Genomic DNA, 56,426 nt, shown 5'->3' on the forward strand with positions numbered 1-56,426 from the left:
AGCGCCCCGGATAAAGATCGTGAACGGGGGATGCGGAGATCTCTTTAGGGCAGCCCATCATCCCCGCTTCGCGGCGATGTAGTTAGCTTCGCTAACTAATGAAATCGCTGCTTGACCTCGGTAAACTCTTGACAGGGGTAAGTGATTGGGAACGCGTTCCAGGGGATCAATCACTGGCCGGCTACTTGTTGCCGGCCCGGGCCCGCGAGGCGTGGTGGCACCCTCACGGACCCGGGGCGCCTCCGCCCCGCTCAGAGGCGGTTCACCGGTTGAGCATTACCTATTCTAAGCCAATTGCATCTGATTAATGCAATCACTAGGATGCATATATCTCATTCGTTAGGTGCGATGAGATAGCGAAGATCTTTTCTGGAGACCCGCTCCCGGATCTCTCCCAGCGCCGCCCGGGGGCGGGTCGATCTTTGCCCGGAGAACGCCGCGCAACGGCGCCTGGACGCTGAAGCCGGGTCAGGCGGATCGTTCTCCGGCCGGCCCATCCCAGTCCTGTGGCGCCGCCGGGACACCATGAGCGGCAACGGCCAGGCGGCCGAGCCAGCTCGGCTCCGGAGCGCCGCGGTAGAGCAGCGGCGGCCGCGGTCCGCCGGCGCCGCGGCCGCCGGTGACATCTGACCGCCGCGGAGGCCTTCGTGGCGGCCCGCGCCGACTGGATGCCGCGTCCGGCCGGGCTCGAGCCGAGCCAGGAAGTCATGCAGCCATCGCTGCTTCACGTCTCACGCCCCGGCCAGGCGCAACCTTTGGAGCGCGGGCACGCTCACGATCGAACACCCCAAACTCATGAATCACATGAATTGCATGTACCGCTCAGAAGGCGGGGCACGTCACCGTGCGTCACCCTCCGGTGCTTCTATGCCAAGCGCCTGCCGGTGACCCAAGGCCGGAAAACCAGTGGTTGCGGCCTACCTCTCTCGCCGCGGCTCGACCGGGTCGACGCCCGCGCGCCAAGCCGACGCCGCCGGCGAACTGCCCCCCATGCCGCCGGGCGGCGTACCGCCCGGCTGACACCACGACCAGGCACGGCACCCCCGTCATCGGGCCGCCGATCTCCACCGACAGAGGCCTTCGGCAGACCTGAACCCGGAGGTTGCCTGAGCCGTCCCGAGGAGCTCCCATCCCGGGCCCTGGGCCGGCTCCTGTTCACGGTCAGCCTGAGGCCCGTCGAGGTTACGCACCGTGACGCCGGCTCGCCGGTGAGGAGAGCGTGGCCGGAGAACCGGTTGTGCCGTCGGCTGCTGCGGTACCTCGAGCGTGCTCGAGACCGCTGGCGAGCCCTGGCGCCGTACGACCGCGCACCGCGGCGAGTCTTCTCCCCCAGCGCCGTGGGGTGCGACACCGAATCGTCTCTGCAGGACTCCCGCGGCGCCGAGCTCACCGGCGACGGGGCCGGCCCCTTTGCATGCCGGTCGGCTTCGCGCACCGCGTGCTCGAAGGAACCTGCCGAAGCCGCACACCCCTCGGGGACGTGACACCTGAGCCGGGCAGCACGGGGATGCGCTGGGATGCCACCCGCGCGAGCTGCACCGGCCCTTACCAGCTCCGTGGCCCGATGCCTTCAAGGCGGGCGAATTTTCCCCGGAATGAGGGAGTATTGACCCCATCAGCTATAGATGTATTCTAATATTAAATACGTCACTGGGAGGACGGACGTGAGCCTGCTGTACTACTTCGCCATCGGGTGCCTTCTCGCCGCCTTTGTGATCTACGCGCTCGCTTGCGCCTACGGGCTGTACCAGGTCGCCAAGATCGTCCTCGCCCTGCTCATCACCCTCGCGGTCGCGGTCAGCACCCGGCTGCGTCGGATCGCACACGCGGCGCTGCGGCGGCCACCCGCCGAGGCCGCCGGGCGGCCGCTGGAGTGGGCGGTCCTGTACACCGACACGAACGGCCAGATCGTCCGCCACCGGCACCGCCGAAACCGCAGCGACCGCGACCTGGCCGAGGCCCACGCCCGGCACCTGCTCGCCTGGCAGGCCCAGACCGGCATCACCCCGGACGCGTCCCTCATCGCCTGCCCCAGCCCCAACCCCCTCGACTGGTACCGGGACCCCGCCTGGGCCCGCGAGTTCCCCCAGGCCGCCCGCATCACGACCTGACCTTCGGAGACGCCCATGCTGGTGACCTGGACCACCAACGGAGCCGAGCAGACCGGCACGGTCGACGGCCTCGACACCGACCGTGCCGTGTTCCGCCTGTACCCCAACCCCGACCCCGGCCCAGCCTGGCGGCTGGACACCACCGCGCCCGCCTCCGACGACGACGAGGAAACCCCCGAGGAACCCCGCGACGAACCCCCGCTGCGCCACAACGACGCCGACTACCTCCGCGTCATCGCAGAGGACAAGGCGCGCGACTTCCTGCTCCGCCAGCCCGCCCCGGACCCGGTCACCACCATCAAGATCTTCGACAAGGTCCTGGCCGACCACGTCGACAACGGCGGCTACGGCGACGCCGACTACCTCCTGCAGCACCTCAGCGACCTGGCCGCCTCGGCACTGGCGCGCATCCGGCAGGAGGAGGAAGCCGAGCGCCGCCAGGTGCTGCCGCATTACGGCCCCGACGGCGAGCTGTACGGCCCCGACGGCCGCCCGCTGTAACTCCCCGTACCGCACAGACCAGACTCTCGAGGACAACTCCACGCATGCGCACCCACGCCGCCGCTCAGCTCATCGGCGACCGCAGCCACCAGTGCGACGCCACCGCCACCTACACCCACGGCGCCACCCGCGCCTACGCCCTGCTCGACGGCATCGGCAGCAGCGACGCCGTCCGCGTCTGGACCCACACCACCGCCCGCCGGCTGGCCCGCGCGGCCGCCATACGCGACAGCGCCGAAGCGGGCCTGCGCGCCGTGCACGCCGTGGCCGCCGCCGAGCGCGCCCGCCGAAGAACACCATCCGCCGTGGCGGTCGTCGCCGTCGCCGCCCCCGGCCAGCGCCTGCAGATCGCCTGGTGCGGCGACGCACGCGCCTACCTGCTCACCGGCGACCGGCTGTGGCGCCTGACCAAGGACCACAACAAGCGCCAGGTCCTCATCGACCTCGGTCGCACGCCCGACCCCTACGACCGCAACACCGTCACCTCCTACCTCGGCGACACGTGCGACGAGCCCCAGATCGGCACCTGCACGGTCCCGCAGCGCGGGCGACTCCTGCTGGCCTCCGACGGCGCCTACGAGCCCCTGGAAGACGCCGGCGAGGACCTCGCCGACTACCTGGCCGGCTCCCCGCGCCGGGCCGCCCGCACCCTCACCGCCGCCGCGATCGAGTTCGCCCCCAGCCACGCCGACAACGCCACCACCCTGGTCGCCGACCTCGGCGCGCCGGGCCGGTGAGGCCCCGGCGCGGCCACATCCGCGGGACGGACGAGCCGCTCACCGGAAAGCCCTCCCCGGCCGCTTGAAGTCCCCCTACGCTGCCCACAGTCCCCGGCCACTCCCAGGAGCACCCATGTCCGAACCGACGCCGCTGATGGTTCCCCTGCTCGTCACCATCAAGACCGCCGCTCCACTGCGCCGCGCGCAGGAACAGGCCCTCATCGAGCGCCTGGCCGCCGCGGCCGCCCGCGTCGAGGCCGGCGAGCGGCCCGTGATGCCCATCTTCCACGTCTTCGACGATCACCCCGGCCACTACCCGCTCGCCCTCTTCGTCCACGCCCCCGACCTCCTCCCACCAGGCCGCAGTAAAGCGATGGACGAACTCGTGCACCACGTGCTGGACCGCATCACGACCGAAGCCGGCACCGGCGCCGCGCCAGTCGAGCTCGAGGTCGCCACCCTCAGCCAGGACGAGGTGCTCACCGCAGGCAACACCGCCGACCGCCTCTACAGCCCCAGCGAGTGGACCGACCGCCGCGCCGAAGCCGACGAGCTCAAGCACCTGGTCGACGGCCCACCCTCAGCACCGCAAGGCATCACGGCCGACGCCCTGTATGCAGCCCTGACCGCGCTCGGCCGCGCGCCCATCCTGCCCGACGCCCCAGCCGACCCCGACCACCCCCGGCTGCTCGGCGTGCTCCTGGCCGCTGTGGAACAAGAGATCTTCCTGCGGGTGGCCGACGGGCCCGGCATCGTCGCCGACATCCATCACGGATACATCGCCCAACTCGGCGGCGACCGCGACGGCGGCACCCAGCTCCTGGCCGTCCTGGCCGCCCGCATCTCCCTGCTGACGATGCTCATCGACGGCAACTACGGCGGCCCCGACAACGCCGGGCCGATCCTCACCAGCGCCGGCAAAGCCGCCAACGCGACCGCCGGACTGCTCCGGCTCACCACCGCCAGCAGACTCGGCCTCCACGACGACGGCACCCTGCGGCAGATGCTCCGCGACGTCAAGAAAGACCTCCAGGCAGCCCGGCAGGCCTACGAAGACGCACTGAGGCACCTGCGCAAGGCCGGCGCCAACATATGACCGGAGCAGAACATGGCCGAGCGCGCGCACGACAGCGAGATCACCGCATCGGCGCTGGCCATGGGCCTGCACGAGCTGGCCACCACCTACCCGGCCGACGACGAACTCGCCGTGGCGTCACTGACGATCGAGCACGACACCGGCGGACGCCACACGGCCCACCTCCAGGCCACGCAGCTGGACAAGAGGACGACAAGAGAAGGGGCAGCTCGGGCAGGTTCGTCAGGCGGCCCCGGGCATCCGCGTGGTACGCCAGACGCTGGGCCATACGCCAGGCGCACGACCCGGACGACACCCCCGCCCGGGTGATGGCGACCACGCTCGGGGAGCTGGTGGCGAACCTGCCGGGCGCCGAGCACGGGCAGCCCACCATCGTGCCGACCCGGACCCTCACGGCCTCGAGACCGGCGACGATGAAGGTGTGGACCCGCCGCCGGCCCCCGCCGAGCTGGTCAGCAAGGCCCTGGCGCTGGCGACCCTGTACGCGACCCGCGACCTGCACGCGGAGGAAGGAGAGAACCGCATGACGACCGACGACCGCACCCCCGGCCAGGAGCCGGACCTGGAGGCATTCAGGAGGGAAGTCGCCCGGATGGACGCGCCCCAAAGGACGGCGATGCTAGCAGCGGTGGACGAGCTGGTCGCCGCGATCGGGACGCGCGATGGTGATGCCGGCGTGGCGGCCGTCCGCCGGATCCAGGCCCTGAACCCCGAGGCGGGCAAGGCCGTCCTTGACCACCTGGCCGACGAAGGACTCAGGCGCATGGCCGGCGGGAGCGACGATCGGTGAAGGGCCGCATCGCGATCGCCATGCGCCTGAAAGCAGGTGCCACTGCTGAGGACATCGCTTCAGCCTTCACCATGGCCGCGATCGACCTGGCGCCCGAACTGGGCGACGAGGCCGGATGACGAGTACAGCCGCTGCGGCCGACCACGAGCGGACCGGTGGGCTGAGGTGAGCGGGGCCCGGCTGCTCCACCTCGTCATAAACGAGACGGCGACCTGCCACAACGCACACCCCGACGGCGACAACAGGTGCGCCCCCTGCACGGGCCGGCCAGGCCAGGGCCGGCTGACGACCACACGCCCCAACAGGCCTCGAGCGGCCCGCCGGTGACTACGGCCGTGCGGGAAGAACGCCGCGCGGCGACCTCGCAGGCTGGTACATACGAGCCGCCCTCGACGCCGGCACCGAGCGCCTGCCGGGGACCTCGGTGCCGAGGCCTGCACGCCCCTGAGCCCGAGCCGCAGACGGGCTACCCGAGCTCCCGCCGGCGCCGCCGGTGAGCCCGGGCCACGCTCGGACACCCCCTCTTCTGCTCGAAGGCCAGGCCTCACCGACGGCTCGTCATGACCGGCCCTCGCCGAAGCCGTACGTCGAAGCCGCCCTCCAGGCGAGTGCCGATCAGCGAGCCCTTCGGCTCTGCCGACCCGCACCCGCGCGAACCGCGCCGCTGACGGCGCGTAGCGCCGTGCCCTGTGCCAGGCCAGCTGCCGTTTCATCCTCGCAGCCGACGCCGCGCACGAGGTAAGAGAAACCCCCCTTCCGCGCTATTAGATGCAATTCATGTAATAGATAGAATGCATGCAATTACCTCGCATGGCAGGGACGATCATTGCCCGGCGATGCGGTTCAACGGCCTCCCGCTCACGGCCTGCCCCATCGTTCGCTTTCGCCCTGCGCCCCGATGGGGCGGGCCTTCCCCCTTTCACGATCACATTGGAGCAGAACCATGGCCTACGCCTGCACCACCAGTGACCAGAACACCCTGGACGGCGCGATGAGCTACAGCGCCGAGATGGTCGCCAAGTGGAGCACGATCGCGCGGAACGAGCTGCAGCAGGAGACGGACGCCGACGCCGACTAGCCCCTTACCTGGGACGACGGGGCGCCCGAGGATCCCTCGGACGCCCCGTCGCGCTGTTCAGAGCAGGACTCCACCCGGTCGGCTCAAGCGCACCACCAGTCAGAGCCTGATCGACCGATCAGGGCCAGCCCACACGACCTGCCCAGCGCGATTCCCATTCCCGCAGCACGGCCGAACCGGCCGACCTTCCCACAGGAAACCCTCGCCGCTATCCAGCGCCCTTGCTTGCCCCTGCCACTCGCCCCGGCTTTGACCCGCGGATGCCGGTTCACCGGCAGGTGCCAGCACCGCGGCCAGGATCAGGGAGACTCGGCACCCCCTTCACCCCCGCATCCACCTGCCGGCTGGGGCCGGCGCCTCGTGTGTGGACCGCGCAACCACAGAAGGCGCTGCCTTCGTCCTGCTCAATCCGATCCCTCGAGGGACTGCCACGGCCACAGATCGGCCCCCGGACGGAACCCGTCCGGGGGCCGCATCCCGTGCCCCCGTGCGCGGAATCGGGGGCCGGGCGGTCAGCGTGCCGTGGAACTGGAGGCGTCGACCAGCGTGACACCCCAGTACCTGCCGAACCAGCACTGCCCCAAGGCCGGCACTCCCTCGCCCAGCCGGCACTCCAGCCGAGTTACCTGAGCGGCCGCGGCGGCCGCGGCGGCCGCGGACGCGGGCCCGGTGGTGGTGGACGGGGTGACGGAGAAGAGAATCGAGGCCGCGCTCGTGACGGCGAGGATCGGGGAAGTGCGTGGCCGGCTCATCGGCGAACTCCTGAAGGGGGAAGGGGTCATGAAGATCTGAGGTCGTCCCCCGCTCTCCGAGAGGGTGGGGAAGCTGCCCGGCTGTCCGCCGAGACGCTCTCCAAGAGCGGAGGACGACTGCGATCGTGGCGGCCGGGTGTTGCGCCGCCCGTGACCCACCAGCAGCACGGCCCCCTGGGAGAGGAGGAGCCATGCGCCGTCACCCCTCGACCCGGGTCACGAGACAAACGGACCAACGAGACGCAGCCCGACCGCCACCCCGAAATCATATGAGTCAGATCTATTGCATGTAACTAGCGCGCTCGCCTGCTCCGGCTTACCGGCCGGACCGCGCGGCGAGGCCCCCTGGGCGCGCGAGGACGCCGCCCAGGGGGCGGCTCGTACGACTGCGCAAATAAGCGCGAATCGGGGCATTGACGCCATCCGCGACTGATGTATTTTAGTATTTAAATCTGGTGAGAAGAGACGAGGAGCACCTCATGCGCGCAGCGGCAGCCATCGAGGCGACGACCCGGCACCTGAAGGACCACTTCGACTCCGACGTGGCCGACGCCATCATCGGCGACGACGAGGTCTACACCCGCGCCGCCACCCGCCTGGGCCACCTCGTCGACAGCGACACCACCCTGGCCGGCATCATCGCCGACATCGCCCACAGCACCGACGACGGCACCGCCGACTGGCTCGCCACCGAGGCCGACAGCCCCGGCGCCTGGTTCTTCAAGCAGATCAACGACCGGACCTGACACCCCTACCACCTGTTGGCCCAACGACCTGGACCGTGATCCATGAGCATGACGCCACCCGAGGCCAGTGAGGTTCGTTTCGCGAACGGCCACATGATTTGCCCGGCCTGCGGCGCCCACAATCGCATCGCCGAGCGGACGCTGCTGGTGTTCTCCCACCCCACCCGCCTCACGAAAGATGGGGCGGTCCTGGTGTATGGGCAAGCTGACAGCCAGCACGTCGCGACAACTCCCGCGGGCTACACCTGCACCGCCTGCGACCGCCCCGTCGCCCTGCCGGGCAACACCGTCGTACGTCGACTGTGAGTCCCCGGCCCCGCGGCACCACACGCGGCGCCGGCTCACCGGCGGCGGTCGACCAGCTGGAGGACCTCCACCGCGGCCGCGCGACCGAACGAGCCAAACAGGTCACCCGTCGAGGCCCCGACCACCTGGTCGCCCTGCTCCCCTGCCGGCTCGCTGGGCGCCGCGGCCGCCGGTGAGCCGGCGCCCTCGAGGAGCACAACCTCTACTCGACGAAAGGCACCGGCCGATGTACCTCAGCGGCTCGGACCCACAGCATCACCGCCGCCCTCCACGTGTGGAATAGCCCGACGTGGGAGCAGACCTCGGCGGGCGCCGAGCCCGAGCCCAGGACCTGGGCCGCCCGCCGAGCGCGGCCCGGAGCTACCCGGCCGCGCGTGCCTGTATCGCACGGCCCGGTGGCTGCTCCTGCGACGCCCCGTTCTGCGCACCGTTCCTCGCGGTGGCGCTGTCTGCCTCAACCGTGCCGTGCACCTGCCACATCGCCGTGAGCACCGCCTGCGCCTTGGCAGGCGGCATCTCGCTGATGATGCCGGCCGCGACATGCTGGGGCAGGCTGGCGAGCAGGGTCGCGGCCACGCCAGGCGGCAACTCGGCGACGATGCCGGCGGTCGGCCCCGCGTCCTGCTGCTCCGACAGCATGAACACATTGCCGACCCGGCGGCGCCGGGTCAAGTCCGGGCGTATCCGGTTGTACTCAGCCCGCGTCCATGCCTCCCGCCAGACCTGGCGTTCGCCTCCCAGACCGTCCGGTCCGACCAAGGTGGTCACCACTTGCATGAACACCTCGTAGCTGGGACGCCGGCCGCTGAACAGGTTGCCGAGCGTGCTGACCGGGACCCTCGTGTGCCGGGACAGATCACGCAGGCTCGGATTGCCCACCGCGATCCTCAGGACCCGCAGCTGGTAGAGCAGGTCGTCGAAGGTCTGGATCGTCTCCGGCCGTGGCACGCACGCTTCCGGGTCGGCCAGGTCCACCTCGACCGGCCGCAACCGGCCATCGCGGACCGGCAGGCCGGTGTCGGTGTGCGTGGGCACCACGACATCGGCCTGCCCGAGCTTGCGCCGCAGCCGGCCAACCGACCGCTGTGTCTGCAGCCAGTCTTCGTGCCAGGCCTTCACCTCGGCGTCGTCGGCGCCACACGCACGGACAAACGCCTCGGTCACCACCCAGCTCGGCAGCTTCTTGCCCGCGCACGCCTCGGCCAGCACCGCGTGCGAGCAGAACGCCTTCTGCTTCATGGCGCGGAAGGTCAGCGCGGGGACGACCTCGTCCATCCGGTCCCGCAGCCGCTGGGCGAACTGGCCGATGGGGCCGTCATCGAGGATCGGCTTGCGTTTGTTTCCCATCGCGGCCCCCTCTCAGGCCTGCCGCCGGTGAGCCAGCCGGCGCAGCCATGACAGCACGCCGAGTGCCGCCGCGCTCAACGCGCCCGGAACCCCGAGGGCCACGGGCAGGGGCTGGCCGTTGGCGACCAGCACCACGACCAGGGCCGAGAACATCCCGAAGATGATCAAGAAGCTGACGAACCACCACCACGGCAGCTTCTCCACGGGCGTGGAGGCGCCCGTGGACGCGTGCGCCGCAGCCTCGGGACTGGGCTGCTGCGGGACGGGCTGCCCGGTCGCGCTGACCGGCGCCTTCTCCGGTGGCGCGACCGGCTCGAGGACAGCGCCGCTACCGCCGGCCGGACCGCCTTCGGCCGGACTGTCCTCCTCGTCCTCGCCCGCGGGCTGGTCGGCCGCGGGCGAGGACGGGTGCACGTCCACCGTCGGACGGGGGGTACGGGACTCATGCATAGCGACCTCACTTCGTCGGGGGAACCGCGTATTGGTCTGGAGCTCCGGGTCATCGCGCGTCCCCTAGCCGTGGGGATTGCCCGCGCGCGCCCGTTCCCTCCATCGTGCCCGGCTTGCCCCTACACGCGCCCTGCGTACCTGTCGGTGCTTTGTCAGCCGGCCAGCCCCCGCCGTCCAACCGCCGGCGCGATTGTCCGCTGTTCACGCGACAAGGCCTGACAATCCCCGCTCCGGCCCTGGTCAACGCCACCCTGTCGCCGAGCGGCCGACAGCGTCCGGCTTCGTCCCACTTTCCTCTCCAACACTCTTCTGGGAGGCAGGGTGGATCCACGAGCTCCGTCGGGGCTCAAATTAACGGCTCACTTCTCCTTTGGTCTGGAGCGTGCGCCCCAACCCTTATCAGGCTCTGTTAGCCGCACAGCCTGACGATTCGGGACGAGGAAACCCGCCCCCACCACCCGGGGCTCCACGGGCACCCTCATCCTCCAGCTCCACGCAAGGACGGAGACCGACGACCACGCCGGCACCTCCCCTGACGGCAGCTGCCTCACCCGGGGACCCTCTGCGCGGTCGTCGGTCCGAATCGACACCCAATGCAAAAGGCCCCTTCTGGAAATCTCGGAAGAAGAAAAGATTTCCCGCACCCCATAAATTGAGGGCTTTAAAAATCATTTCCCCTGCGGTCGGCGGCCTCGGCCGGGATCCTCACAGCCTCACCACGACGGCAGCCCGCCTCGACGCTCCCGCACGCCAGCACCCCGCCGGTGAGCCGGCCAGCCCGGCCGCCGCAGGCCCGCTCCGGAGCGCCCTCGACCAACCTCCGCTCACAGACGTCTATCCCCAGGGGTGACAGCCCCCCATGGTCCGGTTCGGCCCACAGACAGCCTCGCTGCCGGCGCTTTTCAACGAGCTCGAGGTTGGTGTGCTCCTCGAGGGCACGCTGGCCCACAGGCGAGCCGGCCGCTGAACCTATCTTCAAGGCCGACAAGGACGAGGCCGGGCATCGTGACACCGGAGGTTGCACCGCGACGGTCGCGGAGGCGCCGAAACCCCGGCTCCGGCCCCGCCTGCGACACCGCACCACGGCGCCGGCTCACCGGCGTCGGTCGACCAGCTGCAGGATCTCCACCTCCGCGGCCGCGCAACCGGCCGAGTCAAACAGGTCACCCGTCGAGCCCTGACCACCTCGTAGCGCTGCTTCCCTGCAGGACCGCCGGCGCCGAGGCTGCCGGTGAGCCGACTCCCTCGAGGAGCACACCAACCTCGAGCTCGTCGCAAGGCACTAACCGACGGTGCACGCTGTGGCACGCCGACGTCATAGGCACACGCCCCCGGCAGTACCTGGCGGCGCGCTCGCGCGGCGGGCGCAAATGTGCCACATCACCTCGGACCACGGCATTGACACCGCCATCTATTGATGTATTTTAATATCAAATTGGAGTATAACCCTTCTTCCACATGCTGAAAGGACGCGGATCGTGACCACCATCACCGCAGCCGCTCCCGACACCACGCAGACCACCAGCCCGTTGACGCCGTTCGACGTCTTCGACATCGCCGAGGCGATCCGCAACGCCGTCGCCTGGAACTGCACCAGCCTGAACGCCCGCGATCGCCAGGCCCTCGCGCTGCTCACCTACGCGCCCAGGCTGCGCGGCATCACCCGCATGCTCGCCGCCAAGCTCGCCAACGAGACCGCGACGCTGCCGATGTCGGACGCGCTGGCCATGCACTTGTTGCACGTCAACGGCGACGACACCCTGCCGGACCCGAGCGACGCCGAGGGCGAAGCGTGGCTGAACGCCCGCCATGCCAAGGCCGTCCGCCACGCCGCCATCGGCACGGTGACCGACGACGACGAACTGACGTTCCGCAGCATCCAGATCATCTGCGACCTGTCGGATGAGGAGAGGACCGCCATCAGCAACGCGCTGTACGAGCCGGACAGCTTCAACGCCGGCCACGCGTCCACGCTGCACTCCCTCGCCGACAAGATGCTCGACGAAGCGCACAACAAGGCCCCCCACCTGGCCCACCTGCTCACCTGCACGGCCGAACCTCAGCAGCAGCTGACCGCGTTCGACGTCCTCGACATCACCGACGCGCTGCGAAACGTCACCACCGCCGACTGCACCAGGCTCACCGCACAGGATCGGCAAGCTCTCGCACTCCTCAGCTCCTGGGCCGCGACGCCGCCCGCGTCCCGCGTCCTGCTGTCATGGCTGGCCGACCCCAACCGGATCGACGTCACCTTGCCGCTGCAGCGCGACACGGCCGCCCACCTGCTCACCCTGATCGACCTGCTGCCCGAGGTATCCGAGCAGGACGTCGACACCTGGCTGGCTGCCCGACACGCCGACACGCCGTGCGTGATCGACCGCATCGTCACCGCACTCGCGACCGACGCCGCCACCCGCATCCACACGCCCGCCGGCCACACCCTGTACGGAGCCCTGCAGACAGTGCTCCGGATCGGACGGCCAGAGGTGCCACTGGACCTGATCCCAGGCACCGCCCGCCACGAGATCGACACCGCGCTCGCCGACCTCGACCTCGACGCCGACGAGCTCCTGGCCGAGCCGCAACCGGTGCACCCCACACCGGACCCGGTCCAGGCGCTGCTCGACACGATCGCCACCTACGCCGCCGAATTCTCCGGCGACAACGGCGGCAACCACCTCATGACGGTGCTGTCGGCCGCGCTCATCGCCGCCAACGACAAGGTCTCCCCGCAAGAGGCCGTCCAGCTGGCCCGATCGCACGAATGGGACCACCGGATCAAGACGGCCGGGCAACAGCGGGACGCGATGGTGGAACGGATCCGCCGCGACCACCTCACCGCCATCGACAACCAGCCGCACCACGACCCCAACCAAGACACCCACGAAGACACCACCGAACAGCCCGACCTGGACGCCGAGCACTGCGGAACCACGTCTGGCACCTGATGACCGCTCACTCCCCCACGCTGACCATCGACGATCACCTCGTTCGGACCTCCGCCAGCGCCGGCGTGGCCGCCGGCTCACCGGCGGCCGCGGCGCCCGGCAGGGGGACTCGAGGCAGACCGCGGCGGCGAGGATCAGCCCGGCACCGGCTCACCGACGTCGGCTCCCCCCGCCGACGGCGTCGCCCCGAGCTCGGCAGGCTCACCCGGCGCCGCCGGCCACCTGGTCACGTCCCCAATACCTGGGCAGCAGCCCACAACCATCCCGGGCCCGACCGACCGCGCCGAACAGGCCGCCATTCAGGCAGAGCTAGACGCCCCCGTGCCTGGACCTGGCGCACACCCACGACCCGCGGCTTGAGGCTGAAGCCCGCCTCGATGCGGCCGGCCTCAGGTTCCGCGAGCCCGGCTTCCGTGAAAGGAAATGAAGCCATGGATGACCTGACCCCCGAAGAGGCCGAGCTGATCGAGGCTGTCCAGGCCAGCGTCGCGGACCAAGTCGCGGCAGTGGATCGCTATGAGGAGGCCGTTCAACACCTGGAGGCGGTCCTCGACCTCGCCCCCGAGCCTGCCCGATCGGGCAGACCCAGACAGTAAGCCCACCGAACCCGGAGATCACCATGTGCGTCCAGTGCGAGCAGTACGACCTTGCGATGGAACATCTCGCCGAGACCGAGACCAGCACCCTAGGGCTCACGATCGGCGACGTCGTTGACCTCGGTCAGGAACTTCAAGAGCGCAGGCACCTAGGTTCGAGTAGCTGACAGTTCCAATCTCTGACGGTCGGCCCCCGGAGCATCGCCGAGCCGCGCTCCAATCCCCGGGGCCACCCGCCACCGGTCCCAGACCGCCGCATCCGCGCCGCCCCCGGCCGCCAACAAACCGCCGCGGCGCCGGCTCACCGGCGGCCGCCGGCGCCAGCTGCAGCAACCCAACCCAGGATCGCGTCGCCAACGCCGCCGAGGGCCCGCGGACGAGCACCACCCCACGCCGGCCAGCCGCAGAGCGTCGGCGCCTTTCGGGCGTACGCTGCTCTGCATCGCTGGTGCGGCGCCGGACAAGGCCCCGTTCCCATAAGCGTTCTCCCAGATCAACTGCCGGACTCCGGTGCCGAGCTCCTGGCGAGCGAGGCCTGCGCGGCCGCCCGTGTCGCTTCACGCCGGGTCGCCTGGAACATCGCGTGCCGCCTCCGAGTGCCGGCGTACCGCGGCCGCCGGTGAACCGGCGCCCGCGGGAGATCCTCGAGCATCCCGTGCCTCCCGACGCCAAGGCCGCCCCGTGGTCCCTCAATCGTCTGGCGCCCCGGCCCTGACCGCCGCCGTACAACAGGCAGCGCCCGGCAGCACCATCCAGGCACGCCAAGACCCCACACCCACAGCACAGCAGGCGCAAACTCACCACCCCAGTGAGGGCGCCCTGCGCCTCCGCGGGCCGCCGGCGTTTGAACCCGGCCCCACGCAGGCCACCCGCCAGGCGCCGAGAAGCCCCGGCAGGCACCGGCTCACCAGCCGCCGCACCGAGCGTCGGTCGCAGGACCACCACCAGGCAACCCCGGACCACGCCCGAGCCGGCCATGACAAGGACACCACCGAGAGCCCGCTCCCCCTGCCGAGCACGCCCCTCGCCCACACCACCCGATGTCACCCGCACCGGCCCACTCGCCGACCGCCGAAGAGGCAGCCGACCGGCCGCTGCAGCCAGGCCGGCCAGAGCCATACTCCGGTCCCTCGGACCACCGGCCACCGGTCCATCTACGCAGTGATCCAGCGATCCGGCCCAGGGCAGCGCCGCCTGGACGCCGCAGTCGCCGGTGAGCCGGCGCCGAGCAAAGAGGAAACCACCGCGTGCCGGCGCGCTCGACGAGGACGTCGCCTGCGCACCGGCGCACGCTCGCGGTGCCCAGGGCACAGCACCGACTCCCTGGCGACTCGCGGCAGGCTGGCCATCAGCGGAGTTCCCCTTCCTGTACCAACGGGTCCGGGAACCGTCGTTCAGGGCGTCGTCGCGGCGCCGCCCCCGGGTGATTGCGTGGATCGCAACCGCGCGGGCAGCGATCGGTCCAGAAGCCGGCGAAGTAGTCGTCCCGCACGTAGCAGGCGACGGACACGCTGTGGTCGTGGGTGTCGTGTCCCCGGCAGTCCGGGACTGGCTCGCGGTCACGGCCGAGTGGGTCCCGGCCCACCACGCACTCGCTGTCGCCGTCGGCGTGCACAAGCAGGATGCCGCCGCACGATGGCCAGGTCAGTAGCCGCTGGCGACGTGGGTCTGCCGCCAGCCACTGCTCCTCGTACCGCTCCGCGAAGGAGCGGCATCGGGAACGGATGTGGAAGCGCGGCTCTTGCCCGCCGGGCAGGTCGAGGTTGTCGCCGGGGTAGGTGATGGATTTCTGCCTGGTGGTGATCGGTTCGGCGCAGGCCCAGCACGCTCCCGGCGGGATCGCCTCCATCTTGGCGACCCGGTTCAGGCTGGCGGTGATCTGCTCGTCCTCCAGTTCGGCCCAGCATGGCATCGGCTCGCCACAGCAGGAGCACTGCGGCCACCGGCCCCCTTCGTATACGTGCCAGGTCATGTAGGTGTCAGCAGGGATGTCCATCTGGGCGCTGGTCTGGGCGGCGGTGAGCCACTCCGGTTTGGCGCCAGCGACCCACTGAGCGCGAACGCGGTAGGGGCGCCGCCGCCAAGTGGCTATGTTGGGCATCCCGGCGTCCAGCCACTTGTCCCGGTCGGTGTCGCTCAGTGGCAGGTCCTGTACCTTTTCAACTCGCCACACGGCGTGGCGCAAGGCGATGAGCTGGCCGGGTTCGGGGCGTGGGTACTCGGTGCTGGTGCGAACCGGATACCACCTCACTGGGGCACCACCGGCAGGAGGATCACGCCGTCGCGGACGCCGCCGGGTTGGCGGTAGTGGCGTTCGAGCGCCGCCACTTCGCGGGCGAACGCGAGGAGCTGCTCGGTTTCGCCCTCGCCGGAGAGGACGGTTACTGTCGCGTTCACCGGGACGACCTCATCAATCTGCGGACCAGATCGGCGAGCCCGAGAACCGCAAACACGGCGACGATGAGCAGGACGTGGCCGTTCCCCGTCTCCAACGCGTACCAGACAAACCAGAGCGAAACCGAGAAGGTCGTCAGTGACAAAGCGGCGAGGAAAGCGACGAAGCCCGGGGCGAACGGTCGCGTAACGGGCTCGAACAACCAGCGCCAGAAGCGGCGGATCACCAGACCACCTCCGACGCTGACGGCAGCAGCTCGTCCGCCGCCACCATGAGCGCGAGCTTGGCGCGCTCGTTCACGTCCTGCCGTTCACGCCCGTCCACTGCCGTCACCCACCTTTGCGCATCGCCTCGAGCACGAGGTTCGCCGTCTTGGCCAGACGGCCCGTCAGCTCCTCCACACGCGCCTGCCGCTGCTGAAGCCGGATGTGGTCACCGCAGTCGACGAGCGCGGTCGCCAACTCGTGCGGACTCATCCGGTCCAGGCGAGTGCCATCGCCCCAGGCGTAGTCGTCGAGCGTGGCCCCGATCAGCTTCTCCACCTGTTCGAGCAGGGCCAAGCGACGCGGCACGTCCTCGGCCGCATGACGGGCCGCACGCTCCCGGGCGTCGGTGACGGCCTTGTAGAGCGCGTCGCGGTGCTGCTCACGCAGTTGGTCCATCTCGGTCAAGCGGGCGTTGTCCGTCCGTCTGACCAAGGTGGCCAGCAGCTCCAGCGTGAGCGCCGGCTCCTTCGCCTCCGCCTCCACCACGACCCTGAACCGGCGCCGGCTCGCGGTGGCGGGAGGCTCCATCAGCCCCCAGCCGGCGGGCAGCTCGTTCTGCTGGACGACGCCCGCGGGGGCAACGACCCAAAAACGCGAGGCGTACGGCCACCAGGCCTCGGCCTTGCCGGGGTCGGCAAGCTCTCGCAGCCAGTCAGCACGCGAGACCTTGAGCTCGTGCACATCGAGCGCCAGGCCGCGGGAGGGCCACAGCCCGATCCGGACCAGGTCCGCCCGCCCGCCGGCCCCGGGCGGCGTGCCCGGGGCTTCGACTTCGCGAAGCAAGATCTCCCCATCGCGGACAGCGCGGGGCTTACGGTAGTGCCGTTCGAGCGCGTCGTACAAGGTGGCGGTATTCAACGGGGCCTCCTCCTCCAGCGGAAGACGAGCATGGGGAAAAGGAGCATGTAGACCGAGTCCGGGGCGATGTAGACGCCGACCCACAGATCTCGCGGCTCGACGCAGACCGCCAGGCGGCCGACGGTGAGACGGCGCGTCATGCCAGCCCTTGAAGGTGAGCGCGGATGGATTCGAGCGCGGCCGTCTCCCGCTCGGGCGGCGGCTCGCACATGTCGAGGTAACTGGCGGCGACCTCGACCAGCACGGCCAGGTCCTCTCCGGGCACGGTGACCTGGCCGATGCTGTGCTCGCCCAGCGCGCGAACCACCGCGGCGGTGACTTCGGCGGGCGTCATGCCCGCACTCATCGCATGGCCGACCACCTCGGCGAGCGTCCGAGCGCTGATCACCTCGCGCGCCCTCCCGTTCCGGCAACCGCGGGGCAGCTTCGCTCTCGCGTTCCGGCCAGACGTTCAACCCGTGGACGATGATCGGGTCGTACACGCGGCTCTCCTCTCGGCGCCGGACGGGGGCGAGACGGCATGAGGCTACGCAGACAAACCAATCAGATGCAATACATCTAACATGCTCAAACGGCTATCTCACCGACCGAAGAAGCCGGCAGACCGCGCCTCGCTCGAGCACCTCCGACCCCAGCCCTGCCGCCGACCGGCCCTGCCCAAGGGCCGCCGTGAGATGACAGGGCCGTCCCCGCACGCTGCCCCGTACGCAGCCCGCGCACGCTCGGAGGCCAGGACCCACGTCACCCGCCAAGGCCTCGAGGCTTCTGCGCCGGCGGTCCGCCGGTGAGCCCGGCCACGCAACAGGCACCTGCTGGTATCTCATCAGGGCCCAGGGCCACCCGTCACCGGTCCCTTGAATCACCCGCGGCGGCCCCCGCTGAGCGCCGTCGCCTGGACGCCGTGGCCGCCGGGAGGGCCACACTCGTGCGACCACGCCGCGTGATCGCTCAACAGGCCCGCCCCCAGGGCACTAAAAACGACGTGAACCAAAGCATTGACTCCTACCTTATTTGATGTATTTTACTATTTAAATGGTGTTTAGGAGAACGACGATGACCCTCTTTCTCCCCCACTGGGCTCTCTTCCTGACCGTGAACTTCTTCGCGACCTCGCTGACCGGGTTCTACGGCCACCGTGCCCCGGCTCTCCTGACCCTCCCCATGGTGGGCAGCGCATTCGTCCTCGCAGTCACCGCCGACACCGGCCAGCCCCACCCTCCCCGCACAGTCCTCCTCGTGCTCATAGCAGCCATGTACGGCTGGGCGCGCGGCGGCCTCCTGGTGGAGCGGCGGGCACAGTACCGCGAGCCGCTTCCCCGCAACCGGGCATGATCACTGCTTCGTCCATCCATCAACCACGCGTCCCCGTGGAGCCCTCGTTCCTCGGGGACCTGCCGATCGTCCCCAGCTGCCGACATAGCCCCGCTACCCTGCCGCACAGCCCGACCGCCCTCGTCCTCGACCGTTCCGCCGCAAGGGAGCACACCGTGCCCGACCCGACGCCGCTGCCACTGACGGTGCCGCTGCTCGTCACCGTCAAGACCGCCGCGCCCCTGCCCCGCGCCGCCGCACAGGACCTCATCGAGCGCCTGGCCGCCGCGGCCGCCCGCGTCGACGCCACCGACCCCTCCGTCATGCCCGTCTTCCACCTCTTCGACGATCAGCCGGGCCACTACCCGCTCGTCCTCTTCATCGACGCCACCGACATCGCGCACGGCCACACCGAGACGATGGACGACCTCGTCCATCGCGCGCTCGCACGAGTCGAGGCCGAGGCCGGCGACCTGCCGATCGAGGTCGGCACCCTCAGCCAGGAAGAGGCCCTCGCCGCCGGCAACACCGCCGACCGCATCTACAGCCCCGCAGGAGCCTGGAGCGACCACCGCGCCGAAGCCGACGACCTCAAGCGCCTGGTCGACGGTCCACCCCTGCCGTGCCCTCGCGACTGCGGCCACGGCCTCGACGCCCACAGCGCCGATCTTGGGTGCTGGCTCTGCGATTGCACGTACGGCAGGTGACCTCACATGTGGATGCTGACCGCCTGTAACCGCACCCGCGGCCGCATCGTCGCGGCCGTCCACACCAGCAGCGTGCGCGGACACGAGCTGGAGGCGCTTCTGGCGCTCCCCTACACCCCGCACGAGCTGAATCTGGGCACGGCCCAGGCCTGCACCGTCGACCAGTTCCACGCGGCGCTGGCAGCCTGTGAGTCACCCGCCGGACCCGCCGCAGAACGCCTGGCCGCGTTGCTTGACGAACTCGCCCACCTCGCCCACGCGGCAACCACAGAACAAGCCGACAACCCCGACGATCTCATTCTGATCGTCCGACGCTAAACAGGGGCGCGGAGGAAACTCCATGATGGACGAGAGCGAGATCACCGCAGCGGCACTGGCCACGGCCCTGCACTCGCTGGTCAACACTTACCCAACCGACGACGAGCCCGCCGTGGCCTCCCTGATCATCGAACACGACAACGGCGGCCGCCAGCCAGCCCGCCTTCAGGCCGGGCACCTGGACTGGCTACTCCGGATGATCATGGACGAGGTGGCGACATGTCGCAACGCGCATCGCGACGGCGACGACACGTGCGCGCACTGCACAGGCACAGGGCAAGCCAGAACCAGATGACCACGCACCCCGCACCCCCAGCCGAACCTGTCGAACCGCCCTGGAGCCTCGAGGAGGTACCACTCGACCGCCGGCGAAGACGTCCATGCCGCCCCGTGCGCGCGTACGCCACCTGACCGACATCATCCCGGTCGCGCCCGGGCCACCCGCCCGACCGCGGACGACCACCAGGCCCTCCATGCCCAGCGCCGGCGGCCCGCCGGTAAGCCGCCATCCACGCGCTCACGCCTCCCCCGGCACGCCTCCCGGACTGATCCCCACGAGGAGGAACCGGACATGGACGACCACGACGGCGGGCAGCGACAGGACGACCACTCAGCAGGGCACCGCCACGCCCGAGTCACCACGCCCGGCGGTGTACAGCGACGAACGCCGCGGAAGCCGCACACCGTCCCGGCACCGCCTGGCTCATCGGCGAGCCAGCCCGCCATGGGCCCCTCCCCCTTACCCGAACAACCACGACGGCCCGCGTCGCCCGAACGCCCTGGCCACCGTGAGCCACGTGCCGCGGCCGCCGGTGAGCCGGCGCCTCTCGTCGGGGGGTCGGGCATCACGCGCTGTGCTCCCCGCGTTCCCGTCGCGCCCGTGCACGCGCCCGGGCCAACGACTCCGCTCGGCGTCGCTCCTGCTCATCCGACGCCTGCTGCTGTTCCGCCCATCGCTCACGCACCCCTGTCGCTCGCTCCAGCGCGGCGTTCTCGATCGACGCAACCGCGGCCGCATCGGCCCGCGCCCACCGATTCGGGTCCTGCAGCCGTGCCCGGCGCTCGCGCCGGCGAACTTCATCCTGCTCGTGCCTGCGGAGCGCCTCGGCCGCCCGCGGCCCGGCCCGCGCCAGGGCATCGCGCAGCAGCTCGACGCCCTCGGCGTAGTCCACCGTTCACCGTCGCTGGGCGGAGGCCTCGGCGAACCGGCGCCGGCGCTCCAACTCCTCGCGCCAGTCATCCCGCCGCGACAGCTTGAGCCGGTTGATCGTGGGGAGCCCGCGCTTTTCCAGCAGCATGCGCGCCAGAGCGGCGCCCCGCGTGTGGCTCATGTCATCCCGGTCGAGAGCAGCCTCTCCCGCCCGAGGAGCCGGGGCCGTTGCCTCTGCCGGCGACATCCTCGGCTCGAGCTCTGGCGGTTTCAGCCCCTTCTCCGCCGCCAGCACCGCATGCGACCACGCCGGAGCCTGCTGCGCAGCACGCCGCCGGACCTCGGCCGCCGCCCGCCGCTGCGACGGCAACGGCAGCACGCGGCCGTCCGGCCCGATCCACGCCGACAACCGATGCCGCACCCAGCCTGCCGGATGCCGGATCTCGGCCGTGCTCAACCACGTGTACGTCCACCGGCTGTCGTCCTCACGCACGTCCAGCGCATGCAGCACGTCCGCCACCGTCGCGCCCGCCTCGAGGACGGGCTTGAGCAGCCAGCGCAGATACCAGGCCGTCATCAGCCGCAACACGGGCGACTCCTGGCGGAGCCGTTCGCAGGCCGCGAGTCTGTCGCGTTTGGTCCGGGGCGTCGTGTGCAGCTGCCATGCCGGCGAAATGCGGGAATGATCACGGAAGCGGCGGTGGTGCGTCTCGCGCGTGTGCGTGGGATCGTCTGTTACTCCCCGGGGGAGTAACAGAAGGGGGTGCAGTTATCCGTTCCGCCTGGTCAGCGCGCTGGCCAGGCGGTTTCGCGGCGCCGCGGCGCCGCACGCACAACACCCACACCGCCGCCCGGTTGCCCAGCCCGTCATCGCCCAGGCTGCCCGCGACCGTATGAGAGTTGGGGCGGGGGCGAGGGCGGTAACGCGCGGTGGAGCCCTCCTCGACCGTGCCGAGCCAGCCACGCCCGCGCAGCCAGCGCACCCAGCGCCGCACCGTGTCCGGGTGCAGACCGGTCCGCTGGGCGATGCCGGCCCGGGTCGGCCGCGAACACAAGGTCGCCCAGTCGGCGTGCCAGGCGATGTCACGCGCCACGCGCATCAGGTTGCCGTAGCCGTCGCTGCGCAGGCCCAGAACCTCCGGATCCTCCTTCAACGCGCACAGCCACGCCTTCTGCGACGCCGCACGGCGCATCCCACGCGGCACCGACGCCAAGATCAGCGCCTTCGACGGCGCAGTCGAAGGCGCCTTCGACTGCGCCGTCGCGAGACTCCCCGCGGAACTGCCCCGGTCCGACACGCCGGTGACACGCCGCCACCCGGCGCCCGGACCGCCCCGATGACGGGCCTGCTTGCGGGCCTGGTGATGGGTTGGTTTAGGCGTGCCTGTCGGACACGCGGCGGTTTCTGATCGCGGGCATGCTGGCATGGCCACGCGGTCGCCTGCCATAATGGCGAGACCTCCTGGCTCCACTTGGAGGTATGACAAAGGGCCGACGCGGCGCCGCTCAGGCGTCAGGTCGGTGAATACGCCGGACGAACCACTCCGTCGCTCAGCTCTCTACGCCGGCAAGCATTCGGGAGCCGAACGACCTGGTGGGTCGTCACGTCAACTGAGAAACGCCCCGCCCCGCGGGGCTTTTCTTATGCCATCACCATCTCCTCCGGCCGCGTCAACAACGGCTCAGGCGACATTCGTCAACGGCAGCAGCTGCTGACCAGAACCGCCCACGAAGCCGGCCGTCGGATCGGCCGCCTCCTCGAGCGCCGGGTCGAGCGTGTGGCCCAGAACCTGCGCCACGACCAGCTCAACAAACCCGGCCACCGACACCCCGGCATCCTCCGCCGCGTCCTCGACCAACCCCCTCAACCGCGAGTCGGCGGTCCACGCCAGCGGGTTACGCCGATCGGCGAGCACATCCACCAGATAGTCGCCCAGGTACTCATAACCCCCCAGACGCTGCTCACCGACCAACTCGCCATGCAAAGCGACCGGCACCCGCACCATCGTCGCCTTACGCGGCCCCTTACTACGGCGCCCACCACGACTCGTCGTCATGGCGCACGATCATGCCGGAAACGGAAACAGAAACACAGCACCCAACCCGCGTGTCGCACACCACGTTTCCGCCTTTCCGCACACCAACACCACGACCAGCCCCGGCCCAGCCACCGCCACACCCGATGGAGCACCCGGGCACGCCACCGGCCCGCGACACCGAGCCCACCGGCGGCCGCCGGCACCACCTGCAGACCGACCCAGCCGCGGCCGCGCGGGCCCCCGCCGTACCAGCCCACCGCAGCGTGGAGGGTCCACTCGACGGCTGAGGGCAAACGCCGCGACCAACAATCCTCAACCCGCCGCCCGGGCGCCGGCGCGCTCGACTGCACCGCCGTCGGCTCGCTACGCACCCAGTCGGCCGGCGCTCGACCGCGGCCGCCGGTGACGCCGGCGGCCGGACGTCCGGGCGCCGGCCCGCCGGCAGGCGTGGGGCCGGACTCATGCGCCTCTCCGACGGGAGGAGCGGCGGCCAACCCGCCCAGGCCCGCGTCTCGACACCGCGGCCCCGCACCGACCCCCTCACTCAGGCTGGGGGCCGCACGACGCGCCCGTCGGGGCCACGTACCGGCGCCTCGCCGGTGAGCCGGCGCTCGACCACCTCGACACCGAGCACCACGTCGGCGCGGGTCTAGTGGCCGCGATGCGCCATGTACGCGCGGGCGATCAGGCGAGCATCGTCCCGGGTCGAGCACCAGCCCACCGTCTGCCAGTCCGAGTTGCTGGCCCAACGTCAGCCCGCCGGCTCGCCTGTCGGATCGCCACCACCGGCCATGGCCGCTCTCCTCAACGCCCGCCACGCCGCGATTGGGGACTCCGCCTGTGTCCACCATGCCCACAACGCCGTCTCAGCCTCGTCCCTATCCGCCAGGGCTGCGGCGAGAACGCGGCGCTGGCCTTCGCGGAGCTCCGCCTTGTCTTCATCCAGAGCGGACGGCATCGTGTTGACGATCTGCCACACCGTGGCTTGCGCGGCGTACCACTCCCGCAGAGCCTTGATCACGTCGTCTGGGACGTCACAGCCAACCGTCATGACGCCTGCCGGGTCCGCTCATTGGATTCCCGCATCAGCAGATCCGTCGCGAGCTCGACCGCCACCTCGATCGCGCGCACCCGCTTCAACGCCTCGTCCAGGTCCTCAACGTCACCGAGTTCCACCGCGGCGTCCATGACCGGTCGGAGAATGTCGGAGATCACATCCCGCTGGTCGTCCATAAAGCGACGTTACGGCCGCAGCGTCACCTCGTCACCACCGGGTCGGCCTGTCAGGATTAGCGGCCCTCCGCAGCGCCATCCAAGGAATGACCACCCAGCCTGCCGCGACACCTGGAAAGCGATCACACAGGTGAGCGAGGATGGACCGGTGAACGACGAGCGCCACGACACCTCCAGCGATGAGGCGCTGTGCGAGGTGTGGAAGGAGATGGGCGCGGCCGAACGGCTTCTCTTCCCGACGGTCGCCGGTGAGCAACCACCACCCGAGGTGAGCAAACGGGTACGCGAGATGTACCGGGAGCGAACAAGCCGACCGCCCACGAGCGGACCACCTACCAGCGACCAGCCCACACCATGAACACCTGGGTGCCAGCCCACCACTTGAACCGATGGAGCGGGCCCACGACGGCGGTGACCGCCACCGCCACCGCCACCGCCCTTGACCACACCGGCCCCCGGACGCGGCGCAGTCGTTCACGCGGACGTGACCGTGGGGTGATTGGGGGTGGGGGGCCGCGGGCACAGCCCCCCACCATTTCTTCCAGGGCTCACCTCACCCAGCAACCCAGAAAGGAGAACACATATCCAGGATGTGTTCTCCCGTCCGGCAAGGACAGCGGCACGATCGACTCCGAACGACGCCGAACACATCCGAACGACACCCACGTGCCCCGGCCAGCAAACCGTCGTCCGGCCACCCCGCCAACCAACACCCCATACTTGGCGGCGAGCTCAGGCGTCTCGGCGATCCATTCCACGGTGTCATGCTTGTCCCAGTGCATGACGGCGGACATCTCGACGATCTCCGCGTAGCGAGGGTCGCGGGGTCTGGTCCGGGTTGGCCCCACGACGTGATCCTTTCGCCCCTGCTCCATATTTACTATTAAAATCCGTCATAGTGGTGGAGCCAACACAACAAGCGCCGCCCTCACCCGGGGCCAGAGCCTGCGACGCCCGAGGGCCCTACGACACCCGAGTCTGGAGACGCGGAAAACTTCGGTGATCACACGTCGCAGAACGCGCTCGTCTCCGGAAGACGTAGGCATGGACCTGCGCACCGGCGACGAACTGCCGATAATCCCTCACACCTGCTCCTGCGGCCGGGCGTTCTGGCCCCAGCCCGGCGACGGCGGCTACTGCGGCATCTGTGAGCTGCCCGAGATCGGCGGGACCGACGTGTACGAACAGCCTGACGACTAGGCAGTGCGACGCGATCACTTCTCGAAGCCAGGCACCACCTCCACTGGAGCGCCGGCCCCGCCGGTGAAACGCCCCCACCCGGCCACCCTCGACAACCCCGACCCGCACAGGACCCGCGCGCGCTCCTTCCCCCAAAGGCGCACCCCGAGACCTCGAGCAGCAACCACCCACCGACGGCATCCCAGCACCACCGACCCGCAGAGCCGAACTCACCGGCAGCCCGACATCGTCCCCGTTTGTAAGCGGACATCTGGAATCCCTGGTTCGTTGTTGCCAACCCATCCAGGTCACGACAAAGGTAACGAACCTTTATGAGGTGTACATGTGTTCGGTCCGTCTAGCTGCATGAACCGGGACCAGCGTGACGGCGAGTGTGATACGCGCCACCCCGTCAGCTTCGGCAAGCGGCTACGGGATCAGATCGATCTCGATCTCGGGCCACAGCGCCTGCAGCGGGAAGGGGTTTGAGGTCACCACTGGCAGCGACCGTCGGCGAGCGGCCTGCACGACCGTCGCAGCCGTCACCTGCTCGGCCGCGTACGGCCCCGCGTTGCGCAGGACCTCAGCAACCCCCGGCGCGCTGCCGGGTGTGAGGTTGTCCACGAGGGTGGTGCCGTCCATGCCGAGCAGCACATCGATCACCGGCGCGGCCGACGAGGGGAGCTGGGCGAGCGCCGCTGTGAGCGCGGCCGCGGTCGTGATAATAGGCACAACGTAGTCGCGGTGCTCCGTGCGCATCCAGACGGTAGCGTCGACGTACGCGGACGACCGTTTACCCCAGGCGATCAGCGCGCTGGTGTCCAGCACACGGCCCTGCACTCCAGGATCCTCGATTCAGGCGGCGTGGGAGCGGCGGGCGGCGAACTCCGCTTCGCGCTGGACAGCGAGTTCGATCGCTTCGGCCGGCGGCGGTCCGCCCAGGACCTCGAGCAGCTTGGCGAGGTTGGCCTGGCGCTGGTCCTCCGGGTAAGGGACGCGCTCCTGCTCGGCGTGGCCCATGTCCTCGGGCGTGGTGTGTTCGGCGTCCATGCCGTAAGGGTACCCATTTCGCCGGTGCGGTAGCCAGCGAACGCGGGGTCCGCGTCAGCGTAGCCGGAACCGGAGCTTGGTCTCGGTGTCGCCGCGCAGCAGTGTTTCACGGATCACCATCATGATGCGGGTGGCGTCAGCGAGGGCTGGTCTCGATCTCCGGGCCATGTTGAACCACAGCACGAGATCGCCCTCTACAACGGAACCTGTTGTCCGGCGACGATCTGGTACCCCTCGCCTGCCTCACGCAAGACGCGCTGTCGCCACGTCTCGAAGCCAGGCATCCCAGAGAGGGGAATGCTCTCTCCGCGCTCCAGAGCCGCACGCGCAGCGTCATTGACGATGGTCTGCTCTCGTTGCAGTTCTGCCACCACATCCATGGAGAGCAAGACTAAGCCTTCCGCCATCGCCGAGAACCCGAACACGCAAGACTCCAGGTCGGCCCTCCGCCCTGGTCCCCCTCGGCGCGGTCCCGGAAGCACAGATCCTGAGCAGTCGGTCAGCATCCATCCGCGCCCTCGGCCGCGGCGGCGGGAATGTTCGCGGCCAAGGGGAGCGACCTACCGTCAGCCGCCGGTGAGCCTGACACCAACGACCGCCAGGGAAGCCACCACCCGGCCGACATCGCCCCCTCCCGCCTCGGGCCGCCTGCCGGACAACCGCCGCACCTCCTGCACGCCGAGCAGCTGCGCGCGTGGTCGAAGGCGATGCTCAACCGGTTCGTTTGATCACGGGTTCCTCTTATGGCGGGCTGTGTGCACTCGTGCCTGCCGGACGGCCAAGCACGAGTGGCATACACATAGGGCCGGGCCAAGTAGAAGAGCGCCTAACGGCCGCGAGGCGCCCCTTCTGAGGGGAGCGGGCCCGTGGACAACGTGCCGCTGCTGGTGTCATCCGGCAGGAACTCTTTGATGATGATCTCGATCTCCGGGCCGTGTTGAACACCCACCAGGACACCGGCGATGAAGCATTGGCACGTGTCTGAAGCATGGTCGTGTTCACCAGCAGGCGGCTCGCAGGTTGGTTCTGCCTCCGTCGACGTACGGCCCGTTACGAGGACTCTTCGGGCCAGCGGAGTCGAAAGGATCCGACGGCCCCATGCCCCGAGCCCGATACCCACACCAAGGGTAAGTAGGAATGTGATCAGGAGCAGCATCAGGCACTGGCCTCCTGATCTTTGACCCGAGTCTGGGTTGCGGCCATCAGTTCATCGAACGTTCTGCCGCTCCGCTGCTCGTACTCCTCGAGAACTCCTTGCCGGACTCGGTAGATGGTCCTATTTCGGTCGGTGAAGTCACGCGCTGCCAGCCACTCTTGGGCCCTGGCGATGTCGAGATCTGTAGCCAGGAGCGCCACGCGCATCATCTGAACCCTCCGGTCCTTGGCCGTGCTCTCGGCCGCAAGTTCGAACTCGTGGTCGTAGTCGACCTGCTCGGCCTCAGCACCCAAGATTGCGCTGCGTACGGCGCTTGCGACCTCTGGAGGGATGGCCTTGAGGTATGGTCGCCTGCGCTGCCTTCGCGAGCGTCGTGCGCGAGACTCGCCCAGTCCCGTGCCATCGTCATGCTCGTCCGCTGTGGAGGGCGTCGGAGCGGGTGTCGCATCATTTCGAGCTAGTGACGTCGACGGGCCGCTGCTGGGGTGAGCCTTCGTTCCGTTGCTGGTGTGATGTCCGTTGACGGTACTGGGCAGTGCGGTCGTGGCTTCTCCGTTGACACGGAAGCCAGGCACGCCGGGCGCATCACTAGCTGTGTGGAAGGCACTCGAACGGCCGTTGTCTGCCGGCTCGGCAGCATGCCTGGGCTGTTCGGATGAGGAATCCAGACGGTTTTGCTCGGCGGACGGTCCGGGGATGGCCTTGGGCGGCGACTCCGTCCTTTTCAACTCATTGCCGTACGACTCTTGCGTGAGCGCGGCCGAGTGGGCGAGTGCCAGTTGAAGCTGTGCGCGCTGCGCCTGGACGACCGCGGAATACGCCGTCGTGAGCGCGCGGTACGTGTTGGCCACCGACCGGCGGCTCCGCACGATTTCGATACACAGGGTCGGGTCGGAGATGTCCTCAGCGACGCCCACGATGTAGGCGGCTTTGGTTTCCGGCCGCAGTGATGGGATGATCCACCGCTGCCAGCTGAAGGATGGAGCCGGCTGCTTGTGGGTTCCCTTGACGTACTGATTGTCGGAGTGCTTCCACACCCCGTACAGATGCCACAAGATCGGCGACAGGAGCGACATGCCGGCAAACATCGCCGCCGCGTCCTTCATGACATCGTCGGTGTGGTTATGCGAGTAGCTGTTGATCGCTACGCCCAGTCCAATGAGGTAGGAGCAGGACCGGGTGACGATGGCGTTGTAGCCCTTGATCAGCCGGTCGTGGGCGTAGAACCCGACGTTGACCGCGACCGACTCGGTGATGGCGGCCGCCACGAGCGCCCACCACCAGTCCCATTCCGCGCCGAGGAGCAACCCGAGGAATTGGCCGGTAATCGCGCCGACGTTCACGGCCACGTTTGCGCCCGCCAGGACCACGCCGCGGTTGACCGTCCGCCACGTCTTCAGGCGTTTCTTCCATTTCTCGGCGGAGAATGTCCAGGTGCGGCGCTGTTTCTGAGCCTTACGGACGTCGGTGAGGTTCTCCACCTCAGCCCGGTGTTGGAGGTTGGCCAGTTCATGCGCGCGACGGGCTTCCTCGCGCAGCTGTCGCTGGGCCAAGCGGAGCCGTTCGGCCTGGAGCTTGCCCTGCTCCCGCTGAACCTGTGAAGTGGTGCGGAAGGGCCACATCAGCACGTCACCTCGCAGTGGGAGGTTTGCGAGCGAACTGCGAACAGCGTCTCGGTGATGAAGCCATCGTCGTTGGTCATGTCGAGCGCTCCTGGAGTGGGGCGACTGTGATCGTGGTGGGCGAGTGTTGCGTCGGCCGTGACCATGGATGACGCGGGTCGATGGCGGAGGCGGCAACCGCCTCCGCCATTCGGGGTTTCCTCTGTCCCGGGCACAGCAGTCAGCGAACCAACAAGCGCATCGTACATATTAGATTAATTGCATGTAACTAGCTTATCTGCTTGTGTGCCCTTACTGGAGATCGCCGAGTGCCTGTCCCCGTGGCGCTTGGGGCATGCTGCCCTCAGCGCCAGTTCGGTGTTCGCTGACAGTTCAAGAAGGTGTCGTCGCTCCAGGCAGTCCGTTCCGCCGCGGGCCAGATGGGAAGAGGGCTGGCAGTTCACGTGGCAGCTTGACGGACGCGGGTCCATCACGTCGCGAGGTAGGGGGACGAGCCGAGCAGGGTGAGGACCAGCCAGTGCCGCACGTCGGCTGTCTGCCTGAGGGTTAGGTCTGCTGTTTAGTCAGTGAGGTCCGGGCCGAGGTCCAACCCAGATAGGTCGGTGAAGAGCCAGTCAACCTCTTCAGGGTCGTGGCCGGTGGGCTCGTAGGCGGTGCCAAACCCATTGCAGAAGGTCGCGTAGGCTTCGTCTTCGCCGTCCTGCAGGTAGGCGTCGAACGTGGAGTTCATGGTGTCGACGTCGACGTGCATGCCAGGCTCGGGGTAATGCCGTCGGCGAGTGTAGCTGCGGCCGCTAGCGATGGGGCCTGCGGTTGTCGTTCCGACGAGGCGTGCGCCGTGGTTACGAATCAGGGCAGATCGTCGGTTCTCGACGGCGCGCTGTCGGCCGACCCTGGTGGAGCGGGCGTGCTGAGCGGCCTGCTGAAGACGTTGCAGGGCGTCACCCCGAGGTTTGCTGATCTTTTGGCCGGCTTCCGTGACCCATCGCTCGACCGTGCGCCTGGTGCGGCCGACGATTCCCGCGACGTTCTTAGGCCCGCCGAGGAGGCGAACCATCTCCTTGATGGAGTTGGGGTCCTCGCCGGTCAGGAGACGATACATGTCGTCCCTGTTGGTTCGAGCGTACGCGCTCAGGTCAGGGTCGTCCTCGACGTGATCGCCGCGCGACATCATGGATCCTTTCGAAAAGTTGGGGACACGAGGTCATCGGGAAACTGGCGACGCTGTTGGAGTGATCAGGACGTCGTCGTTGTGTCGGTCTTACCTCGTGGAACGCCCGTGATCGGATCCCAGTCAGTCGTCAGCCTGCCGAAACCGAACGGAGTGCGTCGCTCGAGCAGCGGGCCGAGCTCGGCCATGTAACCGGAACCGCCGTGTTTGACTTTGCCGAGCTCGAATCCGTACTTCAGGGGGGCTGGCATTGCCGTGACAGGGTTTGGATCGTCGCTGGCATACAGCACGTTGTCCACGTCTACGGCAAGGGGGTGACGTCCGCAGGTCGCGACGACCTTGACCATCTTGCGGATGAGGTTCGCCCGGGAGGCGGCAATGATGTGGTGCTGCCAGTCGGGTCGGTGGTAGATGTCGCCGACGATGTACTTGGACCTGAACAAGCCGACGCCAGCCTTGTAGAGCTCCTTCACGGCGTCCTCAAGCAGCTCGGCCTCAGAGTCTCCGTTCTGGGCTTGGCGCAGGAAAGTCAGCCGTGCGGTGTCGATCGTCTTCCCCCACTTCTCGAGGTAGGTCGTGGAAACGGGCCAGACATACGCCTCAACGATCTCAATCTCGCTGGGTTGGAGATCAAACAGCTCTAGCCCGAGTTGCAGGGTCGGTGTGGTGAGCCAGCGCGCGCCATCGCCGCGGGGGGCGTCACGCGTGCGCCAGGGGTCGGGCAGCATGCGGTCATCCCAGGCGGGAACACGTGCCAGCCAGTAGCCCGGCATCTTGGGATCAAGCTGTGGAGTTTCGAGGTGCTCAGCGGTGCCCAGGCCCAGCTTCGCGTGCGAGGCGGCGGGAAGGTACATCGCTGGCGTGTCGTAGGCATGCACGTAACGACAGCGGGCCTCTTCCGTCGTGGGGGGACGATGCCAGCGCAAATCTCCTTCCAAGTGAAATTCAGCTGGTGGAGGTGGCTCGGCCGGCTCAGTGACCACGAGCTTGCGCGAAGCGTCCATGCGCTTGATCAAATCTTGGCTGGTTCGAGCGGCCGAGACCCGGAAGGGGATGGTGACCGTCTCCGCGTAGCGAAGTAGTCGCTGGGTCAGAGCAGCAGGATGCGGATCGTCATCGAGCAACGTGTCCAGACTCGCCTGAACCACGGGGATGAAAACCAGGTGGGCGCTCTCCTTCTCCTTCCAGACACGCAACCACGGTCCAAGTTGGTCCCGGGCACCGGCGCCCAGCTGCCAGCCGTCGCTGGTTGCCTCGGTGAAGAAGGGGTGCGTGAGCGCCTCGACGAGAACCGCACGCGCCTCGGCGATACGTTGGGGAAGCTCCGTGGGGAGCCCAAGGCTCGCGAGGAAAGCCGGCGTCAACCACAGTTGTCCGGCATCAGGGTAGGTCCTCTTATCCCCGCCCCAGCCGAGGCGCAGTCGGCTTGTGAGGGCGGCAATGTGCCCGGCATGCGCGCATGGTTCCGGGAGGGGCAGCACTTCTCCGCCGGGCAGGTAGATGCCGCTGGCGTCGACCACCGCCGCGGGAGCTCGCCAGCGCGGGGTGGCCTCGGAGGAACTGGTGGGGTGGGCAGGCGCAGACGCCGGTGACTGTGCGCCCGTCTCAGGCTCGGTCTTCCCCAGATCGGCGGAAATGGCCGACCCTGTGGCCGCTTCAGGGGTGGGGCAGCCAGCGTGGAGGAAAACGCCATCAATGCGGAGGACGCACCTGAGACCGCAGGTAACGCAGGGCTGCGGTGTCTCAACGACCTCCATGTGGCAGGTCGCGGCTCGTTCGGCGGCCAGCTGCAGATCAGGCTGTGGCATGACGTCATCCTCCTGAAGGGAAGCGACAGTTTCCGGAGGTGGTGGGGTGGCGCCGGTGCTGCACGGGTCTGGTGCTTCCTCGTCGTCACGCCCGGTTCCAGGATGCTCGTCGTTCTTCGAAAGGTGCGGTTCGGCGGGGTGGTCGGTGCAGGGGGTGTCGGGGCCCGGCGCGGTCGGTGAAGGGGCGACATTTCCTGGGTCGTCGTCGCCAGGGTCGGGGAAGACTGCCGTCTCGGCGATGTCCCACACCCGGGCCCTATTGCCGCCGGGCATAGTGCGAGGCAGTGTCCGGCGCATCTTGCCTTGGTGGGTGCGGGTGGCCAGCACACCGTCCTTTTGGCTGAGAGCGGCGGCCAAGGAGTTCGTGGTTTCTTCGAAAGGCTCGCCGAGTTGGGAGGTCAACAGCCGGATCGCGGCCAGGGTGAGGTCGGGATCCAGGTACAACCGCCGGCCCTGCTCCGTGTCGACATAGCAGCCGATCAGCTTCCCCGGTCGCTGGAAGGTGGCAACTCGGTCGGGGCGCGGGGCGGGGTCAGGCGACCACCCGTAGCGGACGGCGAGTTCTGCGGTGGGTGGGTTGCCGTGGCGGTCCGTTACTCCAGCGATGCGGGCGCGCATCAGGGCGCCGATCAGCTGCAGAGCCCGCGAGCCCGGGTCGGTCGGCGCGTCTGGGTCGGCTTGTGCCTCGCCCGCGGCGGCCAAGCCGTCCCAGGCTCGACGCCAGATGTCGTCGGCCTCGTCAACTGAGTAGGCACCCTGATCAACCAGGTGATCCAGTTGCAGACGCCATCCGGCAGCGAGGTTAGCCAGCGTTTCGGCGACACGGTCGGGGCATCCGTGATCGCGCCACTGGCGGGCATAGTCCACCAGCAGAGTATCGAGACGCGACAGGACCTCTTCCCGGCGCCCGGCGATCCAGCGGACAAAGGAGGCGGTCAAGTGACCGCGGCCGTGCCTGGACTGGGTCCCCCAGAGGATCTCCCGCGTGGCCTGGTCGATCTCGCCTTTGTGGAAAGGGATGGTGAGAGCACGTTCGTTGGCGCTGGCGGATGAAGGACCCACCTCGCTGGTGGCGATCAGGCTGCCCTGGGGAGGCGTGGGTTCGCGGAGCTCCGCTTCGCGGTCCAGCCGATCCCTTGATTCGCCGTTGTACTGAAGGCGGAGGTAGCCCGCTACTCGCTCTGCGGCGGCGCGCATGGATCGGTCCGGGGCGCCATCGTCGGCCAGCATGAGCGTGTGCCGGGCCAGATAGAGCGTCTTGGCGCCGGCGTTGATGGTGGCACCCCGCTCGGACATCGACAGCAGGCTCGCATCAAACGGCAGGTCAGGAGCAACGTGATGCAGGGCGACCTTGGCCATGGAGGTCTTGAGGCTGCCCGGCCCACCGAGGAGCAGGAGGGCGGGCGGCATGCGGGAGATCACCGACCGGTAAGCGGCCCCCGCTAGCGGCGCGCCGATGCGTGGGGGCAGCAGGGTAAGCAGGCCGATGGAGTGCTGGGCGGCTTCCCGAAGGTCAGACGCTTTGGTAGGCGGAGGCGGCATACAGTAATGGGCCAACTTGGAAGGAAAGCGCGTGGGCATCGACACTGGGCCGTTCACGCCGATGCCACCGCCAGCGTGTACGTAGACGTCGCCCGTCGGAGTGGTCACCCAGCCGGGTCCCTGGTGCAGGATGACCACCTCAGCCACCGGGCTAGTCATCCGAATCCCGTCGCGAACTTTAGCCAGTCCGTTGCGGCTGGAGTCGTAGGCGATTCCTGGCCAAGGCAGGTCTTCCAGCCACGAGCCTTTGGCGAAGGCATCCCGGGTGACACGGAGTTCGACGCTCTGGTCGGGAGCGGCCGGGTGTGTCAGCTCCAGGACGTATCCCACAGTGACTGGCGGTTCGTCGGGATCGATCAGACTCGCCCGTTGCTCGATACGAACGATGCGCGCAACGCAGCCCAGGACAGTATGGAATTCGAGCTTCTCTTTCCGGTTGATCCGCGCGAGGACGAGCTCTCCGTGCCGCACGATGTATCGGGGCTTGTTGTTGGGCTCTTCTAGCGGGTAACCGCCGAGATCGTCGCCGGAGCGGCCGGCGCCGTCGCCGTCACCAGAGCCTGCCAGGAGCCGCAGCGCTGGCCGGAGGTCATCCAGGGTGCCCCCTGCGGCGAGATGGGCCGCTGTGGTGGGTCCGGCGGTGGGTTCGACCGCTCGGATGGAGGAGACCACACGGGACAGTTCGTCAAGGATGGCTTGGGCCGCCCGCTGTCCGTCTGGGTCCTTGGGGGCGGTGATGGTGACATCGACCCCCTCCAGGAGAGGCGTGATCTCCTCGTCCCAGGCTAGGGCGCACGCGCCAGCGTGAGTCAATGCAAGGCGGTCTTGCTCCGATGTGGCGATGTAGAGAGGGAGTCGCTTGGCGGTGGCCAAACGCACGGTGAGCAAGGGCTGGTCGAGGGGGAGCAAATCCTGGAGAGATCGACCGGCCTGCAAGTGGTCGGTAACGTCTTTGCCCTCGGCGGGCTCCACGGCACGGACTGCATGAGCCACCGGCTCGAGGTCGTTCAGGAGGCGCAGGGCTCGCTTGTAGCCGGGGCCGTCGCGGTCCGCAACGATCACCAGATCGGCGCCGGCCAGCTGCAGCGTGAGGTCAGGGTGCCAATTCTCAGAGCCGCTCGCGTTTGTGGTGGCACACATGCCCTGCGCAACTACTGAGTCCGCATCCTTCTCGCCCTCGACCAGAAAGACAGGCGAGCCGGCCGCAATCGCCGCTCTAACCTCCGGCAGGCGATACAGCACTTTGCGCTCGGGGGCTCCGTCCTCCCACCGGCCGTCCACCATGTGCTTCTGGGAGAAGGACTTGGCTCGACCGAGCTGGTAATTGCGCTCCTTGCGGACAACCAGACCTAGCGGTTGGCCACGCTCGTCGGCGTAGATGTACTCGGCGACTTTGTGCCACCCGCTGGTTGGCCGGCCCAGGCGGGAGGCGGCCGCCTTCTTCGTGGGGGTGCGGGGCGAAGGGGTGGGGCGCGGACGGCGCCGAGGGCTGGCGGCGGAGTCGCGCTTGGGGGGAGTGGGGTCGTCCCACAGATCGGCCATTCTCAGCTGGATGGCATCAAGGATCAGCTGAGTCTCGCACCCCGCGTGGCAGTGCAGGAGAGTCTGACCGTTCTGCCAGGTGATCGACAGGGACGGCATGGTGTCGTCGTGGACAGGGCATTGCGCCTGGGCCTGGTCGCCGCGTGGGCGCACGGCGTTCCCGAGGCGATCCAGCGCCTCGAGGACACGCCGAAGCGATGCCCGTGGTTCGACGGCCAAGACCGTCACGACGAATCAAGCCTCCTGCTACCGTCTCGGAGCTGCGCGCGAATTCGCGATCGATGCTGGAAGAACGAGACGCCCGGCAGAGGTCCCGGCACCGGTACTCGACGCAAACGACCACGTCAGAGCGGATGCCGACAGCACCAGCAGAGGCCCAAGATCACGGGATGGCGTAAGTAAGTCGGCGGGTGCGACAGCCAAGAGAGGTGCATGAATCAGCGCACACGACCAAGATCTCCACGCCCAATACGGGACGCGAAGGGCATGCCGCGCTAAACTCATGTCACGACTCCAGTTCACAAGGAGTGGACTGCACACCACGTCGCAGGTCTGGCCGGGAACCTACACCTGAGGCGTGATCTTCAAGAGGCCCTCTGCGGGTACGAACCGCAGGGGGTTCTCGCTTTTCTGGGGATGGGGAACTTATGCGCTGAGAGGCATCTCCTCCCGCTCGTCTCGATAGACCCTCCGCAACACCTCAGTCAGCAGGTCCGCTTGGGATACACCGCGCCGCTCGGCGTCCGCCTTGAATCGCCGCGCAAGCGGTGTTGGGACCTTGCCCCACACGGTCTCACGATCGCCCTTGGAAGGACGTCCAGCCTTCCTCTTAGGTTGGGGGTGGGTATCGCTCTCCATGGCTCCCCATAATTCCAGTAGCGGATATCAGTGAGGAGTACTTTAGCCCCATCGGCGTGTCGTCTTTCAATCTTTCACAGCAGCATCTCCGCCGGCACCCCTTGGGTCGAGCCCACCACGTTCACGCACTAGGTGTTGCTCCACCCGTGACCTGGCGATGCAGGCCACGTGAAACACCTCCCGAGCTGCAACCCCTCTTCCTGGCGCGGGAGGGACGGCATCCTCCGAGCCCATGATCCGCTTGCCAAGGACCCGTGCGGATGAGACACCAGCGGATGACCAGTGAGTGCACCGCGCCGATGCCATTGGCCCCCTCTCCAGCTGATGGGGCACGCGGCGCACTCGACCAGGGGCTGCCCGTGAGGCCCGATCACTTTCGCAACTTCGACGCGACGAACGCGTGCCTGCGCAAGTAGGCGACGTAGCTGCCAGCCACCACCACGTCGCTGTTTTCTACCGATTTGGGTTGTTTGCCCGAGCCCTATCTGCCAGATGTTTCCGCAGGCCGCCGCCCGGACCAGAGTGAACCGTTTGAAATCTGGAACATGTAGAGGAGGCCGGCGACGCAGCTACAAGAGTGGGCCGCGAAAAGTGGTGCAGTGGTGCAGCGCAAGGGGCTGTGGCAGGCAATTGTCCAGGTGAGCTGGTCTTTCGTGGGTGCACCACCGGATGCACCACCTCGCTGGCGGGTAGTGCCTTCTGCACCACTCGCCGTGTCGACACACACACCGCTCAATCAGGTGCTGCTGCTCTGCATCCATGCGAACGGTTGCGAGGCCAGTTCCTTCCCCCTCGCATGGGCGACGAGTTTCGCCTTGGGAGTCCGCGCGGAGCCTGGGACGCGGATCTCTCGCGTCGATAGGGCCGATCGACGACCGGCGCCCATGCTGAGCCCGCGCCCTCTCGGCGGGCGCGGGCTGTCAGAGATCGCCCAGCAGAGCGGGATCCATGGGGTCTTCCCCGTCAAGGGCGTCAAGGAAGCGGGTAATTGCCGCGGCCGTGAAGAGCCCGAACATGCCATACCGGCGGACCCTCAGGAGGGCTTCCATGCGGTTCATCGCGGCGACAACATCACGATGGACGCGCGTACCCGTGCCCCTCAACTTAGGACTGCGGCCGCGGTGTGTGGCTCGAAAGTCGTCCGCCCACTCAAGTGCAAGGTTGGGATCGGTGGGCGCTTGACGCAGGGCCGCGCTGACGAAATGAGCGAGAGCGATCTTGCCGCGTTCGTCGGGGCTGGTCACTCGGTCCGAAGCCACGCGGAGGAGTAGTCGCTCCTGAAGTTCGCTTGTGAGCTGCACGGTGTAGCTGCTCCAATGAGCAGACTCGCGTCCGGCCGACACATACATCCGGTCGGCCAGAGTGCGGGCCGTGACAGGCGAATCCTGGGTGCTCTGCGTCGAGGTGGCGACGGGACGCCGCAGTGAGGTGTCTGCCGGTACCACGGCGGAACTGACCTGATCGACCTCTCGACGACTGGACAAGGTCAGATCAGAGCCGGCGCTGAGGGAGGTCGGCGCATCGGCAGGCTCGTCGACGGGAACGGTGGTGCTAGAGACAGAGCGCCTCGCAGAGCTCTCGTCGACCGGGTGATCAGCTGTCTTGGGGGTCGGTTCCGGCTGACCGGTGACCGAAGGCGACGAAGAGTCGACTTCCGGTGCAGGTGCAGACGGACCGGTGACTCTGGTGCGGGGCCCAGGCGTTGCGGCGCGAGTACCTTGCGTAGCTGGATCCGGTTGGGTCTTCTGCTCCTGCGCCGTGTTGGCGTCTGCGGCGCGTCCGTCGCCGGGAATCAACTGCAGATGCGAGTCTGCTCGGGTGAGCTCGTCCGGGGGTTGTTGGACCGGCTGCTCAACCACGCCAGAGGTTTGTGCGGCGCGGCCGTTGGCCTCTCCAGCAGCAATGATGTTGCCGATGTTGCCCGGCATGCGGCTCTTCTTCCGGTCTGCCATCACGCGGCCGCCATGGACGCGGCGCGCTGCTGTAGCTCGCCGGCAAGGTCGACATAGATGGCGGCGGGGGAGCTGCTTGGGTTGAGCAGCGTGACCGGCTTGCCGTAGGCGTATGCCTTGGAGATGAGCCGCGATCGCGGAACCTTCGTCTTGAAGACGGGGATTTGCTGTTCAGCGAGGACGTTGTCAACCCAAGTCGCCTCCTCGCTCTCTTCGTACCTGTTTAGCACCACACCGAGAAAGTGGATCTTCTTGTCGCGGTTCTCGTTGAGGACGTTGAGAGAGGTCCGAAATGCGATCATGCCTCTGGCTGTCATGAGCTCGGGCTGCATGATCGCTACGGCGGCGTCACCGGTGATGGATGCGAGCTGGTGGAGCCAGCCGAGCTCTGGCTTGCTGTCGATGATGACGTAGTCGGCGATGTCACCGAGCTGGTCGAGGAGTTTGGTCAGGGCCTGAAGGCGGCCGACGCGCTGCGTCTCGTAAGCGGCACGCTCAAGGCTGTCCAATTCAGCGGGCAGGAGGAGGAGCCGTCCGCCGTTGGGGTTGTAGTCGATCAGTTCGGTTCGATCGAGGATGTGGTCGGCGGGATTGAGGTTGGGTTCGAGGAGGAGCGTGCCGACGGAGTGGCTGGCGGAAGGCTGAACGCCCATGTACATCGTTGTGTCGGCCTGCAGGTCGAAGTCCACGAGGAGGACTCTGTTACCAGCCAGAGCGAGCGCCGATGCGACGTTCACAGAAGTGGTCGTCTTGCCTGGGCCACCCTTGAGGGTACCGAAGAGGAATTTGAGCATGCGTCTAGTCCCTGCCTGTAGCGAGTGACGCTGCAGCTGATGGTGTGGTGAAGCAGCGGCGTCCGGGATCATCGTAGTGGTAATCGGGACGACTAGGTGAGCAGACACACGGTTATGGCTCACTTACGTCCATGGGTTCGCCTATCGACCGCAAGTGAAGTCTTGCGCTGATGCGACCGTACGACCCTGCGACCGTACGACCCTGCGACCCTGCGACCGTACGACCCTGCGACCCTGCGACCCTGCGACAGTCTTGCTGATCTTACTATCCTGCGACCCTGCGACCCTGCGACTGTGCAACCGAATGCCTGAGTTTCGAACGAGCTTCGGACACGGTTCCTTGTAGTGCTGCTTGTTGCACCATCAGGCGATACGAGGCAGAAATAGATCGACCTCTGACTCACTGTCTTGTAGGAAGCTCCGAGGTCATTGCGGGCTACATGACAAACGCGTTGGTTCCGGAGTGACCTCGGTGTCACGTTGACTACTTGGCTGTAGGTCCGATGACTGTGGTTACGCGTAGGTGGGCAGCTGCCCGGCAAAGCGACCCGGCGAGTTCTCGAAGTGGTGCACGCACGCATGAAGCAGGGCCCCTGTTACTGAGCTCACCACAAGCTCGTTCGGAACAGGGGCCCCGTGATTCACCACTCGCTACCTGTGGCGTTGGGCGTACTACGCACCCTAGCCGATCCAGTGGACAAAACGATGCTCAGCCTTCGGGATGCGTTCAGGCGTATCGCCGGGTTCCTTCGAAAGTTCAAAGCCACGCGGAACCGGGGGCCCGCACGTTGCTGTGCCGAATCAGTGCCATCGCACCGCTTTCGAAGGTCAGATTCCAGTGGCTCGCAGCCTGCCTATCAAGGCCGGCCGCCCCAGCCGTGCTGTTGCTAGCGGCGAATTGCGGCACGTCTGTCTGTCACGGACAGTGATTGGAAACGTCATCTTTCGCGCGCGCCTGTGGGGGCTCCTTCAACGGAGACCTTCCCCCAATGGATCCCCTGGGGCTATGTAACAGTGAGCATACGAGTGAGGAATTCGGTGTAAATGTCTGCCACTCGGAGCGCTTCGCGAGCCCGCAAGGGGGCCGTGTGGGCGTAGGTGCGCAGCGGCATGTGATGAGCCTCGGCCGCGAGGTGCACGGCTGCATATCTCGGCACGGGCGGAGAAAGGAGCAGGTGACCGAACGCCTCGCTCAACTCTGTGAGTACGCCTTTGGCTCCGGCGGTGCCGTCGTACAAGGTGACGGCGACACCGCCCAAGGTCGCCGTGGCTGGATGCGTCTTGGCAAGCCGGTCGAGGGTGTACACGGTCTCGTGGACGCCCGCCACCGCCCACTGACTTGCACTGGACGTAATCAATAGGACGTCGGCGGCGACGATGCCGGCCAGCGTGAGGTTGCCCAGGCCGGAGACAAGATCGATGAGGATGAGATCCCAGTCGGGGCGAGCTGAGTCCAGCCGCTGACGGAACCGAGCACGGGCTTGAACGGTGCCCATGTCGCGTTCGCGGTTCTGCAGCGTTCTCTCGGCCGGCGACAGCCATATTCCCTGCCACGAAGCTGGGACAATGGCGTCGTTCAACGCCACGGCACGCTGATCCAAGCGGAGGACGTCCTTCAAGGTTGGGCCGTCGATGGCCCCCTCTAGTGCCGTTGTCAGGGTGGCTCGCGGATCCAGGTCAAGGGCACACACCCGCAGGCCCTGCTGGGCCGCGGCCTCGGCGAGACCCAGGACCGTGCATGTTGTGCCCACCCCACCCTTGGCCCCCAGGACGGCCACGATGCGAGCTCCCTGCCGCCGTCCACGACGTCGACGAGGGCCGGAGGCGGAACTGCGGCGATCAGCAGTCATGGGAGACATCTTTCCCGATCATTCGACGCGGTGACCACGCTGGCACGCCCCTCAAGGTCGAGGGCGTGTCAGCGTCCACGGGGAGGTCGTCCAAAGCCCCTCGTAGGCGGGCTCTGAGAGAGTGTGGTCCACCGGTCCCGATGAAGTGTTTGTGCTGGCTGGAGTGGCTGTAGCGACCGGGACCAGGACTGGCCCGGTGGTGTGGCGCGGGACCAGTGCGGTGGCGGCGGGCAAGGAGGGGGTTGGCGCGAGGATTTGGGCCGTCTGCCGGGGAAGGGACCAATCAGACGACGGGCCGCGAGTCAGGTGTCGGACTCGGCCGCCCGGCGACGTTTGGCGGCACCGCGCTCGGCGCCTTCACGGCTGGGACCGGGCTGCAGCTTCTTGTACACGCGGCGGAAAGGCTTGCCATCGTTGAAGCGGTCCTCGAGACGCTGACACTCACGTTCAAGGGCGACCTTGACCAGCTGGGCCACGCTGGCCGGGGCTTCGTCCTCTTCAGGCGTGCCGTACACAGCAGCTTGAACCCCTGGAACGCAGGCGCGAGCCCGCTCCACGAGATCAACCGGGAGATAGAAGCTTCGGTTGGCGTACTTCACAGCAGCTGGCTCTGGTGAGACCTGCGTGCTGTCGCCTTCCGCTGGGTCTGGTTCCGGAATGCGCTCGGCTGTACGGCCCTGGGGCGTCCTGGATGATCCTTGCCTGGGCGTCTTGCCCGGCTCCTTGTCCGAAGTGACCATTGCCGTCGTTGTTCCTCTCCCGGAAAAGGCCCGGTTAGTCCGACTCAATTAGTGCGATAAGTCTACTGCGAAGATCTTGAGGTTCCCAGGCGGCTGACCGAGCTGAGGTAGCGCATCGCCGTGCCTCCATGGAAAGTCGTCGGCTCACACTCCCTTCGAGCGGACCCAAGGCAAGCGAGGCCGTGGGAGTCCGGGCCAGTGTCTGGGTCTGCGTCTGGTGTTCAGCTGCCCGGATTCGGCGACATGTCCAGCGCTCACCGAAACCGCGAGGTTTCCAGCGTTCTGGCACCGATCACTCACGGAAAGTAATCACCGAGTGGACCCAGAAGGATGGCGGGAGCCCCGTGCCAGGCACTGATTCGAAGATCGATTAGCGACGGCGCCTTTTCGCGCCGAAACGGGATGGCGAGCGAAAGTCCCGCGAAACCTGAACCGAAAACAGAATTCGGAGGCGAATCTGCCGCGCGTCACGACCCCCTGCGCCCGGCGTCCACTCCGGAGACAACGGCGTCAGCCGTGAATCACGAGCGTCGGAGACATGCGCTCTCGCAGGAGATCGCGAGGCTCACAGGCAGGGCAATGCGACGCGTGGATCATGCGGTGTTGGTGTCCCGGCACGTGCGCCGAGGCAGACACACGAATGTGAAGGCGCTGTTAGATGCATCTAGCTAATCTGGTGAATTAGATCTAATTAGCCTATCGTGGCACCTGGGAGAGATCGGTGTGCCGGGCCCGTGAGCGATCCCGGCCAGGCCGGGCTCGGCACACCGTGGCGCTCTTCCTGCCGGCACTGGCCGGGCCACCACCTCAACTCCGACGAGGAAGGAACGGCACGCACCATGATCATTCATGTCGTCGATGTGTCACAAACCATGTCCGACGTCCTGGGCGTGGTCGCACTCTCGCCCTCCCCTAACCCGGGCGGTGGCGGCGGATCCACGATCATCAACTTCAAGGGCATCACGGGACTGCTTCTGTCGATCTTCGGAATCCTGGTCATTGTGACCGGCTTCGCTGTACTGGCCGCGATCAAGGCAGCCAGGTTCGCCTACGTCCTCCTGGTCGGGGCCATCGTCATCGTCGCCGCTGCGATTGTCGCCCTGGGACAGGATCCCCAGCGCCTCGCCACCCTCGGATCCGGCCTGCTCGATCTCTTCTTCTCCTAAGGAGGGACCGCGGTGAGACTGCTCAGCGACGACCTGCCGTACGAGATCGACAATCGGTATCTGGGCCCGCCGGGGCGGTCTTTGCCCTTCGCCATCCGCTACTCCGCCGTAGCCGTTGGGCTGGTGATCTTTGTCGTTGTCCTGTGGGTCGCGCGTCGTATGGGTGCGAGCGGCCTGGCGGTTGTCCCGCTTGCACTCGCGGTGGCCGCAGGCATCACCACCATCGCGATGCGCCTGGTCAATCACGATCGATCTGTTGTAGCGCTGCTGATCGCCTTCCATCGCGAGCTGCACACCCCGCGGCGGCCGCGCACGGTCGCTCGCGCCGACTTCGGCTCCGCCACCAGCCGGATGCCGGTCCGACCCCTGCCGCCACGCCGCAAAGGGAGGGCACCCCATGCAAGACGCGGTCGACCCTAAGACTCCCCGAAGCTTCGACCTTCCCACGCCCGTGGAGCTGGCGGCCGGCTGGCTGACGGTGTTGGTCATATGGGCTATCGAAGAATCGCTCGATTTCCAGGGGCCGCTGGCCGCATTCGTGGCCATCGCGGGCGGCTTCGCGCCGCTTGTCCTTGTCAGACGGTTGCGCGCACGCGGCACGGTGCCAGGGCAACCGATGGGGGGTGCTCGCAATGCCGCGCAATGACGCTCACCGGCGCGGCCAGCCGTCGCCGTCGACTTCCGCATCCCACCGAGAGCGAAGCGCTGCGCTGCAGGAGGCCCTCCAGCGGATGCGTGCCGCGCAGGCGCCGCCACTGCCTCTGCCCTCGGACCAGGAGGCGCGCGAGACTCCGCACTGGCAGCCGCCCCGCCGATCCTGGCCGACGTCACCACCGATCACCGAACATCCCACACAACAGGACCAACACCCAGCCGGTCATGGCGAGCCCACATCGTCAACTGGTCGGAGGCGCCGCCGCCCGTCAGCCACGGGGTCCACCGATGACCCTCGGGTCAGCGAGAGACTCCCTGCGAAGCGTTCGGGTGTGGTCGCCACCCGGCCCAAAGCCTCGATCCGGTTCGCCACCCGCCGCGCGGACCCTGCCTACGACCCCGGCATCGCCGCCCGCGGCATCATCGGCCACCTTCTGCTGACCGACACCACCATCACCGCCTGGTACGTCCTGGCCCCGCAGCGGTGGTCCTTCCGAACTGACGCAGAGTGCAATGCGCTCATCACCGCGATGGCCAGCCGGTTCGCCGAACTCGTCGGACATCGCCTGCATCTGCGCATCACCAGCAAGCCGTTCGCCACCCGCGAATGGGCGCGCGCGTTGGATGACCAGACCCCCCACCCGCTGCCGAACCCGTGCCCCGAACACCCCACGCGGTCCCAACCCGGTTGCGACACCTGCGTGCCCGGGGCCGGCTGGTACGACCTCCTGGCCACGCAGCAGATCCACATGCAGCGAGCCTGGCCGATCTCCGACAAGGCCGTCTTCCTCGGCGTGGACATCGCCGACCGCAAGCTCACTGGTCGCATGCTTGGCCGGCTATGGAAGGGCGCACTGGACCACGAGGCGCGCAGCACGTTCGAAAAGCTTCGCAAGGTGACCGAGGCCCTGGCGGGCCGCGGTCTGCGGGCACGCCCCGCCACGCCGGCCCAGCTCGAGTACCTAATGCATCGCTCGTGCGGGCTCGGCCTGCCCGCGCCGCGGCCCTATCCGGAAGCCCGCGCACCCGTGCCCTACGCCCTGGCCCCCGCCGAGGGCGGCATCTGGGACGACACCGATCTGAGCGAGTTCACTGCACGAGCACAGTGGCACGCCGACCCCTTTGATCCCACCGTCACGGTGACCGGCGCTGGCCCTGCTGGAGAACCCCTGACTCGGCACGTGGCCGTGCTTTCGATCGGTCGCGTACCCGAGGCCTATCCCGAAGGATGGATGCAGCTCACGGACAACCTGCCCTTCCCCGTCGAGTGGGCAGCCACCATCGAGGTTCGCCCACCCGGCGAGGTGCTCGCCGAGATGCGCAGCCAGATGGCCCGGATCCGATCTCAGGTCTCCCACTACACAGAAGATCACGGCCAGGAGCCCCCAGCGGCGCTATCGCGGCAAGCCGCGTTCGCCCGGGAGATCGAAGACGAGCAGACCCACGGAATGTCGGGGGTGCACACGCGCGTGCAGGGATGGTTCCGCCTGGCGGTGTCCGGCACCACGCGCGAGGAAGCACTACGCCGCGCCGGGCAGGTCGCGCAGTTGTACGAACCGACCGTCACCGTTGTGCACGACGCTCCCCAGTACGCCATGGCCCGTGAGTTCATCCCCGGAGAGCCTCTGGCGACAGTAGCTCACCGCCGCCGCATGTCCGTGCGGACTCTGGCCGGCGGCGTTCCGGCCGCCACCCCCCTCGTGGGAGACCGGCACGGGTTCCCCCTCGGCTACACCAGCGGGCGCGGTGCCCGGGCCGCGCTTTGGCACCCCTGGTACGGCACCGAGGTCACCGAGCAGTCCGGCCTGACGCCCATCGTGGGCGGGTTGGGATCCGGCAAGTCGACCCTCATCGGGCTGATCGTCTATTGGGCGGTCCGCGCGGGTGTCCCCGCCACCGTACTGGACCCCAGCGGCATGCTCGATCGGCTGTGCCTGCTGCCTGAACTGGCCCCGTATGCCCTGGGGGTGGACCTGCTCCGAGCCGAGCCCGGCACACTGTGCCCCTATCGCGTGATCGCCGATCCGAAATGGGAGGACTGCTTCTACGACGATCACGGAAATCGGCGCACCCAGGCGGAAGCCGAGAAGGCCTTCTACACGGCCAAGACGCACGCCATGGCGCAGCGCCGCCAGCTATGCCGAGACATCCTGCTCATGCTCCTGCCCCCCGACCTCGTCCGAAGGGAGTCGATCTTCGCGATTGAGGAGGCCGTGGCGGCCGCCGACGCCTCGCATCGCTCATCTCCTTGGGAGGTCATCGCTGCCCTCAAGAGCCTCAGCGGCTACGGCCTGGATCAGGAAGCCCAACTCTTGGGACGAAGCTTGGAGCGTCTCAGCGACATGCCACAGGCAGCGCTGTTCTTCCCGGCCGGCCACGAATTGGACTCCGGTCGCGATCTGTCCACGCGGCGCCTCACCGTCCTTATGCTGCGCGGCCTGAACCTGCCACGGCCCGACGTTCCCGCCCGCGAGCGCAGCATCGAAGAGCAGCTCAGCGTGCCGCTCCTGCACCTGGCCGCCTACTTGACCAGGCGCGAAATAGACGAGCGGCCTCGAGCCGAGCGCAAGCTGCTGGTCTTCGATGAAACCCACGCCTTGACCCGCGATGCGGTGGGCCGTGACCTGGTCGCCCGCACCTCACGCGATTCCCGCAAACGCAACACGCGCGTGCTGACCGCCTCCCAGAACGCCGGCGATCTGCTGGTCGCCGGCGTCGCCAACCTGCTGGCCGCCGCCTTCGTCGGCCGCACCGTGGGGCAGCAAGAACAGGCCGACGCCCTCAAGCTCCTCGGCCTGGAGCGAGGCGTCGGCTACGAGCAGTTGCTCGCGGGTCTGTCGCCCAGCGATCCCCAAGGCCAGGGCCGGACCGGATACCGCGAATGGATCTTCGCCGACGGAAACGGCGGCATCGAGAGAATCTTCAACGACATCCACGCCCTGCCCCACCTGCGTGCAGCGCTGGACACCACCGCCGATCCCAGCCAGTTGCAGCAGGGCCGCGACCACAGCACCCTGTCACGCCAGCCCCGTCGGCAACTTCCCTACCCACACGACCGACGTGAGGAGCTGCAGCAACCATGACCAGCACCCACCGCGCAATCATGCACGCCGGCGCACGCCTCGCGGCCGTCGCTGTGGCCGTGGTATTCCTTGCCGGCATGGGCGGGCCTGCTCATGCCGGCACATCCTCTTCTCGTGTTGCGGCTGTCGCGGCCGAGAGCGCCAACCTCGACTGCGAAGGCGACCCTCGGGACGCGCAACTGCCAACCGCCAGCGTCGGCGCCACCTTCGACCCCCCACCGTCCACGGCTCCGCCAGCTGGCCGTCCGGGCCAGGCCTTCGGCCCGGACGCCACGGTCACGATCCCCGAAATCTATGGCTACGCGGGATTGGTCTGGAATCGGTACGACCTGGGCTGCGGCCCCGCCGCCATCCTCAATTACGGTGCGGTGGCCGACACCTACTTTGGCCAGATAATGCTGGACATCGCCACCATGGTGGTCGCGGTCACTAACAGCGCCCATCGCGCGGCAACCTCTCCCACGGTGGTCGACCGGCTCGATGAGACGGTCGCCGCGGCGACCCGGGCGGTGTCCGACGGTGTGGCCGCCTGGCTCGGTCCCTCGATCATCCTGGTTGGCCTGTCCCTCGCCTGGATCGCCCACCGCCGTGACCTCCCCCAGGCGATGCGGATGGTGGCGTGGCTGGTCGTGGCCTTGACCATGTGGGCGGCACTGTGGCGCTTTCCCACGACGCCGGGCGATGCCGCCGACGTCGTGGTGACCGATACGATCAGCAACTTCCACGCCGGATTCGTCGGCCAGGCCGACGCCCCCAACGCGCAAGCGGCGCACAGTGGGCTGCTGGTGGAGGCGGTGCTGTACCGGTCATGGCTGCGCGGCGTGTTCGGCGACCCTGACTCCCCAACGGCCCAAAAGCACGGACCGACCCTGTTTCAATGCCAGGCCATCTCCCTGCAGGAAGCGCGCCAGCCGAACGAGTTGAGCAAAGTCATCCTGGCCAAACGCGAGACGTGGAAGAAGACGGCAGCCCAGATCAAGGAAGAAGATCCCGCTGCTTACCAATACCTGACCGGCGAAGGGACCAACCGTGCCGCGACCGGGCTGATGGCGCTAATCGCCGCGGTGGTGGTCAGCTTCTTCGACCTGGTTGCCTCTCTTGCGGTCGTCTTCGCGTTGATCACCGTGCGCATGGTGGTGATCATCTTACCCCTGCTGCTGGTCGTCGGACTGCATCTTCCCGGCGCCCACGTGCTGAAGCAGGCCCTCCAGGCCACCGCTGGCAGCGTGCTCAGCGCCCTTCTGTACGCGGTCGGCTCGGGACTGAGTGGCCTCCTGGCCCGCGAGCTCCTGGGCCGCGATGCCCAGATCAACCTGCCGAGCGCTCTGCTGCTGTATCTGATCCTCACCGTCGTGCTGTTCGTCGTGATTCGACGCATACGCGGCAACAACGTCTTCCCCAGGTCCATGCGATGGCTCCTCGGATACTGGGCGCTATCGAAGACGCGCGCCCTCGTCCTGGGTACCAGTGGTGGGCCGAGGAAGCCGCCTCCTTGGGGCCCAACGGCAGGTGGAAGCGGGCGTCGTCCTCCACCTGGCGGGGGACCCGGTGGTGGCGGGTCGGCAGGCTCTCCTCCTCCCATCGACGATGACGACGATGACGGTGGTGGTGGCGGCGGAGGTGACGGCGGTGGTGGCCGGCGACGGGAGCGTGCCGGTGGCGATCCCGACTGGCGGCCGTCAGACAACGTTGATTACCGCTATCTGCGGTTCTGGGTACAAACCCGTGACCCCAACAGGCGCTCTACCCGGCGGCCCGGCCCCGGAGAAGAGGACCCCTTCCCTGAGGAACCCGACTATGCCAACCCCTGGGTGCCCCGCCACACGGGTTCGGAAGAGGGAAGAACCGGCGGTGATGAGGGACGCCGTCGGCCACGTCCGGGGGAGCCGAGGAGCCCGGAGGAGACGCGCAGCCGAGAGGCACGAGCCCCGCGCGGAACCGACGCCGGGCCTACGCCCCTCGTCGGGGAGCGCAATGTCGACGAGGACGGCACTGTCGTGTACGTCGTCTACAGCGGCCCCGACGATCCGGCCCATGAGGTCCGCACTTCTTCGCCAGACAGCGAAAGCGAGGGGGACGACTAATGTTCGCGAGCCTGTTCCGGGCCGTGTTGCGCTGGCCGATGTATTCCCCTCGCCGATTCTGGACCATCGTGGTCGCGCTTGGCGTGTGCGTCCTTCTCCTCGGCCGCTGCGGAGGCGCACCGCAGACCGCCGCCGCACCTGCCTCTCCAGCACCTGGGACGCTCAGCTCCTCCGCTCTCGCCGTGGCGACGCCGTCGCCCGCACAGACCGTCACGCCCGCACGCGAAGCCGAGCCACCCATCGACGGTGCACCGCAGGCCGAAGTGGAAGACCCGGTGGATGTCGCCGAAGTGGTCGTCACCGCCTGGGCCACCGCCAGCGGCGACCGCCGACGCTGGCGGAAGGACCTGGCCCCCTACGTCACGACCGATCTGTACCGGCAGCTCGCCGACGTCGACCTCTCGACGATCCCCGCCACAGAGCTCACCGGGTCCGCGCAGCTCGTCGAACGCGGCGATGATTTCGCCCACCTGAGAGTGCCCACCGACGCCGGACCCGTCCTGGTCACGCTGACTCTCACGGACGACCGCTGGCTCGCCTCGTCCCTGCTGCTGGAGACCATCGGGGGGTGAGCCACCGTGCTGAAGATCGTGTTCTGCCTCCTCGGAGCCTTAGCCCTGGTCGTGGCGGTCCTGGGCGCGTGCACCAGCCAAATGGCCGGCATCGGACTATCGGCGCACAGCCAGACAGCCGACGATTCTGCCCGATGCGTGCAAGCCGCTGCCCCCCAACAGCCCTGGAATCGCTGGTCGGCGCAGCAAATGACCCACGCGGCAACGATCGCCAGTGTGGCGCGTGCGCGGTTGCCGGACGACGTCTGGAACACAGGCGCCATGATCGGTGTCGCGGCCGCGGTCCACGAGTCCGGGCTGCAGAACCAGGCCGCCGGTGACGCCGGCGCCCTGGGGCTGTTTCAGCAGAGGCCCTCCCCGGGTCAGAGCACACCCGAACAAATCATGGATCCGGTGGCAGCCGCTACAGCCTTCTTCGACCGGCTGACGCGCATCGATGGATGGACCGCTCTGCCTCTGGCCCAAATCTCGCAGCAGCTGCGCGGAGATGCCGCCTACGCCACGCACGAGCAGGCGGCGAGGCAGATCGTCGACAAGGTCGCGGACGCCGCGCAGGCGGCTACCACCCAGGCCTGCCCCAGCAGCACGCCTGGGGTCTTGCCCACCGGAGCCCTGGAGAAGGTCTTCGCCTATGCGCAACGGTTCGTGGGCACTCCATACCGGTACGGCGGTTCCTGCACCCGCCCTGAGCCGGACTCCGCCGCCACCACCAACTGCGACTGCAGCAGTCTCACCCAGCAAGCTTTCGCCGCGGCGGGTATCGCCCTGCCCCGCACCGCGCACGCGCAATGGCGCCATGGCAAAAACGGGCATGCGATCACGGTGCCGGAAGCCGAAGCCCGCGTGGGAGACCTGGTCTTCTACGACAGCTACCTCGGGCCCTACACGATCGGGCACGTAGGCATCATCGTGGACCCAGCCCGGCAGCAGATGCTCAACGCCCCCCACACCGGGGCGAAGGTTCGTGTCGAAAGCTACGCCCGCCACGTCAACCGGCGCATGTTCACCATCCAACGGTTCTTCCAGCCAGCAGGAAACGATCAACGATGACGAGCGCCGGAACCTGCACCAGCTCGCGGCCACGACGTGCAACGGCCGCCAATAGAGCGTCCCGTTCCCGTTCCCTGCCCGATCAGGATCCGTCATGACCTCGCCTGTCCGCCATCCCAGCAAACCAACGCCCGCACCCCCCGGCTGGCAGCGCGCGATCGCCGCCGTGATCGTCTTCGGCGCGTGCACGGTTGCCGGGTGTCTGCTCATCGGCCAGTGGGGTACCGCACTGTGGTTGCTCGGCGGCCTGGCCGTCGGCGGCCTGGGCGCCGCCGCCGTCGCGAGTCTCGCCTCCGCCGCCAACCGCCTGACACCGGTCAACCCGTGGACACGCCTGGCCAAGATACTGGCCACATTCTGGCTGCTCGCACTGGCGGGACTGTGGTTCTTCCTCTTCTATGCGTTGTTGCCGCCGGTGATCCTGGCGGCGGTCGGCACCGAGATAGCCGTTGTGCGCGCGGCTCGCCGCACCCGTGACCGTCGCCGGATCCTGCTGCGGCTGCACGAGAAGATCGCGCCGGTGGTCAAGTCGGGAGAGCCACCCGGGCAGAGTGTGACCGTCACCCGATGGCAGACCCTAGTTCCCCACCAAGGAGAGATCTTTCCCGGACAGGGGGTTAACGAGAGCGCCCCCGACGTGCTATCGGCGCTCAAGCACGTGTTCGACCGCAGTTTCGACCTACATGTGCAGCTGCACCCGCGCCCCACCGAAGACAAGATCGAGTGGGAGGTCGTCAACCGGCCGGACGAGAAAGAGCCCGACCCGCTCGAGGTTGCCGAACAGCGAGCCACGGAAGTGGTCAGCAAGATCCTGCCAGGCGCCACGGTCAAAATCACCGAGACCACCCCGGACGCGAAGGGCTTTCCCGCCGAGGTCATGGAGGTCACCTTCCCGCCCAACCCCCGCACAGCCAATCCGGAAAACCAACTCAGGATCGTGGAGTACTACGCCACGATCCTGTACGGGGACGCCAACGCCGCGGTCGGGGAGTGGGACCTGCCGGCCGACAAGCTGACTATTCGCCGACGCCGCGAGTTGCCCACCAAGGTATTCCCACCGGTGCACCCGGTGAGCGTCATGCAACAGATGTTCGATGGCGAGCTCGTCCTGCCGTTCGCGGTCGACGAGGACGGCGAGGTGGTGGGCTGGCAACTCAGCAACACCGCCCGGCCCCACGCGCTCATCGTCGGCCCCACCGGCGGAGGCAAGACCAACGCCATCCTTGTTCTGGCCTTGGCGGCCTGCCGTTTGGGCATCGACGTGCGCGGCGTGGACCCGAAGTGCATCGAGCTGCTGGGCCTCATCGGCTGGCCCGGCGTGACCGAGATTGCCACCGGCACCAACGTCCCCCACATGGTCAAGGTGGTGGACGACGTCTTCGACCTGATGCAGGCGCGCTACGCCGAGATCACGAGCCTGAAGAAGCGGCCCTCAGACTACAAGCGTGTCTTGTTGATCCTCGACGAGTACCTCGACTTCAGAGACGCCGTCAACGAATGGTGGAAGGAGCAAGACCCCAAGAACAAGGGCGAGCACCCCGTCCTGAACAAGGTCAAGCGGCTGGCCGCGATGGCCCGCTCCGCCAACATCCACCTCCTGATTGGCACGCAGCGCCCCGATGCCACGCTGTTCCCAGAGGGGAGTCGCGACAACTTCCGCTTCCGCGTCTCGCTGACCGCGCTCAGTCCCGAGGGCGCACAAATGATGTGGCAATCCCGGCACATCGGCACGACGGTGCCCGACATCCAGGGCCGCGCCGTGGTGATGACCCGCAAGGGCCCCCGGAACGCCCAGGTCTTCTACGTGCCGAATCCGGTCGAAGTGCACTGGGCGGCCGTGGACGAACGCACCGACCCGGACCTGCAGATCCTGTACGACCTGATACCCGAAGGGACGGTGTGGCACGGACCGCAGCCTGCCAACGACCGTGACCCGGATCTTGTCTGGGAGTCGACTCCGGCCGACGCAGCAAGCCCCACCGAGGCCGCCGAGCAGCTGATGTTCTTGGTCCGGACCGCGCTGCAGTCCGGCGCTGCCCATCTGACCGGAGAGCCTGGCAAACCACCGGCCGGCGACCCCACCCTGTACGGCTGGAGCCGGGAACGTGGCGGTGCCCTTCAACCGGACGGCGTCTGGCTGGGCCGCATTGACGACAGCCACGGCCGGCGACGCGTCTTCCTGCATCCGAAAGAGACGCTCGAAGTGGCCGCGAGCGTAGCCCGGGGCATCGAGCAAGACTTCAACCTCGACCGCGACGCCATAGACGAGGCCCTGATGGCCACGGGACAGCTGGAGACGGAACTCGAGAAAAAGACCCAGACCCGTCGGCGGACGGTCCGCCGACCTATGGGAAGCGGTCCACGGAGCCGTGCACGGGTGTGGGATCTGAGCAGCTCCGTCCTGTTCCCGAGCGAAGCCCATCCCGACCAGGAGCAAGACGACCCGCCCTCGACGGAGGGGGTAGAGCCGGAACAGGAACACAGCGCGAACATCGATCCCTTCGATGAGATCGTCGCGGACCTGGATGAGGACGGCGCTCTTGCCCTCTTGGATGGCGGCGCATGGGTTCGTGTCGCCGAACTGGAGGTCGGCATGCGGATCCTCATCACTGACCCGGACGAGCCCATCAAGCAAATCGTGGTGACCGTCGACGATTGGACCGTCCACCCAGGCAACCAGGGTCGGCGCACGATCGATTGCCGCGACGATCGCGGCAACCCTTACAGCCCCGAATACCGAGATGACGACTATGTCCAACTGGCCAGTTGAAGCGTGATCACCCGACATACACGCCACAACGACCCTGATCAAGGAGAACAACCATGCGGCGACCGACCGCCCTGAACATGATCCTCTTCGCCCTAGCTTTCGCGCTCGTGCCGATCACACTCAACTTCGTGATCCGCTGCCTGATCACCTAGGCAGGCGGGATCACGACCGCGGCGCAAGCCAGATTGGCCGACGTCACCGCCACCCGTTGCGGAGCAAGTCATATATATTGCATGTAATTAGCTCAATTATTAAGGCGAGACGCAAAGGATCAGCTCATGACTGGTGACCGCGACAACGCCCCCAGCGGTGATGGGAAAACAGCACCGCCGACCGTAGCCAAACTCACGCTGGTGCCGAGCCTCTCGACTGCCTGCGACCGATCCGAACCACGAGCTGCCGACCAGCGGACATCCGGCACGCCTACACATGATCACGACACTCGGTTGACTCGCCTCGAGCATGCTGTGCGGGAGCTGCGGGACGAGAACGACTATTACCGTCAGCTCACCGAGAGACTGATCGCGGCGGTCCTGCGAGGAGGGGACGGGCCTCTCCGGGTTGGTGACCCTGGCCCCGTCAGCCGTGCCCGAACCGCGCTGCGTGCGCTCGATCTGGTGGTCGACGACGACACATCTACCACGCCCATCGAATTTCCACAGGACAGAGCGCGACGCGGCCGTCGCCGACGGCCCTCCACGACAAGCGCTCAGCACGTGGTGACATCGCGCCGCGATGTCACCACCACAACGGCTGGAACCACTAAGGAGGCGACGAGCAAGGATGCGAGATCGGAATAATCTGCCCAACGGCGCCCCTCCGCCACACGAACACCACACACGCCCAGGCAACGGTAGGCCGACCGTGGACCTGCAGTTGCTGGGCGTCTCCCTATTCCTCGCCGTCCTCGCACTTGCAGCGCTGACAAAGAAGATCAGCGATTGGACGTGGGACGACGTGCTCGCCGCCATCGACGAGATCCGTCACATCTTCCAGCGGTGATCACGACACAATCAGAAAGGAGATTTGTCAAATGAGAAGTCGGTACGCGGTCAACGACGGCGTCTCGGTCACCGAGGCCGCCCGCACCCTCAAAATCGGCCGCTCCACCGCCTACGCAGCACTCGCGCGACGCTGACCAGCAGTTCGCCACCCTGCATCCCGTTCTGCCAGCTGGCACCCCTAGCAAGATCGTTCTCAGCGCCAACGGCTGTCCACCAGTAGGGATCCACTCAAGATCCACTCAATGTGGGTTTTGGCTTATGTGGGCTGACACCCAGTATGAGCTGGAGCTGCGCGCCGAGCGTCAGGCCGAGGGGATCGCCGCCGCCAAGCGCCGCGAAACCGCCGGCGCCATGCTGCCCGGCAAGAAGAAGAGCGGGGCTGACCCCGCGTGATCGGCCCCACCGAACTGGCCACGCTACGCCGCTTGGTCGCCGACGGCGTCAGCGTCACCGAAGCCGCCCGAACCTTGAAGATCGGCCGGTCCACCGCCTACGAGGCCCTGGCTGGCGAGTAGCCGACGCTCAGGCGACGGTTCAGCCGCGCGTCGGAGGCCGACCGCGCCATCTCACGCTGAACGTGCCTTCGTGAGTACCCCTTTCCCTTGCCGAAGACTTTGATCACGGCCGTCCTACCGGGTGCCTCGGTCCGGGTCTGCGCGCGAAGCGATTGCACAGGTCGGGGAAGGGGAAAGCATCTCAGCGCCCCCCAGAACAGTGAGGGGGACTTCATGACTGCGATCACCGACCAGCCGCAGGATCGGGCTCGGCGCGATCAGCTGGCCGACGCGTTGCTCGACAACGCGCCTTACCTCGGCCACCAGTGGAGCACGGCGACCGTTGACCGCTACGCGGCCGATCCTCAGGTGGCTGTGCCCCTGGGCGCACTCCACGCCGCCGTGATGTTGCTGACCGAGATGGGACGGATGCTGCCCTACGAAACGCTGGGCGATCTGGCCACGCGTACCGGAGCGCAGCTGCAGAACGCGGTTCCTGACGAGTCGATACCGCGGCTCAAACGCGCCCTGGAAGCCTCGCGTCAACGTTGACACGCTCAGTCGTAGGGGGCTTCTGGCCTGGTGATCTTCTGCGGCGGTCATGCTCCGGATCGGCCGCTACCCCGGGACCGCGCCGGATCTCGTTCAGTGCTTCGATGACCTCACGCATCCGGTAGAGGGTGCGGCTGCCCCGCTGTTCGCGGTCCTGCACCCGGGCCTCGATCGCGTGCCGGTACTGACTGATCGTCTTGCCGTCCACGCCCAGCAGCCGGGCAATGCCGCCCAGGGTGCGCATCTGGTCGGCCTCGGCCGGCATCGGGTACGGGGTCGGCTGCGCCAGGGTCCGGGCGCGCCAGGCGTCCAGGGCAGCCTCGTCGTAGAGTTCGGGATCGGGGCCGGTGGTGTGCCGGGTAGGCCGCCGCCCTTCGGCGCGGGAAATCCGTCCTGGGGCCGCCAGAAGTTGCGGACGTACTTCTCCGAGCGGCCGCGGCCCGCTGACACTCTCCTGTCGCTCAATCAACACGGTCGTCGCCAAACTCCCCAGCGACCGATGAGCCGCAGAGACCCCGAGTTGTCGGAGGCGTCTCCTACCGTCAGGCCGTGACCGTGGAGGATTCGTGGGTGGCGCTCGATGCCCAGTGCGCCAACAGGAGGCTCAGTCCGCTGTACCTGGGATGGGTGGCGGTTCGGAACGGGCGCATTGTGGACCGGCGGTCCTGGCTGGTCCGTACACCGGGCAGGCCCTATCGCACCTGGGAACAGCCTCGGGAGGAGATCACCCGCGAGCGATACGACCAGGCGCCTCTGTTCGTCGAGGCCTGGCCGGACATGGCCGACTTCATCGCTGGGCGGCCGGTCGTCGCCCATGGCGCGGGCCACGACGTAGGGGCACTGCGTCGTGGCTGTGACGACGTCGGCGCCCCGTGGCCATCACTCACCTACGCGTGCTCCCTACAGTTGGCCCGCCGGGTCTGGCCCGCCAAGCATGCCACCGAGCATGGCGTGCACAGTTACACCTCGGTCGGCCTGGCCTACGTCTTGTTTCCCGAGGCTGGCCTGAACTGCGACGAACACGGAATCCAACTGCTCACCCACCACGCCGATCCCCTCGAGGACGCCGAGGCCTCCGCCCGGATCGTCTTGGCCGCGCAACACGCCACCGGCTGCTCCAGCCTCACCGAGGTCCTCACTGTAACGGGAACGCCGCTCCTGACGGTCGAGCCGGACCGCTACCAGCGCAATCCCCGGAGCTGGATTCCTCGTCATCGTTAGCTGGTCGGACGGCATTCTCAGGGGGATCGCCGTACGCTCCCGGGTTATGAGCGGCATGAGCGACAATGAAAAGGCGCGCATCTTGGACCTGATCGCGCGACGTCAGCGCGGCGAGGACGTCGGCGACATTTCTCTTGGACGGAGATCCGCCGTCGAGGCCCACCGTGCCGGGGAGCGAGGCGCCAGTTGCTACGCTGCTGGCCCCGGTTGGTCGGTCCAGCAGCAGGGGCACGTCATCTGCGTCACCTCGCCCGGGACGCGCCAGCGGTTGCGGCAGATCCATCTCCGGCGGCAGCTCACCAGCGTGTCGTTGGTTAGCAGTTCACCTATCTCCATGGGGCTCCGGCGGCCGCACGGGCACACCCACTCGGCGGGGGTGGTCAGAGAGTCGCTCACGGCCTGGCCCTCAGCCGTCTGCTGCGCGGTGAATGAGGCGGTCGTGAGGAAGTGGCCGCCGCCCGCGCCCTCGCTGTGGATCTCGCCGCACCGGCGGCAGCGGACGTGACGCGGGTCTTCCCCGCGCACCGTCCAGTTCGTCGCGATGTCCAGCAGGGTTCTCAGCATGCGCCTCCCGTCAGCACGGCCATGCTCGCCGCGGGACTTGCGTCAGCGAGCGAGCGGGAACGCCATTCACCGCACCCCGACGAGCAGCTCCTCGATCTCCTGGCGGTAATCGCCGACCTGTGACCTGCGCTCTGTAGGGCGCGCAGCGGAGGAGGCGCCTGCCCTTCGTCGTGCCCGGTGCCCGATCCCTTCGCGGGGCCGTGGCCGGCAACGCCGGGGCAGCGTCTGGCC

61 protein-coding genes are annotated in these 56,426 nt (G+C 67.9%); 33 read left to right on the forward strand and 28 right to left on the reverse strand.

Annotated features, from left to right (window positions below; genetic code table 11):
- Positions 1–1,664 precede the first annotated feature (1,664 nt).
- From OHA25_RS59835 to OHA25_RS59870, 8 genes are all read left to right on the forward strand, one after another.
- A complete protein-coding gene (locus OHA25_RS59835) occupies positions 1,665–2,111 on the forward strand; it encodes a hypothetical protein (protein WP_327591246.1) in 447 nt (148 codons plus the stop codon).
- A gap of 15 nt (positions 2,112–2,126) precedes the next feature.
- Positions 2,127–2,612, forward strand: a complete 486-nt coding sequence (locus OHA25_RS59840) for a hypothetical protein (RefSeq protein WP_327591247.1) — start codon at positions 2,127–2,129, stop codon at positions 2,610–2,612.
- A 44-nt stretch (positions 2,613–2,656) separates the two neighbouring features.
- Positions 2,657–3,349 (forward strand): PP2C family protein-serine/threonine phosphatase, encoded by a 693-nt coding sequence (locus OHA25_RS59845; RefSeq protein ID WP_327591248.1) that lies wholly within the window; start codon positions 2,657–2,659, stop codon positions 3,347–3,349.
- A 115-nt stretch (positions 3,350–3,464) separates the two neighbouring features.
- A complete protein-coding gene (locus tag OHA25_RS59850) occupies positions 3,465–4,427 on the forward strand; it encodes a hypothetical protein (RefSeq protein WP_327591249.1) in 963 nt (320 codons plus the stop codon).
- Positions 4,428–4,439: 12 nt separating this feature from the next.
- Positions 4,440–4,736: a hypothetical protein gene (locus OHA25_RS59855; RefSeq protein WP_327591250.1), complete on the forward strand. Its 297-nt coding sequence runs from the start codon at positions 4,440–4,442 to the stop codon at positions 4,734–4,736.
- A 112-nt stretch (positions 4,737–4,848) separates the two neighbouring features.
- A complete protein-coding gene (locus tag OHA25_RS59860) occupies positions 4,849–5,217 on the forward strand; it encodes a hypothetical protein (RefSeq protein ID WP_327591251.1) in 369 nt (122 codons plus the stop codon).
- Positions 5,214–5,336: a hypothetical protein gene (locus OHA25_RS59865; RefSeq protein WP_327591252.1), complete on the forward strand. Its 123-nt coding sequence runs from the start codon at positions 5,214–5,216 to the stop codon at positions 5,334–5,336. Before OHA25_RS59860 ends, OHA25_RS59865 begins: the two co-directional genes overlap by 4 nt.
- A gap of 824 nt (positions 5,337–6,160) precedes the next feature.
- Positions 6,161–6,295, forward strand: a complete 135-nt coding sequence (locus OHA25_RS59870; protein ID WP_327591253.1) for a hypothetical protein — start codon at positions 6,161–6,163, stop codon at positions 6,293–6,295.
- 512 nt (positions 6,296–6,807) lie between these two features.
- On the opposite strand, the gene OHA25_RS59875 is transcribed toward OHA25_RS59870, so the two are convergent.
- Positions 6,808–7,047 carry a hypothetical protein gene (locus tag OHA25_RS59875; RefSeq protein ID WP_327591254.1) on the reverse strand — a complete coding sequence of 80 codons (240 nt, stop codon included), beginning with the start codon at positions 7,045–7,047 and terminating at the stop codon, positions 6,808–6,810.
- A gap of 479 nt (positions 7,048–7,526) precedes the next feature.
- Between OHA25_RS59875 and OHA25_RS59880 the strand changes: the two genes are divergently transcribed.
- Both OHA25_RS59880 and OHA25_RS59885 read left to right on the forward strand, forming a co-directional pair.
- Positions 7,527–7,793, forward strand: a complete 267-nt coding sequence (locus tag OHA25_RS59880) for a hypothetical protein (protein WP_327591255.1) — start codon at positions 7,527–7,529, stop codon at positions 7,791–7,793.
- A gap of 42 nt (positions 7,794–7,835) precedes the next feature.
- Complete coding sequence (locus tag OHA25_RS59885) at positions 7,836–8,099, forward strand: hypothetical protein (RefSeq protein WP_327591256.1); 264 nt, start codon at positions 7,836–7,838, stop codon at positions 8,097–8,099.
- Between the two features lie 35 nt (positions 8,100–8,134).
- On the opposite strand, the gene OHA25_RS59890 is transcribed toward OHA25_RS59885, so the two are convergent.
- The 3 genes from OHA25_RS59890 to OHA25_RS59900 form a co-directional block, all read right to left on the reverse strand.
- On the reverse strand, positions 8,135–8,296 hold the full coding sequence (locus tag OHA25_RS59890) for a hypothetical protein (protein ID WP_327591257.1): 162 nt from the start codon (positions 8,294–8,296) through the stop codon (positions 8,135–8,137).
- A 163-nt stretch (positions 8,297–8,459) separates the two neighbouring features.
- On the reverse strand, positions 8,460–9,446 hold the full coding sequence (locus OHA25_RS59895; protein WP_327591258.1) for a helix-turn-helix domain-containing protein: 987 nt from the start codon (positions 9,444–9,446) through the stop codon (positions 8,460–8,462).
- 12 nt (positions 9,447–9,458) lie between these two features.
- Entirely contained in the window at positions 9,459–9,896 is a 438-nt protein-coding gene (locus tag OHA25_RS59900) for a hypothetical protein (protein ID WP_327591259.1), read from the reverse strand.
- Between the two features lie 1,478 nt (positions 9,897–11,374).
- Here OHA25_RS59900 and OHA25_RS59905 point away from each other — a divergent pair.
- Positions 11,375–12,844 carry a hypothetical protein gene (locus OHA25_RS59905; RefSeq protein ID WP_327591260.1) on the forward strand — a complete coding sequence of 490 codons (1,470 nt, stop codon included), beginning with the start codon at positions 11,375–11,377 and terminating at the stop codon, positions 12,842–12,844.
- A 431-nt stretch (positions 12,845–13,275) separates the two neighbouring features.
- On the forward strand, positions 13,276–13,440 hold the full coding sequence (locus OHA25_RS59910) for a hypothetical protein (RefSeq protein ID WP_327591261.1): 165 nt from the start codon (positions 13,276–13,278) through the stop codon (positions 13,438–13,440).
- A gap of 1,348 nt (positions 13,441–14,788) precedes the next feature.
- On the opposite strand, the gene OHA25_RS59915 is transcribed toward OHA25_RS59910, so the two are convergent.
- From OHA25_RS59915 to OHA25_RS59940, 6 genes are all read right to left on the reverse strand, one after another.
- Positions 14,789–15,691 carry a hypothetical protein gene (locus tag OHA25_RS59915; RefSeq protein ID WP_327591262.1) on the reverse strand — a complete coding sequence of 301 codons (903 nt, stop codon included), beginning with the start codon at positions 15,689–15,691 and terminating at the stop codon, positions 14,789–14,791.
- The gene (locus OHA25_RS59920; RefSeq protein ID WP_327591263.1) at positions 15,688–15,837 is read right to left on the reverse strand and encodes a hypothetical protein; all 150 of its coding nucleotides are present in this window, start codon (positions 15,835–15,837) and stop codon (positions 15,688–15,690) included. The genes OHA25_RS59915 and OHA25_RS59920 overlap by 4 nt, the downstream gene beginning before the upstream one ends.
- Positions 15,834–16,061: a hypothetical protein gene (locus OHA25_RS59925; protein ID WP_327591264.1), complete on the reverse strand. Its 228-nt coding sequence runs from the start codon at positions 16,059–16,061 to the stop codon at positions 15,834–15,836. The genes OHA25_RS59920 and OHA25_RS59925 overlap by 4 nt, the downstream gene beginning before the upstream one ends.
- Before the next feature lie 103 nt (positions 16,062–16,164).
- Positions 16,165–16,959, reverse strand: a complete 795-nt coding sequence (locus OHA25_RS59930) for a hypothetical protein (RefSeq protein ID WP_327591265.1) — start codon at positions 16,957–16,959, stop codon at positions 16,165–16,167.
- Complete coding sequence (locus tag OHA25_RS59935) at positions 16,956–17,099, reverse strand: hypothetical protein (RefSeq protein WP_327591266.1); 144 nt, start codon at positions 17,097–17,099, stop codon at positions 16,956–16,958. The genes OHA25_RS59930 and OHA25_RS59935 overlap by 4 nt, the downstream gene beginning before the upstream one ends.
- Positions 17,096–17,347, reverse strand: coding sequence for a hypothetical protein (locus tag OHA25_RS59940; protein ID WP_327591267.1), 252 nt, complete (start codon positions 17,345–17,347; stop codon positions 17,096–17,098). The genes OHA25_RS59935 and OHA25_RS59940 overlap by 4 nt, the downstream gene beginning before the upstream one ends.
- Positions 17,348–18,012: 665 nt before the next feature.
- Between OHA25_RS59940 and OHA25_RS59945 the strand changes: the two genes are divergently transcribed.
- From OHA25_RS59945 to OHA25_RS59960, 4 genes are all read left to right on the forward strand, one after another.
- Entirely contained in the window at positions 18,013–18,291 is a 279-nt protein-coding gene (locus tag OHA25_RS59945; protein ID WP_327591268.1) for a hypothetical protein, read from the forward strand.
- A 155-nt stretch (positions 18,292–18,446) separates the two neighbouring features.
- Positions 18,447–18,977 carry a hypothetical protein gene (locus OHA25_RS59950; protein WP_327591269.1) on the forward strand — a complete coding sequence of 177 codons (531 nt, stop codon included), beginning with the start codon at positions 18,447–18,449 and terminating at the stop codon, positions 18,975–18,977.
- A 6-nt stretch (positions 18,978–18,983) separates the two neighbouring features.
- Complete coding sequence (locus OHA25_RS59955; RefSeq protein WP_327591270.1) at positions 18,984–19,295, forward strand: hypothetical protein; 312 nt, start codon at positions 18,984–18,986, stop codon at positions 19,293–19,295.
- A 22-nt stretch (positions 19,296–19,317) separates the two neighbouring features.
- Positions 19,318–19,590, forward strand: coding sequence for a hypothetical protein (locus OHA25_RS59960; RefSeq protein ID WP_327591271.1), 273 nt, complete (start codon positions 19,318–19,320; stop codon positions 19,588–19,590).
- Positions 19,591–20,140: 550 nt separating this feature from the next.
- Here OHA25_RS59960 and OHA25_RS59965 read toward each other — a convergent pair.
- The 4 genes from OHA25_RS59965 to OHA25_RS59980 form a co-directional block, all read right to left on the reverse strand.
- The gene (locus OHA25_RS59965; protein WP_327591272.1) at positions 20,141–20,467 is read right to left on the reverse strand and encodes a hypothetical protein; all 327 of its coding nucleotides are present in this window, start codon (positions 20,465–20,467) and stop codon (positions 20,141–20,143) included.
- A 3-nt stretch (positions 20,468–20,470) separates the two neighbouring features.
- Positions 20,471–21,034 carry a hypothetical protein gene (locus OHA25_RS59970; protein ID WP_327591273.1) on the reverse strand — a complete coding sequence of 188 codons (564 nt, stop codon included), beginning with the start codon at positions 21,032–21,034 and terminating at the stop codon, positions 20,471–20,473.
- A 97-nt stretch (positions 21,035–21,131) separates the two neighbouring features.
- A complete protein-coding gene (locus OHA25_RS59975; RefSeq protein WP_327591274.1) occupies positions 21,132–21,650 on the reverse strand; it encodes a helix-turn-helix domain-containing protein in 519 nt (172 codons plus the stop codon).
- A 477-nt stretch (positions 21,651–22,127) separates the two neighbouring features.
- Positions 22,128–22,442 (reverse strand): hypothetical protein, encoded by a 315-nt coding sequence (locus OHA25_RS59980; protein WP_327591275.1) that lies wholly within the window; start codon positions 22,440–22,442, stop codon positions 22,128–22,130.
- Between the two features lie 185 nt (positions 22,443–22,627).
- Between OHA25_RS59980 and OHA25_RS59985 the strand changes: the two genes are divergently transcribed.
- A complete protein-coding gene (locus OHA25_RS59985; protein ID WP_327591276.1) occupies positions 22,628–22,771 on the forward strand; it encodes a hypothetical protein in 144 nt (47 codons plus the stop codon).
- A gap of 464 nt (positions 22,772–23,235) precedes the next feature.
- Here the strand turns inward: OHA25_RS59985 and OHA25_RS59990 are convergent, their stop codons facing one another.
- Together OHA25_RS59990 and OHA25_RS59995 are read right to left on the reverse strand one after the other, a co-directional pair.
- Positions 23,236–23,535, reverse strand: coding sequence for a hypothetical protein (locus tag OHA25_RS59990; RefSeq protein ID WP_327591277.1), 300 nt, complete (start codon positions 23,533–23,535; stop codon positions 23,236–23,238).
- Complete coding sequence (locus OHA25_RS59995; protein ID WP_327591278.1) at positions 23,532–23,717, reverse strand: hypothetical protein; 186 nt, start codon at positions 23,715–23,717, stop codon at positions 23,532–23,534. The genes OHA25_RS59990 and OHA25_RS59995 overlap by 4 nt, the downstream gene beginning before the upstream one ends.
- 148 nt (positions 23,718–23,865) lie before the next feature.
- Here OHA25_RS59995 and OHA25_RS60000 point away from each other — a divergent pair, with 148 nt between their 5' ends.
- Positions 23,866–24,075: a hypothetical protein gene (locus OHA25_RS60000; protein ID WP_327591279.1), complete on the forward strand. Its 210-nt coding sequence runs from the start codon at positions 23,866–23,868 to the stop codon at positions 24,073–24,075.
- Positions 24,076–24,761: 686 nt separating this feature from the next.
- A complete protein-coding gene (locus OHA25_RS60005) occupies positions 24,762–24,917 on the forward strand; it encodes a hypothetical protein (protein ID WP_327591280.1) in 156 nt (51 codons plus the stop codon).
- 408 nt (positions 24,918–25,325) lie between these two features.
- Here OHA25_RS60005 and OHA25_RS60010 read toward each other — a convergent pair whose 3' ends face one another.
- The 3 genes from OHA25_RS60010 to OHA25_RS60020 all read right to left on the reverse strand — a co-directional run bounded on the left by OHA25_RS60010 (position 25,326) and on the right by OHA25_RS60020 (position 26,371).
- Positions 25,326–25,736, reverse strand: a complete 411-nt coding sequence (locus OHA25_RS60010; protein ID WP_327591281.1) for a hypothetical protein — start codon at positions 25,734–25,736, stop codon at positions 25,326–25,328.
- A 15-nt stretch (positions 25,737–25,751) separates the two neighbouring features.
- On the reverse strand, positions 25,752–25,946 hold the full coding sequence (locus tag OHA25_RS60015) for a hypothetical protein (RefSeq protein WP_327591282.1): 195 nt from the start codon (positions 25,944–25,946) through the stop codon (positions 25,752–25,754).
- 194 nt (positions 25,947–26,140) lie between these two features.
- The gene (locus OHA25_RS60020) at positions 26,141–26,371 is read right to left on the reverse strand and encodes a hypothetical protein (protein ID WP_327591283.1); all 231 of its coding nucleotides are present in this window, start codon (positions 26,369–26,371) and stop codon (positions 26,141–26,143) included.
- Between the two features lie 111 nt (positions 26,372–26,482).
- On the opposite strand from OHA25_RS60020, the gene OHA25_RS60025 reads away from it, so the two are divergent.
- Positions 26,483–26,674, forward strand: coding sequence for a hypothetical protein (locus OHA25_RS60025; RefSeq protein ID WP_327591284.1), 192 nt, complete (start codon positions 26,483–26,485; stop codon positions 26,672–26,674).
- A gap of 427 nt (positions 26,675–27,101) precedes the next feature.
- Here the strand turns inward: OHA25_RS60025 and OHA25_RS60030 are convergent, their stop codons facing one another.
- The 7 genes from OHA25_RS60030 to OHA25_RS60060 all read right to left on the reverse strand — a co-directional run bounded on the left by OHA25_RS60030 (position 27,102) and on the right by OHA25_RS60060 (position 40,840).
- Complete coding sequence (locus OHA25_RS60030) at positions 27,102–28,730, reverse strand: hypothetical protein (RefSeq protein WP_327591285.1); 1,629 nt, start codon at positions 28,728–28,730, stop codon at positions 27,102–27,104.
- A gap of 553 nt (positions 28,731–29,283) precedes the next feature.
- Positions 29,284–29,898 carry a hypothetical protein gene (locus tag OHA25_RS60035; RefSeq protein ID WP_327591286.1) on the reverse strand — a complete coding sequence of 205 codons (615 nt, stop codon included), beginning with the start codon at positions 29,896–29,898 and terminating at the stop codon, positions 29,284–29,286.
- Positions 29,899–29,960: 62 nt separating this feature from the next.
- Positions 29,961–34,886, reverse strand: coding sequence for a hypothetical protein (locus OHA25_RS60040; protein WP_327591287.1), 4,926 nt, complete (start codon positions 34,884–34,886; stop codon positions 29,961–29,963).
- A gap of 1,679 nt (positions 34,887–36,565) precedes the next feature.
- On the reverse strand, positions 36,566–37,573 hold the full coding sequence (locus OHA25_RS60045; RefSeq protein WP_327591288.1) for a hypothetical protein: 1,008 nt from the start codon (positions 37,571–37,573) through the stop codon (positions 36,566–36,568).
- Between the two features lie 23 nt (positions 37,574–37,596).
- Positions 37,597–38,391, reverse strand: a complete 795-nt coding sequence (locus OHA25_RS60050) for a ParA family protein (protein ID WP_327591289.1) — start codon at positions 38,389–38,391, stop codon at positions 37,597–37,599.
- Between the two features lie 1,004 nt (positions 38,392–39,395).
- Positions 39,396–40,169 carry a ParA family protein gene (locus OHA25_RS60055; RefSeq protein ID WP_327591290.1) on the reverse strand — a complete coding sequence of 258 codons (774 nt, stop codon included), beginning with the start codon at positions 40,167–40,169 and terminating at the stop codon, positions 39,396–39,398.
- 374 nt (positions 40,170–40,543) lie between these two features.
- On the reverse strand, positions 40,544–40,840 hold the full coding sequence (locus OHA25_RS60060) for a hypothetical protein (RefSeq protein WP_327591291.1): 297 nt from the start codon (positions 40,838–40,840) through the stop codon (positions 40,544–40,546).
- 875 nt (positions 40,841–41,715) lie between these two features.
- Between OHA25_RS60060 and OHA25_RS60065 the strand changes: the two genes are divergently transcribed.
- The 12 genes from OHA25_RS60065 (at position 41,716) to OHA25_RS60120 (ending at position 54,410) form a co-directional block, all read left to right on the forward strand.
- Positions 41,716–42,147, forward strand: coding sequence for a hypothetical protein (locus OHA25_RS60065; RefSeq protein ID WP_327591292.1), 432 nt, complete (start codon positions 41,716–41,718; stop codon positions 42,145–42,147).
- A gap of 12 nt (positions 42,148–42,159) precedes the next feature.
- The gene (locus tag OHA25_RS60070; protein WP_327591293.1) at positions 42,160–42,567 is read left to right on the forward strand and encodes a hypothetical protein; all 408 of its coding nucleotides are present in this window, start codon (positions 42,160–42,162) and stop codon (positions 42,565–42,567) included.
- Positions 42,545–42,793, forward strand: coding sequence for a hypothetical protein (locus tag OHA25_RS60075; RefSeq protein ID WP_327591294.1), 249 nt, complete (start codon positions 42,545–42,547; stop codon positions 42,791–42,793). The genes OHA25_RS60070 and OHA25_RS60075 overlap by 23 nt, the downstream gene beginning before the upstream one ends.
- A gap of 340 nt (positions 42,794–43,133) precedes the next feature.
- Positions 43,134–45,884 (forward strand): ATP-binding protein, encoded by a 2,751-nt coding sequence (locus OHA25_RS60080; RefSeq protein WP_327591295.1) that lies wholly within the window; start codon positions 43,134–43,136, stop codon positions 45,882–45,884.
- A complete protein-coding gene (locus OHA25_RS60085) occupies positions 45,881–47,968 on the forward strand; it encodes a hypothetical protein (protein ID WP_327591296.1) in 2,088 nt (695 codons plus the stop codon). Before OHA25_RS60080 ends, OHA25_RS60085 begins: the two co-directional genes overlap by 4 nt.
- Complete coding sequence (locus OHA25_RS60090; RefSeq protein ID WP_327591297.1) at positions 47,968–48,540, forward strand: hypothetical protein; 573 nt, start codon at positions 47,968–47,970, stop codon at positions 48,538–48,540. Before OHA25_RS60085 ends, OHA25_RS60090 begins: the two co-directional genes overlap by 1 nt.
- 6 nt (positions 48,541–48,546) lie before the next feature.
- Positions 48,547–49,590: a C40 family peptidase gene (locus OHA25_RS60095; RefSeq protein ID WP_327591298.1), complete on the forward strand. Its 1,044-nt coding sequence runs from the start codon at positions 48,547–48,549 to the stop codon at positions 49,588–49,590.
- A 94-nt stretch (positions 49,591–49,684) separates the two neighbouring features.
- A complete protein-coding gene (locus OHA25_RS60100) occupies positions 49,685–52,360 on the forward strand; it encodes an FtsK/SpoIIIE domain-containing protein (RefSeq protein ID WP_327591299.1) in 2,676 nt (891 codons plus the stop codon).
- Between the two features lie 864 nt (positions 52,361–53,224).
- Positions 53,225–53,362, forward strand: a complete 138-nt coding sequence (locus OHA25_RS60105) for a hypothetical protein (RefSeq protein WP_327591300.1) — start codon at positions 53,225–53,227, stop codon at positions 53,360–53,362.
- A gap of 260 nt (positions 53,363–53,622) precedes the next feature.
- Positions 53,623–53,757, forward strand: coding sequence for a hypothetical protein (locus OHA25_RS60110; protein ID WP_327591301.1), 135 nt, complete (start codon positions 53,623–53,625; stop codon positions 53,755–53,757).
- Entirely contained in the window at positions 53,754–53,879 is a 126-nt protein-coding gene (locus tag OHA25_RS60115; protein ID WP_327591302.1) for a hypothetical protein, read from the forward strand. The genes OHA25_RS60110 and OHA25_RS60115 overlap by 4 nt, the downstream gene beginning before the upstream one ends.
- 213 nt (positions 53,880–54,092) lie before the next feature.
- Positions 54,093–54,410, forward strand: coding sequence for a hypothetical protein (locus OHA25_RS60120; RefSeq protein WP_327591303.1), 318 nt, complete (start codon positions 54,093–54,095; stop codon positions 54,408–54,410).
- Here OHA25_RS60120 and OHA25_RS60125 read toward each other — a convergent pair.
- A complete protein-coding gene (locus OHA25_RS60125) occupies positions 54,376–54,894 on the reverse strand; it encodes a hypothetical protein (RefSeq protein WP_327591304.1) in 519 nt (172 codons plus the stop codon). The genes OHA25_RS60120 and OHA25_RS60125 overlap by 35 nt on opposite strands.
- A gap of 65 nt (positions 54,895–54,959) precedes the next feature.
- Between OHA25_RS60125 and OHA25_RS60130 the strand changes: the two genes are divergently transcribed.
- On the forward strand, positions 54,960–55,631 hold the full coding sequence (locus tag OHA25_RS60130; RefSeq protein WP_327591305.1) for a hypothetical protein: 672 nt from the start codon (positions 54,960–54,962) through the stop codon (positions 55,629–55,631).
- Positions 55,632–55,820: 189 nt separating this feature from the next.
- Here OHA25_RS60130 and OHA25_RS60135 read toward each other — a convergent pair whose 3' ends face one another.
- Positions 55,821–56,195: a hypothetical protein gene (locus tag OHA25_RS60135; protein ID WP_327591306.1), complete on the reverse strand. Its 375-nt coding sequence runs from the start codon at positions 56,193–56,195 to the stop codon at positions 55,821–55,823.
- Between the last annotated feature and the right edge of the window lie 231 nt (positions 56,196–56,426).

This window comes from Nonomuraea sp. NBC_00507, from assembly GCF_036013525.1.
GTDB lineage: Bacteria > Actinomycetota > Actinomycetes > Streptosporangiales > Streptosporangiaceae > Nonomuraea.

Excerpts from the sequence above, each read along its gene's own strand:
- OHA25_RS59985 (WP_327591276.1), top strand. The coding sequence starts at position 22,628 with ATGGAGCACCCGGGCACGCCACCGGCCCGCGACACCGAGCCCACCGGC.
- OHA25_RS60120 (WP_327591303.1), top strand. The coding sequence starts at position 54,093 with ATGACTGCGATCACCGACCAGCCGCAGGATCGGGCTCGGCGCGATCAG.
- OHA25_RS60135 (WP_327591306.1), bottom strand. The coding sequence starts at position 56,195 with ATGCTGAGAACCCTGCTGGACATCGCGACGAACTGGACGGTGCGCGGG.
- OHA25_RS60025 (WP_327591284.1), top strand. The coding sequence starts at position 26,483 with ATGTTCGCGGCCAAGGGGAGCGACCTACCGTCAGCCGCCGGTGAGCCT.
- OHA25_RS59850 (WP_327591249.1), top strand. The coding sequence starts at position 3,465 with ATGTCCGAACCGACGCCGCTGATGGTTCCCCTGCTCGTCACCATCAAG.
- OHA25_RS60110 (WP_327591301.1), top strand. The coding sequence starts at position 53,623 with ATGTGGGCTGACACCCAGTATGAGCTGGAGCTGCGCGCCGAGCGTCAG.
- OHA25_RS60085 (WP_327591296.1), top strand. The coding sequence starts at position 45,881 with ATGACCAGCACCCACCGCGCAATCATGCACGCCGGCGCACGCCTCGCG.
- OHA25_RS59995 (WP_327591278.1), bottom strand. The coding sequence starts at position 23,717 with ATGGACGACCAGCGGGATGTGATCTCCGACATTCTCCGACCGGTCATG.
- OHA25_RS59855 (WP_327591250.1), top strand. The coding sequence starts at position 4,440 with ATGGCCGAGCGCGCGCACGACAGCGAGATCACCGCATCGGCGCTGGCC.
- OHA25_RS59845 (WP_327591248.1), top strand. The coding sequence starts at position 2,657 with ATGCGCACCCACGCCGCCGCTCAGCTCATCGGCGACCGCAGCCACCAG.
- OHA25_RS59885 (WP_327591256.1), top strand. The coding sequence starts at position 7,836 with ATGAGCATGACGCCACCCGAGGCCAGTGAGGTTCGTTTCGCGAACGGC.
- OHA25_RS60050 (WP_327591289.1), bottom strand. The coding sequence starts at position 38,391 with ATGCTCAAATTCCTCTTCGGTACCCTCAAGGGTGGCCCAGGCAAGACG.
- OHA25_RS59840 (WP_327591247.1), top strand. The coding sequence starts at position 2,127 with ATGCTGGTGACCTGGACCACCAACGGAGCCGAGCAGACCGGCACGGTC.
- OHA25_RS59935 (WP_327591266.1), bottom strand. The coding sequence starts at position 17,099 with ATGACGCGCCGTCTCACCGTCGGCCGCCTGGCGGTCTGCGTCGAGCCG.
- OHA25_RS60035 (WP_327591286.1), bottom strand. The coding sequence starts at position 29,898 with ATGATGTCGCGCGGCGATCACGTCGAGGACGACCCTGACCTGAGCGCG.
- OHA25_RS59945 (WP_327591268.1), top strand. The coding sequence starts at position 18,013 with ATGACCCTCTTTCTCCCCCACTGGGCTCTCTTCCTGACCGTGAACTTC.
- OHA25_RS60100 (WP_327591299.1), top strand. The coding sequence starts at position 49,685 with ATGACCTCGCCTGTCCGCCATCCCAGCAAACCAACGCCCGCACCCCCC.
- OHA25_RS59875 (WP_327591254.1), bottom strand. The coding sequence starts at position 7,047 with ATGAGCCGGCCACGCACTTCCCCGATCCTCGCCGTCACGAGCGCGGCC.
- OHA25_RS59900 (WP_327591259.1), bottom strand. The coding sequence starts at position 9,896 with ATGCATGAGTCCCGTACCCCCCGTCCGACGGTGGACGTGCACCCGTCC.
- OHA25_RS60045 (WP_327591288.1), bottom strand. The coding sequence starts at position 37,573 with ATGCCGGGCAACATCGGCAACATCATTGCTGCTGGAGAGGCCAACGGC.
- OHA25_RS60090 (WP_327591297.1), top strand. The coding sequence starts at position 47,968 with ATGTTCGCGAGCCTGTTCCGGGCCGTGTTGCGCTGGCCGATGTATTCC.
- OHA25_RS59880 (WP_327591255.1), top strand. The coding sequence starts at position 7,527 with ATGCGCGCAGCGGCAGCCATCGAGGCGACGACCCGGCACCTGAAGGAC.
- OHA25_RS59955 (WP_327591270.1), top strand. The coding sequence starts at position 18,984 with ATGTGGATGCTGACCGCCTGTAACCGCACCCGCGGCCGCATCGTCGCG.
- OHA25_RS59990 (WP_327591277.1), bottom strand. The coding sequence starts at position 23,535 with ATGACGGTTGGCTGTGACGTCCCAGACGACGTGATCAAGGCTCTGCGG.
- OHA25_RS60005 (WP_327591280.1), top strand. The coding sequence starts at position 24,762 with ATGGACCTGCGCACCGGCGACGAACTGCCGATAATCCCTCACACCTGC.
- OHA25_RS59960 (WP_327591271.1), top strand. The coding sequence starts at position 19,318 with ATGATGGACGAGAGCGAGATCACCGCAGCGGCACTGGCCACGGCCCTG.
- OHA25_RS59870 (WP_327591253.1), top strand. The coding sequence starts at position 6,161 with ATGGCCTACGCCTGCACCACCAGTGACCAGAACACCCTGGACGGCGCG.
- OHA25_RS59895 (WP_327591258.1), bottom strand. The coding sequence starts at position 9,446 with ATGGGAAACAAACGCAAGCCGATCCTCGATGACGGCCCCATCGGCCAG.
- OHA25_RS60040 (WP_327591287.1), bottom strand. The coding sequence starts at position 34,886 with ATGCCGTCCCTGTCGATCACCTGGCAGAACGGTCAGACTCTCCTGCAC.
- OHA25_RS59910 (WP_327591261.1), top strand. The coding sequence starts at position 13,276 with ATGGATGACCTGACCCCCGAAGAGGCCGAGCTGATCGAGGCTGTCCAG.
- OHA25_RS60075 (WP_327591294.1), top strand. The coding sequence starts at position 42,545 with ATGCAAGACGCGGTCGACCCTAAGACTCCCCGAAGCTTCGACCTTCCC.
- OHA25_RS60015 (WP_327591282.1), bottom strand. The coding sequence starts at position 25,946 with ATGGACGCCGAACACACCACGCCCGAGGACATGGGCCACGCCGAGCAG.